The sequence below is a fragment of the Rhizobium sp. Leaf321 genome (assembly GCF_001423215.1).
GTDB lineage: Bacteria > Pseudomonadota > Alphaproteobacteria > Rhizobiales > Rhizobiaceae > Neorhizobium > Neorhizobium soli.
Genome location: NZ_LMOF01000007.1, coordinates 144,944 through 200,668 on the forward strand (window position 1 = coordinate 144,944; position 55,725 = coordinate 200,668).

The following is a 55,725-nucleotide window of genomic DNA, read 5'->3' on the forward strand; positions in this document are numbered from 1 at the left end:
CCTTATAGAGGCGTGATTTCGTTACCGCAAGCGCAAAAACGATGTTTTTTGCGAAAAATTAGATGCGCGGAAAATGCGGCTTCAGTAAGCGTAAAGCCATGCGAAATCAGCGGCTTATCCGATCTGACCAGCTCGCGCTTTTCGCTCCCGTACGAGGCTGATGGTTAGAGCTGCGCCTGTTGTGACGGGTCCGGCAGCGGCTGGCGGGGCGTGAAGACGCTGCCATGCGCTGCATTGATGCCGCCGGCCGGAGCGGCGACGGCTGTCTGCCCGTCAGGGGCAGCAGCAGGTGCCGTCGTCGCCGATGGGAATGGCGATGTGTTGGACGAAAAGATGCTGTAGCTGCTCGCGCGCACGCCAGTCGGTTGCGTGACGAGCCCGGCGATGGAGTTCGACGGCTGCTCCGGCGCCGGAGGGAAGGCGCCGGGGGCGGCGTTGGCGCCCGGCGCAGCAGACGCTGCAGCTGGCGCGGTTTTGGCCTGGTGCGCCTGTGTGGAGACGAGAGGATCGACATAAAGGCTGGCGCCGCTCGTGCCGCCTTTGGCAAGCGGTTTTGCCGCGCCATCTGGTTGCTCCGCGGCCACCGCCTCTGCGGACACCGGTTCGGCGTCGGCAACCTTGCGGGTCATCGAGCAACTGCTCATCATTAGAGCTGCTATCGCCACTGCGAGGAGCGGAAAACTCGGCCTTGAGATCGATCTTGCTGGCGAAACCGGCACGTGATGCCCTTCATGTGCGTCGCGGACACTCTGTCGCGAATCATGGAGATGAGCATCACGTGTCCTGTTTCGCTCGGCAAGAGAGGGGCGTTGGCCTTGGTCAGGCCGACGCAAGCCTCAATTACCAGCTGCCCGTATTCGGCATCGATGCCCACGGCTCGGCGACCGGCAGGTTGTCGCCCTTCTGCAGGATCTCGAAGGAAATGCCGTCCGGCGAAAGTACGAAGGCCATCCGACCTTCGCGAGGCGGACGGTTGATCACGATGCCATTGTCCTGCAGGTGCTGGCAGAATGCATAGACGTCGTCGACCTCATAGGCTAGGTGGCCGAAATTGCGTCCGCCCGTGTAATCCTCGCTGTCCCAGTTGTAGGTAAGCTCGATGCACGGCGCCATGTTCTCCTCAGCCTGCGAAACGTCGTCGCGTGCAGCCAGAAAGACCAGCGTGAAGCGGCCCTTGTCATTTTCGATGCGGCGGATCTCCTCCAAACCCATCAGTGTCTTGTAGAAATGGAGAGACGCGTCGAGATCCTTGACCCGAACCATTGTGTGTAGATAGCGCATGTGTCGCAAGCTCCGCGATGTCGTTGGCAAACTGTCGAGCGGATATGGTGCATCGCAGGAGGTCAGCAAGCCTGGGGCAAGCCGTCAGCCGTAGAAAGATGCTGATAAAGTCTAGACGGGGACTTGCACTGGAGGGTTAACGGGATGTTAATCTAGGCGCGAAGAATCACTTCCACCGTCATGTCGTAACGCGTAATCGAGGGGCCGATAGGATATGGCAGACAGGATATCGTTGAAAGGCGTAGCCGAATACGAGGAATTCGCGGGCGATCCGGTCGAGCTCATCGAAATTACGGGTGTGGTCAAGTGGTTCGATGTTGCGAAGGGGTTCGGCTTCATTGTGCCCGACAACGGTATGCAGGATGTGCTTCTGCATGTGACCTGCCTGAGGCGCGATGGATACCAGACCATCCTTGAAGGAACCCGTATCGTCGCGATGATCCAGAAGCGCGACCGCGGCTATCAGGCCTTCCGCATTCTTTCCATGGATCAGTCGACCGCAGTTCATCCCTCGCAGTTGCCGCCGGTTCGCACCCATGTTCAGGTCACGCCAACGAGCGGCCTGGAACGGGCACTGGTGAAATGGTTCAACCGCACCAAGGGCTTCGGATTCCTGAGCCGCGGTGAGGGGACCGAAGATATCTTCGTCCACATGGAAACGCTGCGCCGCTACGGACTGACAGAGCTCCGTCCCGGCCAGACCGTGCTGGTCCGGTTCGGACCTGGCGACAAGGGCTTGATGGCAGCCGAAATTCATCCCGACAATCCCAACCCTGTAAGCCGGTCACATTGATGTTGAGAATGCAGTCATTCGGGCGGATCACGCCCTTTGCAAAAGGCGCCCTTGCGGCGCTTTTTCTGTTTGTCGCCTACGCTGCCGCAGCCCAGCAGGTCATCTTTCCAAAAGATGAGCTGTCGATCCGCACGGCAGCGGGCAAGACCCATGCCTTTGTGATCGAGCTCGCTCTGACAGACCAGCAGCGCTCGCAGGGCCTGATGTACCGCAAGGAAATGCCTGACGATCACGGCATGCTGTTCGACTTCGGCGAGACACGCCGTGTTTCCATGTGGATGGAAAACACCATCCTGCCGCTCGATATGCTGTTCATCGAAGGCGACGGGACGGTCTCTCATATCCGCGAAAATGCGGTTCCTTACTCTCGTGACGTGATCGATTCGCGGGGACCGGTAAAATTTGTCCTCGAACTGAATGCCGGTCGGACGAAAGCGCTCGGAATCAAGGTTGGTGACAAGGTGGTTTCCAAACGGATCGGCAACGCAGGATAAGTGTTTGGCCGCTTTCCCACAGTTAGTTCGCTAGACAGTTCGAACAATTGGAAAAATCCACTTTTTGCAGTTGCGGGCCGGTAGGGAACCGTGTATCTCGCATTCTTGTAAGGAACGGAGTGTAGCGCAGTCTGGTAGCGCATCTGGTTTGGGACCAGAGGGTCGGGAGTTCGAATCTCTCCACTCCGACCATTGCCTTCAAAAGAGCGTCGCGCTCAGCGGTTGCCCAAGCGTCACGCTAGCAAAAGTCGGATGTTTCAGTTCATGACGGCCAAGATCTATCGTCCCGCAAAAACTGCAATGCAATCTGGCAAAGCCAAGACGCATCTCTGGCTCCTCGAATTCGACCAGGAAGAGCCACGCCGGATCGATCCGATCCTTGGTTATACATCTTCCGGAGACATGAAGCAGCAGGTGCGTCTGACATTTGAAAGTCAGGAACTTGCCGAAGCCTACGCCAAGCGCGAAGGCATCGAATACCGCGTCGTCCAGCCAAAGGAACCCGCGCGTCAAGCTGCTTCCTACACCGACAATTTCCGGTTCAATCGCTCGCAGCCCTGGACGCACTGACATCCTGTCTGCGTTCTGGTAGAAGCGTCTTAGCAGGCCCCTTAGCTCAGCTGGATAGAGCACCTGCCTTCTAAGCAGGTGGTCGCAGGTTCGAATCCTGCAGGGGTCGCCAAAACTATCTCCCAAAAAATTGCGACTGCCGCTTGAGCGAAGGGATATCGCCTTGAGCAAAGCGCTGCTTTGGAGCTGGATATAGAGATCAAGAATCTCTGGCGTATTTCGCCCCGCCCGGCAAGGTCGGTTAACCATTGCTTCATTTTCGAAATCAGACCCTAGAGAAAGCACAACCCTCCAAAGGCCGCAGCCGACGACGACCTGAGTTAACTCGTCGTGTGTTGGTCGGATATCGGCTTGGCGACCCGCCTGTGTGTTCGAGGGTATGAACTACTGATTGAGGCGCGTGAGGCTTTCATCGCGGTTGTGTGCACATGCGATGATGCAAATGTATGACTTTCGCGAGGGTCGATGAGGCCAACAGACGTCCGACTCGGATTTCGCCTTCCGCGTAGGTCCTCGCGAGCACGTCATCCCGAACCTGCGTCAACGGCTCGATTGCGTCGCGCGACCGGGTCGGACAACCGTGACGGCAACAAAAAACCGAACAATGGAGGTCCCATTGTTCGGCGAGTTGAGTGCTGGAACCAAGAGATGGCGTCCGAGCTTTTGGGTACGATCTGGATGTTAACCTGGGGTGAAGACCTCAGGCGAATACTTGAGTGAGAATACCTGCCGGCCAATCGTGCAACGACGTTACCTCATGACCCGACTTGGTTGCATCTCGCAATGCCAGCGATCAGCAAGTGGTAGCAGCGCCGCCGCAGTTCAACTTCTTGCTGAGGTTCGTGAATTGCGTGCTTAGTGCACCGCCGAGCGTCTGTGCACCAGCGATCAGCGCGACAGAGATAAGAGCGGCGATGAGCCCGTATTCGATGGCAGTGGCGCCAGACTCGTCCTTCATAAAGCGTGCAAAAACCGACATGCAAATCCTCCTTGATTCGTGCCGTGGGACAAGGCGTCCCGACGTGTTGTTCTTTTACCGAAAGTCAAAAGAGTGTTGCGTTAACAGGATCGGTTAATATGTTCCTATTGGCTAATGTGAGTTCTGAATGGTTAAGAAGTGGTTTTCGTGAATCCCCACGTGTGCTCATCGCCCGCCGGCGACCCGGTCGAACTGGATCCTGTCATCGTAGGATAACGAGTGCTCATGACCAAACCGGGCCTAGCATGCTGCCACCGGTACTCGTGGTGCCAGAGCGTTGCATTGGGGTAGGACCTACCACTCATTCCTCCGCGTACCCAGCCTCACCACGTCATGTTGCGATGCAGCAACAGCGGGAGTTCACATCCTCGGGAAACCGATCGTGATCCCGCAATCGCATTTCAGCCGCAAAATCGATTCGAAGCTGCCTCATTCGAGCGTATATTCGCGGCGGTCAGTTCCGTTGCATCGGCAGGGGAAGGCACGTGGCGAAAACGGACCATTGGGTCTGACAAACTCGCCTCCATCGCATTGAAACGGGTGTTCCGGGCGACCTCGCGGTTGCTTGCGCCTCAACATTGTCTTGAGCCTTCGAGTGGGGATCAAATGAACAGAAGTCTATTGGCCGGCGGCGTCGCGCTGTTTGCGGCAATCTTTGCGGTTGGCCCGTTTTCGGCATTGAGCGCTTATGCGGCGGACAGGCCGCTGATCTGGCAGCCCGTCAAGAATTCGGACAGAAGCTATTCCGTCAAGCTCGGCTTCAGGTTGCCGACGGAGCTGGAGCCCGAGGCGGGCTTCAACGTCGGTGTCGATGCGAAGAAGGACGGGTCGATGAACACGCCGCTTCGGCTGTGGGGCAGCATGAAGATGAAGTCGATCCAGAGGCCCGCTTACGAGGTCGAACGCAAGATCGGGATCGATTACGACGGATTGGCCGAAACGGCCGCCGTCAGCATGAACTACCACCAAACGCAGATCGTCACGTCGACGATCGATGTCGAGCGCAATGCGAGCTATGTCATGCGCTACGACGGGCTCAATCAGGACTGGAGTGGCCTCGACGCCAACCAGACCCTCAGGCTGTCCCGGGCAAACACCGGCACAGCCGTGGTCGTCCGCGCAACGGCGATCGATACGTTTCGTATCGGCGGCGCGGGGCTGGGACTCGAGCAGAAACTAGGTGACAGCCTGACACTCAGCGGCTCCGTCGATCGCTATTCGGACGCGACCGCAGCAGTAACCAGCGTCAATGCCCGCTACTCATTCCAGTGGTGATGGCGCCCTGACGATTGTTTCGACGGGAAACGGAAAAGGGGCGCTCGCGGCGCCCCTTTTCTATTGCAGGTCATTCGCGTTGGCGCAGTCTGCCTAGTGCAGTATCTGGCTAAGGAACAGTCTGGTGCGCTCGTGCTGCGGATTGTCGAAGAACTCCGCCGGCGAATTCTCTTCCACGATCTGTCCCTGGTCCATGAAGATCACCCGGTTGGCGACCTGGCGGGCAAAGCCCATTTCATGGGTGACGCACATCATGGTCATGCCTTCTTCGGCAAGGCCAACCATCGTATCGAGCACTTCCTTGACCATTTCAGGATCGAGAGCCGAGGTCGGTTCGTCGAACAGCATGATCTTCGGCTTCATGCACAGCGAGCGGGCAATCGCCACGCGCTGCTGCTGACCGCCGGAGAGCTGGCCCGGATACTTATGGGCCTGTTCCGGGATCTTGACACGCTTGAGGTAGTGCATCGCCACTTCCTCGGCTTCCTTCTTCGGCATCTTGCGAACCCAGATCGGTGCAAGCGTGCAGTTCTCAAGGATCGTCAGGTGCGGGAAGAGGTTGAAGTGCTGGAACACCATTCCGACTTCTCGCCGCACTTCGTCGATCTTTTTCAGATCGTTGGTGAGTTCGATATTGTCGACGACAATGCTGCCCGACTGATGTTCCTCGAGGCGGTTGATACAGCGGATCATCGTCGATTTTCCGGAGCCTGACGGCCCGGCGATGACGATGCGTTCGCCTTTCATCACCTTGAGGTTGATATCGCGCAGCACGTGAAAATCGCCATACCACTTGTTCATGCCGATGATCTCGACAGCGACATCCGTGGAGGAGACGGTGAGGTTTTTGGGTTGGGCGTCAGCCATTGTTTTTCCCCTTGTTATCGCTTGTGGCCGGTATCGAGATGCCGTTCCATGAAGGCGGAATAGCGTGACATGCCGAAGCAGAAGATCCAGTAGATAAGACCAGCGAACACGAGGCCGGTAAGCGGCGTCATGGGCGTGATCCAGGTCGTATCCGTAAAGTTGAGCCTGATGATGTTCAAGAGGTCGAACATGCCGATGATGGCAACGAGCGACGTATCCTTGAAAAGGCCGATGAAGGTGTTGACGATGCCAGGGATCACGAGCTTGATCGCCTGTGGAAGGACGATCAGGCGGGTTTTCTGCCAGTAGCTGAGGCCGAGCGAATCGGCACCTTCGCCCTGACCTTTCGGAATAGCCTGCAGGCCGCCACGAATGACTTCTGCCATATAGGCGGAGGCAAACAGCGACACACCGATCACGGCGCGCAGGAAGTTGTCGATGCTCCAGCCGGTGGGCAGGAACAGCGGCAGCATCACGTTTGCCATGAAGAGAACCATGACAAGCGGTACGCCGCGGATCACCTCGATGAAGACGACGCAGAGCGTCTTCAATACGCGCATGTTGGAACGCCGTCCGAGCGCCAAAAGGATGCCGACGGGGAAGGAGACCGCGATGCCGACGAAGGAGAGGATCAGCGTCACCATCATGCCGCCCCAGAGCGGGGTCTCGACCCGCTGCAGGCCAAGAACATTGCCATGCATGAGGAAGAACGAGACGACCGGGTAGACGAGAAACAGCAGAACGGCGTTCAGCGCCTTGTACGGCAGTTTCGGAATGAGGAGAGGCACGAGCAGCACGATCAGCATGAACCCGACCAGCATGACGCGCCAGCGCTCCTCGATCGGGTAGCGGCCGAACATGAACTGCTGGAACCGGTCACCGACAAACGCCCAGCATGCGCCTTTCCAGCCATCCGGCTGGGTGCCGCCTTGGACGACGGTGGCGCAGACCGAGCGATCGGCACCGACCCAACTCGCATTGATAAAAAGCCAGTTGATGATGCCGGGCAGGGCGAAAGCCAGCAATGCGATGGCGACGATGGTCAGCACCACATCCTTTGGCGTTGCCAGGAGATTGGTCCGGATCCAGCCGCTTGCCGAACTGGCGCTGACCGGCGGCGGTTCCGGTGCAATCATGTCATTGCGAACGTAAGAGAGCTTGTGTGTAGACATGTCTTATCTCTCCACCAGAGCCATCTTGGCGTTGAACCAGTTCATGAACAGCGATGTCGCGATGCTGATGCTCAGATAGATGGTGAGCATGATCGTGATCATCTCGACAGCCTGACCGGTCTGGTTGAGCGAGGTGCTTCCGGTCGAAAACAGCTCGGGAAAACCAATCGCAACGCCGAGAGACGAGTTTTTGGTCAGGTTGAGATACTGGCTTGTCAGCGGCGGAATGATGATGCGGAAAGCCTGCGGTACGACAACCAGTCTGGTGATCTTGCCCGGCTGGACGCCGAGTGCAGCGGCGGCTTCCGTCTGTCCCTTGCCGACGCCCTTGATGCCGGCTCGGATGATTTCCGCGATAAACGCAGCCGTGTAGAGCGAAAGCGCCAGATATAGAGCCACGAATTCCGGACGGATATTGGCGCCGCCGGAAAGATTGAAACGGCCTTCGACGGGATAGTCGAAGGTCAGCGGCGAACCCATGGCGATGAATCCGAGAAGCGGCAGACCGATGATGATGGCGGCGGAGATCCAGCCGTTGGGCAATTGCTGCCCGGTTGCCATCTGGCGCTTGACCGACCACGTGCGGAAGACGAACGCGACAACGATGCCGACGAGAATGGCAACCGGAAGGATCCACGCGCCTTCGCCCCAGATCGTCGCCGGAAAGGTGAGGCCACGGTTGCTGAGGAAGGTCGAGAGCGGGCCCTGGATAGCATCACGCGGCTGCGGCAGAATGGCGAGAACGCCGGAATACCAGAAGAAAATGACCAGCAGCGGCGGAATGTTTCTGAACACCTCGACATAGACGGTGCAGAGCTTGGCGATCAGCCAGTTTTTCGACAGGCGACCGATACCGATGATGAAGCCGACGATGGTTGCTGTGATGATGCCGGTGACAGCGACCATCATCGTGTTCAGGAAGCCGACCAGGATCGCCCTGCCATAGGTCGAGTCGCTCGTGTAGGCGATCAGGGATTGCCCGATATCGAAGCCTGAGCGACCAGCGAGGAAGCCAAACCCGGTGGCGGTGTTGCTGCGGGCAAGGTTGACACTGACATTGTGTGCGATCGACCAGACGAGCGCAACGAGAATGACCAGCGTCAGCACCTGGAAGAAGATGCTCCGCGCTTTTGGATCGTAAATGAGTGACGTGGACGCGCGCTTAGTAGCAGGCGCACGGATCGAGTTGTCCGTCATGCTTTGCCAATCCCCTGTGACCCGTTGTGGGCCCTTATTGTTTTTGATTCTTATTGATCGTGGAGAATGTCTCGCAGGGCGGACGGAGCCACCCTGCGAGACGTCAGTCTATCAGTCGATTAACGGATCGGCGGTGCGAACTGCAGGCCACCCTTGCTCCACAGAGCATTCAGGCCACGTGCGATCTTCAGCGGGCTGCCGGAACCGATATTGCGCTCGAAGACGTCGCCGTAGTTACCGACGCCCTTGACGATGTTGTAGGCCCATTCGTTGGTCAGGCCGAGATCGGTACCGACCTTGGTGTCCTTCTCGGTGCCGAGGAAGCGGCGGATATCCGGGTTGGTCGAGTTCTTCATCTCGTCGATATTGGCCTGGGTGATGCCGAATTCTTCGGCCTGAACCAGGGCGTAGCCTGTCCACGAAACGATATCGAACCACTTGTCGTCGCCCTGGCGAACGGCTGGGCCAAGCGGCTCCTTGGAGATGATTTCCGGAAGAATGACGTGTTCGTCAGGGTTCGACAGCGCGAGACGCGTTGCATAAAGGCCCGACTGGTCCGTCGTGTAGACGTCGCAACGGCCGGCCTGGTAGGCGGCGTTTACTTCTTCGAGCTTTTCGAAGACGACCGGGTTGTACTGGAGGTTGTTGGACTTGAAGTAGTCGGCGAGGTTGAGTTCGGTTGTCGTGCCCGACTGAACGCAGACGGCAGCGCCGGACAGTTCAAGCGCCGACTTCACGTTCAGGCTCTTCGGAACCATGAAGCCCTGGCCGTCGTAGTAGTTGACGTAGCGGAAGTTGAAACCGAGCGCGGTATCGCGGCTGATGGTCCAGGTGGTGTTACGTGCGAGCACGTCGACTTCACCCGACTGCAGTGCCGTGAAGCGGCTCTGGGCCGTGGTCGGCGTGTACTTCACCTTCGTTGCATCACCGAAAACCGCAGCTGCGACGGCCTTGCAGAAATCGACGTCGAAGCCTTTCCAAGCGCCGGCCGAATCCGGCTGCGCGAAGCCGGCCAGACCGGTGTTGACGCCGCACTGAACGAAGCCCTTCGCCTTGACATCATCAAGCGTGGCCGCGGAAGCTGCCGAGGCAAAGCCAAGGACCGCTGCGCCAAACGCGGCAGACAAAAGCGTCTTTTTCATTTTCCCAACCTTATCTGTTGTTTTGTGTGATCTCTCGACACAGGCCGTTCCCCTGATTTTATGAATACGACCGGTCCCCCGCTGACCTCCCGGCGCGGGTGTTTATATCTCATTCGGAAACGAAGGCAGGGTCAAGGGCCACCCGTTCAAATTGCGTCCAAATTACGGTGTATTAGACTTTGCCGCCTACGCGCTGGGCAAATGCTCAAGCTGTGTGCGAGTTGTGGCGGTTTTTATACCGAACGAGCATGCTAATATTGCACCGGTACTGGGAATTGGGCAGCGGGGTTGACCAGCCTGGAGGGCGGCGGCAAAACTGGCGCTATCGTCAACGAAAGTGCATTCCGGACATGTCCCAGAAAGATAAACTGATCGAAGAAGCGGGTCAGAATACGCGCCTTGCGCATATCGGAAACGATCCACGCGCGTATCATGGCTTCGTCAACCCGCCTGTCGTCAAAGGTTCCACGGTCCTTTTCCCGAATGCCGAAGCGATGGAAAAGCGCAGCCAGCCATACACCTATGGAACCCGCGCGACCCCGACGACGGACGCCCTGTGCGCTGCGTTCGACCAACTCGAGGGTTCTGCGGGTACGATCCTCGTTCCATCGGGACTGGCTGCGATCTCAATCCCTTTCCTGGCTTACCTGTCATCGGGCGATCACGCGCTGATCGTCGACTCAGTCTACACGCCCTGCCGGACTTTCTGTGACACGATGCTCACGAGACTGGGGATCGACGTCGAGTACTATGATCCGGAGATCGGGGCAGACATCACCAAGCTGATGAGGCCGAACACCAAACTCATTCATACGGAAGCGCCCGGCTCGAATACGTTCGAGATGCAGGACATCCGCGCAATCACGGACGCTGTACACGCCTATTCCGCAGACGTCGTGGTGACGCTGGACAACACCTGGGCGACACCGCTTTATTTTCGTCCGCTCGACTTCGGCGTCGACGTCTCGATCCATGCGACCACGAAGTACCCGTCCGGGCATTCGGATATCGTCATGGGTTCGGTGTCGGCCAATGCGAAGCATTTTCCGGCACTTGAGGCGGCGCGGATTGCAATGGGCATCTGCGGTGCGCCGGAAGATTCCTACCTGATCCTGCGTGGCCTGAGAACGATGGGTCTGCGGCTGGACCAGCATCAAAAAAGCGCCCTTGAAATCGCCCAGTGGCTGGAAGGCCGCGACGGCGTTGCGCGCGTCCTGCACCCAGCATTGCCAAGCTTTCCTGGCCACGAGATCTGGAAGCGTGACTTCAAGGGATCGAGCGGGATCTTCTCCTTCGTGCTGCAGGCCGAGCCTGAGAGGGCAAAGGCCAAGGCGCACGCCTTCCTCGATGCCCTGAGCTTTTTCGGCCTCGGTTACTCCTGGGGAGGATACGAAAGCCTTGCTCTGGTCGTAAATCTTTCCGACCGCACCATCCGCGAGCAGCCCACCGAGGGTGCAGTCATCAGGCTTCAGATCGGTCTCGAAGACGTGCCTGATCTCAAGAAAGATCTTGAAGCGGGGTTTGCCGCGGCGGCCGCGGTCTGATCGCTCAACCTCGACGCTACTCGGCGTCGAAACCGTAGAGCCAATCCAGATCTGCCGCGAGCGATTGCGGCGGACGCATTGAGAGAACAAAGTTGCGACCGAGCTTCAGCGGGCCGCGCGCATGATAGGCAAAGCGGTTGAATTCCCCGCGTGCTCGCACCTTGGCGACGCGACCGGCCCGTTCGGTCTCGTAGGCTGATAGCGCCTGTGTGAGCGAGGGCAGGGCGGCCACGCGGTTTGCCAGGATGAACGCGTCTTCGATCGCCATCGCCGCGCCTTGGGCCGCAAAGGGCAGCATCGCATGGGCGGCGTCGCCGATCAGAACAAGATCGCGGCCATTGTGCCAACGGCCCGGTGTCACCTGATAGAGCGGCCAGAAGGTCGGCTTGTCGGATGCGGCCAGTGTTTCGGCTATGCTCGGATGCCACCCCTTGAAATGACGCAGCAGCAGGTCTTTCTGGGCGGCGCTCGCTTCCGTATTCCAGCAATTGCCAGTGTTGCCGCCGGACGCGATGGCGACGATGTTGAAACTATCCTTCTCCTTGAGCGGATAGGCCACAATGTGTGCCGAAGGTCCGAGAAATGCACTGACGGCATTCGGCTTCAGCCAGGAAGGTGCCGCGCTCTTTGAAACCATGAAGCGCCAGGCGACACTGTTGGAAAAAACGGCTTCCGGACTTTTGGGAATTGCGGAGCGAATGCCAGACCAGACGCCATCTGCGGCGACGATCAGGTCATGGTGGCGTCCGGAGATCTCCGCCAGTTCGTCTCGAACGGCGCTCCCAATCTTCGAGCCCAGCCGAAGCGTGCAGAGCGGGTTGGCGTTCACGGCGTGGAGAAGCGCGTCTTGCAGCGTCGCCCTATGGAGGACGCCATAGGGCGATCCCCACCGCTCGCGGGCGAACCGGCCGGATGGCACATAGGCTCGCCGCTGCAGCGAACGGCCCGAAACGAGCTGCACTTCGTCAGGTTCTGTCCACAACCGTTCCAGATCGCCGAGTACGCCAAGCTTGCTCAGCACGCGCGAAGCGTTCGGCGACAGCTGGAGTCCAGCGCCGACTTCCTGAAGGGAAGGCGCCTGCTCGAAGATGTCGCAGGTGATGCCATGGCGCGCAAACGCGAGCGCAGCGGTGAGACCCGCCATGCCCGCACCCACGATCGCTACTGTCTCGACAGCCATTTCTGGCTGCCGATCAGGCGGCCTTGACGTTGAAGACGCAGCCCGGAGGGTCGGTCTGTTCGGCCTTCAGGGTCGGGTTGTATTTGTACAGAGTGGAACAGTAGGAGCAGACCTTTTCGACTTCGTCGCCCATGTCGATAAAGATGTGCGGATGATCGTAAGGAACGGATGCACCAGTGCACATGAATTCCTTCACGCCGATCTGGATCGACGGGAAACCGCCGTCGTTCTGGAAATGGGGAATGCTGTGGCCGGCCATGGTCGTCTCCAATGCGTACAATAGGGCACGTCTGATTTGGCGCGGACATTACCGCCGCCGCATTCAAAAGTGTAGTGCAAAAACCGCGATGCGAGGTGTCTTTCAGGGTTCAATCGCAAGCACCGATATCTTATGGTCCGCCGCCAAAACAGGATATCCCAGATGAACCTCAATGCCCCGGCCTTTTCCACCTTCAGCCATGACGGCCTGAGCCTCTCCTATCTGGATGAGGGGGATCCGGCAGGCGATCCTGTCCTGCTCATCCACGGTTTCGCTTCCAGCGCGACCGTGAACTGGGTGCATCCGGGATGGGTAAAGACGCTCGGCGATGCCGGTTACAGGGTGATCGCCATGGATAACCGCGGCCATGGCGGCAGTGACAAGCCGACCGATCCGGACGCCTATCGCCCTTGGGTGATGGCAGCGGATTCGGTTGCTCTGCTCGATCACCTGCGCATCCCGGCAGCGCATCTGTTCGGCTATTCGATGGGCGCGCGTATCTCGGTGTTTGCAGCGCTCAACGATCCGGACAGGGTCCGGTCGCTGGTGCTCGGCGGTCTCGGTATCGGCATGACGGACGGGGTCGGGGACTGGGATCCGATCGCGGATGCGCTCTTGGCGCCCTCGCTTGAGAGCGTCAGCCATGATCGCGGCCGTATGTTCCGCGCTTTTGCCGACCAGACGAAAAGCGACAAGCAGGCACTCGCCGCCTGTATCCGCGGTTCGCGTGATTTGGTCGAACGCAGCGATATGGGCAAGATCGACGTTCCCACGCTGATCGGCGTCGGGACGAAGGACGATATCGCGGGTTCACCGCAGGACCTGGCCGATCTGATGCCGAATGCGACAGCGCTCGATATTCCCGGTCGTGACCACATGCTTGCGGTCGGCGACAGGGTTTTCAAGAAAGCGGTACTGGAGTTCTACGCAGCGCAGGCCTGAGCCTCGCACGACCGTAGACTGGCAAGACTTCAGCTTCCCTTGATTTAACGATCAACGAAATGCGATTTCGCCGGCGTTGGTGTTGTCGTAAATCTAATCTATATATCGTGGCTTACGCCAAAGAGGAGACGGCCATGGCCGCGAGAACCGAAGTTCGCCAGACCGAGGACATTCGCCAGACCGATAGTGTCGCTAGCGTCGACCCCATATGGGACACGCTGCGGCAGGAAGCACGCGTCGCAATCGAGCAGGACCCGTTGCTGGCCGCCTTCCTCTATTCAACCGTCCTGAACCACCGTTCGCTGGAAGAATGCGTCGTTCATCGGATCTGCGAACGGCTCGATCATCCCGATCTGCAGGCCGTCCTGCTGCGGCAGACATTCATGGAAATGCTGGACGAATGGCCAGATTGGGGTGCTATTCTGCGCGTCGATATCCAGGCCGTCTACGACCGCGACCCTGCCTGCCTGCGTTTCGTTGAGCCAGTCCTCTACTTCAAAGGATTTCACGCCATCCAGACGCATCGCTTGGCGCACTGGCTGTTTTACCGCGGCCGTCGCGACTTCGCGCTCTATCTGCAAAGCCGCGCCTCAAGTGTCTTCCAGACAGACATCAATCCGGCGGCTCAGATCGGCAAGGGGATCTTCCTCGACCACGCGACCGGCCTTGTCGTCGGCGAAACCGCGATCATCGGGGACAATGTCTCCATCCTGCATGGGGTCACTCTCGGTGGGACCGGTAAGGAGGGCGCAGATCGTCATCCGAAGATCGGCAACGGCGTGCTGATCGGCGCCGGCGCAAAGATCCTCGGCAATATCGAGGTTGGTGCCTGCTCGCGTGTGGCGGCGGGCTCCGTCGTCCTCAAAGCTGTTCCGGAAAAATCCACCGTCGCCGGTGTTCCGGCAAAGGTCGTCGGGACCGCGGGTTGCTCCGAGCCGGCACGCCTGATGGACCAGCTTCTGCGCGCCGAGGACTAGTCCGCGCCCGGACCTACTTGTTCCAGGAAAACTCGGGGCAGGGTCGTGCGGTGGAGAGAACGGCGGCTTTACTTTCGCCTTTCTCCCGTGCCAAAAGCGCATCGATTTGATCGCAAAATCTGACGGAGAAGATCGTGAACCCCGACGAAATCAAGAAGATCGACGACTATTTCAAGCGCCTTCTGAACCCCCAGATCGTCGTCAAGGCGCGTCCCCGCAAGAACGATTCTGCCGAAGTCTATCTTGGTGATGAATTTCTCGGCGTCGTCTATCTGGATGACGAAGATGGCGAGCGTTCCTACAATTTCTCCATGGCGATCCTCGACGTCGATCTTTGATCGCAGGATCCGACTGGTTTTCAAGAAACGTTGTCGAGAGGCCCTTCGTGGGCCTCTTTTGTTTTGGACGTAAGCCTCAAGCATGCAAGCTTCATTAGCATCTACTCTTCGACGGAATTTTGAGCGACAGGCGATCGCCGTTCGCGCGTCGGATCCGTACGCATGAAGCTGCAGCGTCTGAGGCTATGGCCATGATGCCGCCCGCCTTTTGGGTCAGTATGGCGGCAGAATTTGAGTTGCCGAATGTGGTACTTTTGGCTCGTCGCGAGCCCCTCTCGGCGGAATAGTGATTGCACAGCGGGAAAGGGGGCTTAAAATCCTTTCCCAAAGAACTACCTTTAGCAAGACTGAAGTCCTGTCGACCGGTTGTTCGCTATACCGCCGCTGGATGACTAGGGAATGAAAGACGATGATCGCACTGCCGATCTTGATGGAAAATGAAAAGAACGGCGACGGAGACAACGCGGGCCGCGGAACCTCCGTCATCACGCGAACGAAACCGAAAACCAAACGGCCTAACCTGTACCGCGTTCTCCTTCTGAATGACGACTACACGCCAATGGAGTTCGTCATCCATATTCTGGAGCGTTTTTTCCAGAAGGACCGCGATGCGGCAACGATTATCATGCTCCACGTCCATAACCATGGCGTCGGAGAATGCGGAATTTTCACCTATGAAGTAGCGGAAACCAAGGTGTCCCAGGTCATGGACTTCGCCCGGCAACACCAGCATCCGCTGCAATGTGTCATGGAAAAGAAGTGAGGAACCCGACGTGCCAACATTTTCGCCTAGTCTTGAAAAGGCTCTGCACCAGGCACTGACCTTCGCGAACGAGCGGCATCACGAATATGCCACACTCGAACATCTGCTTCTGGCGTTGATCGACGACGCCGATGCGGCGGCGGTCATGGGAGCATGCAGCGTCAACCTGGATACGCTCCGCAAAACCGTGTCTGAATATGTCGACAATGAACTCGCAAACCTGGTGACAGGCTATGACGAGGACTCCAAACCGACATCCGGCTTTCAACGCGTCATCCAGCGCGCTGTGATCCACGTCCAATCCTCCGGTCGTGAAGAAGTGACCGGAGCAAACGTGCTCGTCGCAATCTTCGCAGAACGTGAGAGCCACGCAGCCTTCTTCCTGCAGGAGCAGGAAATGACCCGCTACGACGCGGTCAACTATATCTCTCACGGCATCGGCAAGCGTCCGGGTTCCTCCCAGGCCCGGACCCCGCGTGGTGCTGATGAGCCCGATTCAGACGCCAAGCCTGTTTCGCGCAACGAGGAGGAAGGTCCCGGCAAGAAGCAGCAGGATGCCCTCAAGGCATACTGTGTCAATCTGAACGAAAAGGCCAAGAATGGCCGTATCGATCCGTTGATCGGTCGTCATTCCGAGGTCAACCGCACGATCCAGGTCCTGTGCCGCCGCTCCAAGAACAACCCGCTTTACGTGGGCGATCCGGGCGTTGGCAAAACTGCGATCGCCGAGGGACTGGCAAAGCGCATCGTCGAGGGCAAGGTGCCCGAAGCGCTGGCCGATGCGACGATCTTCTCGCTCGATATGGGCACCCTGCTTGCAGGCACCCGCTATCGCGGCGACTTCGAGGAACGTCTGAAGCAGGTCGTCAAGGAACTGGAAGATTTTCCAGGTGCTGTCCTGTTCATCGACGAAATCCACACCGTCATCGGTGCGGGTGCAACGTCGGGCGGTGCCATGGATGCGTCCAACCTGCTGAAGCCGGCTCTGTCCTCTGGCCAGATCCGCTGCATCGGTTCGACGACCTATAAGGAATACCGCCAGTTCTTCGAAAAGGACCGGGCTCTGGTTCGACGCTTCCAGAAAATCGACGTCAATGAGCCGTCGATCGATGATGCGATCGAAATCATGAAGGGCTTGAAGCCGTATTTCGAAGAGTATCACAAGCTGCGCTACACCAACGACGCGATCAAGTCGGCGGTGGAACTGTCAGCACGGTATATCTCCGACCGCAAGCTGCCGGACAAGGCGATCGACGTGATCGACGAGACCGGTGCAGCCCAGATGCTGCTGCCCGCTTCCAAGCGTCGCAAGCTGATCACGGAAAAGGAAATCGAGGCGACAATCGCCACGATGGCCCGCATCCCGGCGAAAACGGTTTCCAAGGATGACGAGATGGTTCTCGCCAACCTCGAGAAGGAACTGCGTTCCGTCGTGTACGGCCAGGACGTCGCGATCGACGCGCTGTCGACGGCGATCAAGCTGGCACGTGCAGGTCTGCGCGAGCCGAACAAGCCGATCGGCTCCTATGTCTTCTCCGGTCCAACCGGCGTCGGCAAGACCGAAGTCGCGAAGCAGCTTGCCGCCTCGCTCGGCGTCGAGATGCTGCGTTTCGACATGTCGGAATATATGGAACGCCACACGGTCTCGCGACTGCTTGGCGCACCTCCCGGCTATGTCGGCTTCGACCAAGGCGGCCTCCTGACCGATGGCGTTGATCAGCACCCGCACAGCGTGGTTCTGCTCGACGAAATCGAGAAGGCGCATCCGGATATCTACAACATCCTGTTGCAGGTGATGGACCATGGATCGCTGACCGATCACAACGGCAAGAAAATCGACTTCCGCAACGTCATCTTGATCATGACGACGAATGCGGGTGCATCCGAGATGGCCAAGTCTGCGATCGGCTTTGGATCATCAAGACGCACCGGCGAAGATGAGGAGGCGATCAATCGCCTGTTCACACCGGAATTCCGCAACCGTCTCGATGCGATCATTCCGTTCGCACCGCTGCCGACCACGGTTATCCACCAGGTCGTCCAGAAGTTCGTGATGCAGCTGGAAAGCCAGCTGTCGGAGCGTAACGTGACGTTCGATCTGCATGAGGACGCGATCGCCTGGCTGGCGGAAAAGGGTTATGACGAGAAGATGGGCGCAAGACCTCTGTCTCGCGTGATCCAGGAATACATCAAGAAGCCGCTCGCCAACGAGATCCTTTTTGGCAAGCTTCGCAAGGGTGGCATCGTTCGCGTCACGGCCGGCAAGAAGGAAGATGGCACCGACGGTCTTCTTCTGGAGTCCATTTCGGAAACGGCCCGGGTAAAGCCGAAGCCTGAAGCGGAAGTGGAAGAGGCTGCCGACGAGATCAAGGCCAAGACGACAAAGTCAAAGCCTTCGAAGAAGTCTGCGCCGAAGGCCAAGGACAAGGACGGCGGTTCCGCGAAGGCAAATGTCGTCGACGATGGCGACGTGATTGCCGAGGAAGCCCCGGCAAAGTCCGCGCCCCGCAAGGGTAGCACCGTGCCACGCGTCCCAAAGAGCAAGTAGCGCTCTTTTCCATCCGAGAAATCGATGCCGGGCTTGTCCCGGCATCGTCGTTTTTGTAGGTCCCGTAACGTAAATCATTTACGGGCATGCCAATGACCACCGAAAGCTCCGAGCGCAGCGGCCTTGCGTGGTTTCTTAAGGGCATGCGCGGCATCTTCTCCTTGCCGGCTCTGATCCTGATGACGTCCTATGTCGGTTTCAGCGCCTTTGCGGTCGAAGCCGGCCTGACACGAGGTCAGGCTGTCGCGATGACGCTCGGTATCTGGGCCCTGCCGGCACAGATGATCCTGGTGGGTTCGATGTTGGGCGGCGCCAACATCGCCGCGTCCTTCCTCGCCGTGACGCTGTCGTCGATCCGGATGATGCCGATGGTGGCGTCGATCATGCCGGAGATGCGCACGAAGAAGACACCGCTGCCGGTTCTCCTGTTTCTCTCGCATTTCATCGCCATCACGTCCTGGGTCTTTGCGAGCCTCAATCTCCGCCATGTGCCGAGAGAGCGCCGGGTTGCCTTCTTTGCAGGTTTTGGCATCACGCTGACCTGCACCAATGCGCTGATCGTCGGCGTCAGCTTTGGTGTCGTGTCTCAGTTTCCGCCTGTTGTGGCGGGTGCCTTGTTCATGCTGACCCCGGTCTATTTCATATCCTCGATCTGGGCGAGTGCAGCGCAGCCGGTCGTCCGGATCGCCTTCGTGATCGGCATCGTCTTAGGACCGGCGCTGGCGCTGGTAGCGCCGCAGTTCGACGTGCTTCTGGCTGGGATCGGCGGTGGCACGGTGGCCTATCTGATCGACCGCTATCGCCGCAAGCGCGGATCTGATCGGGGTGCCGCATGATGTTCGATGGGTACTGGACCTATATCGTCATCGCTGTCGCGGGTTTTCTCGCAACCGATATCTGGCGCTGGCTCGGTGTGATCGCAGGCCACCGGCTGAAAGAGGATTCCGAGACGCTTTACTGGGTGAGGGCGGTTGCCACGGCATTGGTCATGGCGGTGACGGCAAAGCTGATTGTATTCCCGACGGGAACGCTGGCGCTCTCGCCACTCTGGCTGCGGCTTGCAGCGGCTGGTATCGGCTTTGCCGTGTTTCTCCTGACCGGCAAGCGGGTCGCGATCGGCGTGCTGACACCGATCGCCATTCTCGTCGCAGGACTGCTCCTGCTTCAACCCTGATCAGAAGCCAAGTTCGCCGATGATCTTCTCGGCATTGGCAGCGAGGACTTCCTTGTCCTCCATCTTGCCCGTATGCGGCTTCAACGGCTGATTCTCGTAGCGCGGAATGACGTGGAAATGCAGGTGAAAGACGGTTTGGCCGGCCGGCGCTTCGTTGAACTGCGTGATGGTAATTCCATCAGCATCAAACGCATCCTTGACGGCCCGCGCCAGCTTCTGCACCACCGGAATGACCTTCGAAAGCACGGCCGCATCCGCATCGAGCAAATTGCGTGAGGGCGCTTTCGGAACCACCAAAACGTGACCCGGCGTCTGCGGCATCACATCCATGAAGGCGAGCGTGTCGTCGTCCTCGTAGACGCGGTGGCAGGGAATTTCGCCTTTGAGGATCTTGGCGAAGATGTTGTTCGGATCGTAGTCGTGACCGGTCATCGGTGGCGTCTCCCTGATGGTGCTGCTCAGTCTTGTTCTTGCCGTTCACCCTTGCGGAAAGGGCTATGCTCGGAGAGGTACTCGTTCATGTATTCCACATCCTCCCGCTCTCGCTTCAGGTAGTCAGCAATCGCGCTGCGAAGGCCGGGATGGGCGATGTAATGCATCGAATGGGTGGTGACGGGCAGGTAACCGCGCGCAAGCTTGTGCTCGCCCTGTGCACCCGCCTCGACCCGCTTCAGCCCATGCGCAAGCGCATAGTCGATCGCCTGATGGTAGCACACCTCGAAATGCAGGAAGGGATGGTCTTCGATACAGCCCCAGTGGCGCCCGTAAAGCGCGTCGCCGCCAATGAAGTTGATCGCACCCGCGACGTATCGCCCTTCGCGCTTCGCCATGACCAGAAGAATGTCGTCTGCCATGCGTTCGCCGATCAGCGAATAGAAGGCACGGGTAAGATACGGCCGGCCCCATTTGCGCCCGCCCGTATCCATGTAGAACGTGTAGAACTGGTCCCAGATGTCCTCGGTCAGGTCCTTGCCTGTCAGCCAGTCGATCGTGATGCCGTTCTCGAGCGCGGCTCGCCGTTCCTTCTTCAACGCCTTGCGCTTGCGAGACGCGAGCGTTTCCAGAAACGCATCGTGATCGGCATAACCGTCGTTGATGAAGTGGAACTGCTTGTCGGTTCGGTGCAGATATTCAGCCTCTTCGAAAGCGATGACTTCATCATCCGGCACAAAGGTGACATGCGCAGACGAGATGCCGAGCTGCCGTGTCACTTCCTGGAGACCTTCCGCAAGCGTGGTCTGCACCATGTCGCGATCATAGCCCGAGGCAACAAGAAGGCGCGGACCGGTTGCGGGTGTAAATGGGACCGCACACTGCAGTTTGGGGTAGTAACGGCCGCCGGCGCGCTCGAAGGCGTCGGCCCAGCCATGGTCGAACACGTATTCGCCCTGGCTGTGGCTCTTGAGATAGCCCGGCACGGCGCCGATCAGTTGACCCTTGTCATCTTCCAGCAGGAGATGCTGGCCGTGCCAGCCTGTTTTTGCCGTTGCCGAACCGGATTCCTCCAGTGCGGACAGGAAGGCATGTGACAGGAACGGATTGTAGGGAACGGAAGACGTCCCTAACGGATCGGCCTCCTTGGAGGCGCCGGAAAGCCGCGACCAGCTTTGTGGGCTGATCGCGGCAATGGATTTTTCGATGCGGATTGTCAGGTTGCCGGTCATTGGATCCAATTATGCGGCAGGGTTCTCCCGTGGGTCGAACCCTTCGAAGGTCATCTGCTTTGCATATTTATAGGTATGTTCGACGGCCTTTGCATCCCTTACCGTCCAGGTAATGATCGGAATTCCGGCATCAGCCTGCGCAGCGACGAATGAGTTGGGCAGATGCGCCCAGTGATAGGAGATGAAATCGAGGCCGAGCTGCATCGCTTCGTCGTGATTGAAGAACTCCTCCGGCTTTGAGCCTTCGGCGGTGAGGCCCAGCGGGTAGGGCGCCTCGGCCTGCTTCAGTGCACGCAGGATGTGGTAGTCGAAGCTCATCAGGGCAACCTTGCCCTCATACCCTTCCAATACGTCGAGAACGTCGTCAACGAAGCCGTCGTCCTCATCCGCTTGGCGACCCTTGATCTCGATGACAAGAGGAACGCGACGGGCGACAAGCGTGAGCATCTGCTTGAGCGTCGGTATCTTGTCCGCGGTGCCACCAATCGAAAGCATTCCGAGTTCTGCCGCGGTCCGTTCGCGAACGTCGCCCTTGATGCCGCAAAGGCGCTCCAGCTTGTTGTCGTGGAACACGACCGGGACGCTGTCTGCGGACAGCTGTATGTCGCACTCGATCGCGAAACCCGCATCAATGGCCCGGGAAAACGCTGACAGCGTATTTTCCCAAACCGTCTTGTTCATGTCGTGATAGCCGCGATGCGCGACCGGTACGTCCTTGATCCAGTCTGCAGATGTCATGCGGAGATCTCGATGATAGCCTCGATCTCGACCGCGGCGTTGAGTGGAAGTGCTGCCATGCCGACGGCGGCACGGGCGTGCTTGCCGGCCTCTCCGAGCACGTTCGCAATCAGGTTCGAAGCTCCATTGGTGACGATGTGCTGTTCCGTGAAGCCCGGTGCAGACGCAACGAAGCTCGACAGCTTGACGACGCGCTTGATCCTGGTGAGATCTCCGCCAAGAGCAGCCTTCGCCTGCGACAGAATGTTGATGGCGCAAAGTTCTGCGGCGCGCTGCGCTGCCGGGACGTCGACATCGGCACCGACCAGGCCACTGACCGCAATCTTGCCGTTTTCGGTCGGCAACTGACCGGAGATATAGAGCATGTTGCCGCTGATCACATAGGACACATAATTGGCGGCAGGCGCTGCTGCCTCAGGCAGAACGATGTCCAGTTCCTGCAGGCGCGTCTCGATCGGGTTCGACATTTCGGTCTCCGGTTTTATTGTAAATTGCCCAAAAATCCTGCATCAAGGTCATAACCTCGGCTGATGGCGTTCTTACAACATCATGCATTGAGTCCAATAGGAGAATGTGAATGCTGCGCACGAGCCTTGGGATGTTCCTTGCCGGCGTGATGAGCGTGCCAGCGGCCTCCGCTGCCCCGATGAGCGCCGATACGGCGGCCCGCCTGCTCATTCCGCATCGCGCCGTCTACGACCTGAAGCTCAAGGATGCGTCCGAGCGGTCCGGAATCGAAGGGATGGTCGGACGAATGGTCTACGAGTTTACCGGCTCGGCCTGCACGGGGTTCACGACCAACTTCCGTCTCGTCACAAAGATAGATACTGGCGAGCAAACCCGCGTCAGCGACCAACAGACCAACACGTTCGAGGATGTATCGGCGCAGCAGTTTCACTTCGAGACCAAGTCGTTTACCGACGAACAGTTGGACAAGGAGGTCGCCGGTGACGCGACGACCGGCGAAACCGGCGTCAAAGTGGACCTGACCGGTCCCGAGGGGCGCGAGGTCGACCTTCCAGCCAGCGCGTTCCCTACCAATCACATGCTTGAAGTGATCAAAAATGCGAAGGATGGCAACCGGTTTTTCGAGGCACGCGTGTTCGACGGTTCCGAGGATGGCGACAAGTCGCTTCTGACCACGACAGTCATCGGAAAGCAGCAGGACCCGCAGAAGGAAGATCTTGATGCAGCCAAAGCCGGCGAGTTCTCCAAGGCGGCTTACTGGCCTGTGACCATTGCCTATTTCAACGAGGCAGCCGCGGGCGATCCGACGCCCGTCTACAATATGTCGTTCAAGCTCTATGAGAACGGCATCACGCGCGACCTGACGATGGACTACGGCGACTTCGTGCTGAGCGGAAGCCTGAGTAAGCTTGAGCTTTTGCAAAAGAGCGACTGCCAGGCAGATCAACGACCCGTGACCAGGTGACGACGGGATGAATTTGCTGCCGTCCTTCTCTATATAAGCGGTAGTTGAGTATGCACGTCCACCGAGGCGTGGAGAGGAGCGGTGTCTATGAGTTCGATTGGTACCATTCTTTCTGTCGCGGTCCTGACAGGAGCCGCCGCGCTGACACTCGCGCCGACGAGGGTCTCGGCGCAGGAGTGCCGTACCGATCCCTATCCCGGGATCAACTGGTCGAGTTGCGCCAAGCGCAATCTGATGCTGAGCGGATCCGATTTCTCCAAGGGTAGTCTTGCGGAGGCGGACTTAAGCTTTACCGATCTGCGCGATTCGAATTTTGCAGGTACCAATCTCACCAAGGCGAAGCTCATCCGCACCTGGATGGCAGGCAGCAACGCCGAGGGGGCAAATTTTTCAAAGGTCGAAGCGTATCGGTCCGACTTCCAGAAAGTTCGCGCCAACGACGCGAACTTCACGAGCGCGGAGTTGGAGAGGTCCAATTTCTCGAAAGCGGAGTTGAACAACGCACGCTTCGAGAAAGCCGAACTCGGCAGGTCGAACTTCGACGGGGCCATCCTGACAGGCGCAAGTTTCGCCTTCGCAAACCTGGCACGCGCCGACCTGACGAAGGCCGAATTCAAAGGTCCACTCAACTTCCAGAGCGCCTTCTTCTTTCTGACGCGTATCGAAGGAGTGGACCTGTCGTCTTCGATCGGGCTCGATCAGCACCAGCTGAACGTCGCCTGCGGCGACCGGCGCACGAAACTGCCGGCCGGCCTGACACTGCCGGAAAGCTGGCCCTGCGGCGACCGCGAAATGGACTAGGGCTTCGGCCAGTCCCGCTCTTCCCAAAGACAGGCAGCGTGGAAAAGAGCTTGCCTTTGTGGCCGATGCCTAGTATGGGCACCGGCATTCCACACGCAAGGCATGGGATGGTCCGGGAGAAATCCGGTCCGTTCCGCCCGGTGGCAGCCTCGACGAGGTTGCTGTTCGTCTTGCGGAGGTTCAACCGGAAAAGGATAACTAGGCATGGCATTGCCCGATTTCTCTATGCGCCAGCTTCTCGAAGCAGGCACCCACTTCGGCCACCAGACACACCGCTGGAACCCGAAGATGAAGCCGTACATCTTCGGCGATCGTAACAACATCCACATCATCGATCTGGCTCAGACGGTTCCGATGCTGTCGCGCGCCCTTCAGGTCGTGTCCGACACCGTCGCTCGTGGCGGCCGCGTTCTGTTCGTTGGCACCAAGCGTCAGGCTTCCGAGCTTATCGCTGACTCCGCCAAGCGTTCGGCCCAGTACTACGTCAACTCCCGCTGGCTCGGCGGCATGATGACCAACTGGAAGACCATTTCGAACTCGATCGCCCGTCTGCGCAAGCTCGACGAGATCCTGAACTCGGAAGCTTCCGGCTACTCCAAGAAGGAGCGTCTGAACCTCGAGCGCGAACGCGAAAAGCTGGACAAGGCTCTTGGCGGTATCCGTGACATGGGCGGCGTTCCGGACCTGATGTTCATCATCGACACCAACAAGGAAAAGATCGCGATCGATGAAGCAAAGCGCCTGGGCATCCCGGTCGTCGCCATCATCGACTCGAACTGCGATCCGGACCTGATCGACTTCCCGATCCCCGGCAACGACGACGCTTCGCGCGCCATCGCTCTCTACTGCGACCTGATGGCACGCGCTGCCATCGACGGCATTGCCCGTCAGCAGGGCGCTTCGGGCCGTGACCTCGGCGCGATGATGGAGGCTCCTGAAGAGCCTGCTCTCGAAGCTGAAGGCGCAGCCGAAACGGAAGCTCAGGCTTAATTGTCTGAGTCTGGAGCGTTCTGAGACGCTCCGTCTTTTCGAATTCGACCAAGGCCAGAGATATCAATCCCTGGCCTTGGTCGTTTAAGACGATACGTCGCCGTCTACCGTCAGGTGGACGTGGAGACGGTCGCAACCGTGATGGCTTCATCACGATGTCATATTTCCGGGTACATTCGTCCCAATATTTGGTATCGCCGACGGTTTTCCGGCGACACGCAACTTGAACCGACAAGAGGCACGAAAATGGCTGAAATCACCGCTGCACTGGTGAAGGAACTGCGCGAAAAGTCCGGCGCGGGCATGATGGATTGCAAGCGCGCGCTTGCCGAAAACAACGGCGACATCGAAGCTGCGATCGACTGGCTGCGCGCCAAGGGCATCGCCAAGGCTGACAAGAAGTCCGGCCGTACCGCTGCCGAAGGCCTGATCGGCGTCGCATCCAACGGCACCTCGGCTGTCGTTGTCGAAGTGAACTCCGAAACCGACTTCGTAGCGCGCAACGATGCGTTCCAGACCATGGTTCGCGGCATTGCCGATGTTGCCCTGACCACCGACGGTACCGTCGACGGCGTCAGCGCAGCAATCTATCCGGCTACCGGCAAGACGGTCTCCGACACGATCAAGGATACGATTGCCACGATCGGCGAGAACATGAACCTGCGCCGCTCCGCGCTTCTGTCCGTCGAGGACGGCGTTGTTGCGACTTACATCCACAACGCAGCGGCTGACCGTCTCGGAAAGCTCGGCGTTCTCGTTGCCCTGAAGTCGACCGGCAACAAGGAAGCCCTGAACGCCATCGGCCGCCAGGTTGCCATGCACATCGCTGCGACCAACCCGCTCGCCATCCGTTCGGAAGAAGTCGATGCCGCTGTCGCCGAGCGCGAGCGCAACGTCTTCATCGAACAGGCCCGCGAATCCGGCAAGCCGGAAGCCATCATCGAAAAGATGGTCGACGGCCGCATGCGCAAGTTCTTCGAGGAAGTTGCTCTTCTGTCGCAGGCTTTCGTCATCAACCCTGACCTCACCGTCGGTGACGCCGTCAAGGCTGCCGAGAAGGAAGTCGGCGCGCCGATCGAAGTCACCGGCATGGCACGTCTTCTCCTCGGTGAAGGCGTCGAAAAGGAAGAAAGCGATTTCGCAGCAGAAGTTGCAGCAGTCGCCAAGGGCTGATTGCTGCCTTCACGCGCATCGCAAGGCGCTGTAGTCGTTGAAAACCTGAAGGGCACCGGTGACAAGCCGGTGCCCTTCGTGTATCCGCATCCCGTTTGATCACTCCGTCCGTTTCGCTTTCAAGGAGCCACCATGTCGCAACCGATCTACAAGCGTGTTCTGCTCAAGGCCTCCGGTGAAGCACTGATGGGAAGTCAGGGCTTCGGCATTGACGTCGAGGTTGCAGACCGGATCGCATCGGATATTGCGGATGCCTGCGCCATGGGCGTCGAAGTCGGTGTCGTCGTCGGCGGCGGCAACATTTTTCGTGGCGTGGCCGTAGCTTCCAAGGGCGGCGACCGGGTGACCGGCGACCACATGGGCATGCTCGGCACCGTCATCAACGCACTGGCGCTCGCAACCTCGCTGCGCAAGCTCGACATCGAGACGGTCGTCCTGTCGGCTGTCGCCATGCCGGAGATCTGCGAAAGCTTCTCGCAGCGTCGCACGCTGCATCATATGGCGCAGGGCCGTGTGGTGATCTTTGCCGGCGGTACCGGCAACCCGTTCTTCACCACCGATTCTGCTGCGGCGCTGCGTGCTGCCGAGATCGGCGCAGAAGCGATATTCAAGGGCACGCAGGTCGACGGCATCTATTCCGCAGACCCGAAGAAGGACCCGACCGCGACCCGTTTCGAAACGCTCACCCACAGTGAAGTGCTCGACAAGGGTCTTGCCGTCATGGACGTCGCAGCCGTTGCGCTGGCGCGTGAAAATTCCATTCCGATCGTCGTCTTCTCGATCCACGAGAAGGGCGGTTTCGCACAAATCTTGACCGGCGGCGGTCGCAAGACCATCGTATCCGACAACTGACACGCGGTTCGTTGCCAAGAACCGACCGCCAAGAACAATAGGGAGTTCCTGCTGATGAGTGGAGTAGATCTCAACGACATCAAGCGCCGTATGGACGGCGCGATCACGGCCTTCAAGAGCGACATCTCATCGCTGCGCACGGGCCGTGCTTCCGCAAACATCCTCGACCCTGTCACGGTCGAAGCCTATGGTTCGCGCGTGCCGCTCAACCAGGTTGCAAACGTGACGGTTCCCGAGCCGCGCATGCTGGGCGTCTCGATCTGGGACAAGTCAATGGTGGGTGCTGTCGATCGTGCAATCCGCGAATCGAATCTCGGCCTCAACCCGATCGTCGATGGCCAGAACCTGCGTATTCCTCTGCCGGAGCTCAACGAAGAGCGCCGCAAGTCGCTGGTGAAGCTTGCCCACGAATACGGCGAAAAAGCCAAGGTTGCGGCTCGCCATGTCCGTCGTGACGGTATGGACGGGCTCAAGAAGGCTGAGAAGGACGGTTCCATCGGCCAGGACGAAAGTCGCGCCCAGTCGGAAAAAGTGCAGAAGATGACGGATGACACGATTTCCGAAGTCGACCGCTTGCTTGCCGACAAGGAAAAGGAAATCATGCAGGTATAACCTGCTCCGCGACGCCGCAACGTTGCGGCTGCGAAAGGAACGGCATCGATTATGGCGACCCCCGAACTTGCGATCATCCCTCGGCATGTCGCCATCATCATGGATGGCAACGGACGGTGGGCCAACAAGCGTGGGCTTCCCCGTACCGTTGGCCACAGCAAAGGGATGGAAGCCGTTCGCGAAACGGTGAAGGCGGCAGGCGAGGCGGGTGTGGAGTATCTCACCCTGTTCGCCTTTTCGTCGGAGAACTGGAGCCGTCCGGAAGCCGAGGTGAACGACCTGATGGGGCTTCTACGCCGCTTCATCCGCCGCGACCTCGCCGAACTGCATCATTCCAATGTTCGCATCCGCATCATTGGCGACCGCGTCAAGCTGCGCGGCGATCTTCTGCCTCTGCTTCTGGAGGCCGAGGAGACGACGCGCAACAACACGGCGCTGACTCTTGTGATCGCGTTCAATTATGGCTCGCGTGACGAGATCGTCCGTGCGACGGTGAGCCTCGCAAAGGACGTGCGCGCAGGCCTTCTTGATCCAGAGGCGATCGATGCGGCGATGATTTGCGGGCGTCTGGACACCGCCGATATTCCAGACCCGGACCTGATCATCCGCACCAGCGGCGAGGAGAGGCTTTCGAACTTCCTGCTTTGGCAGGCAGCCTATTCGGAGTTCCTGTTCATTCCCGAATACTGGCCGGATTTCGACAAGCAGCTCTTCTTCCAGGCCCTCAAGGTCTACGCCTCTCGCGACCGCCGGTTCGGCGCCGTGTCGGCCACTCCCACCGCGGTCGTCGGCTGATGTCGGGAGAATTGAAGAAGCGTCTTCTGTCGGCAATCGTGCTTGCCATCGTGGTCCTGGCTGCGACCTGGGCAGGTGGACTCCCGTTCCGGGCCGTCGCAGCCGTGATCGGCGTACTCGTCTATTACGAATGGTCCACGATCACTCGATTGAAGGACGTGGATTTCCAGGGAAACGCCTTCGGTTGGCTGATCGTCGTCCTTGTCGCGTTGAATGTTCTTGGCGGTGACGACCAGATGTCGATGCCGCTCCTTGGCGGTGGCGTGATAACAGCCATGCTGTTTGTCGTTCTGCGCAAGCGTAGCTGGTGGCTGCCATCAGGCATCCTCTACGCAGGCTTGAGTACGATCGCCATTGCCGCGATCCGGGGTGAAAACCAGATCGGCCTGATGGCGATGCTGTTTCTGTTCGCCGTCGTCTGGTCCACGGACATTCTCGCTTATTTCATCGGCCGCAAACTGAAGGGGCCGAAACTCGCGCCCCGGATCTCGCCCGGCAAGACATGGTCCGGAGCGATCGGCGGTACTGTTTCCGCCGTCATCGCCGGATCTGCGCTGAGTGGCGTGGTGTTTTCGGACTTCTCGCTGTGGACGGCGTTCATGGCGCTCATTCTGTCTGTCGCGAGCCAGATCGGCGATCTCTTCGAATCCTTCATCAAGCGCCGATTCGGCGTGAAGGATTCCAGTCATCTCATCCCCGGCCACGGTGGTGTGATGGATCGCGTCGACGGTCTCGTTTTTGCCTGTTTCGCGGCGTTTCTTCTCACACTTGCGCACGCCGCCTGGACAAGCCATGTTGACGCAAGCGTCGCGGCCTATCTTTTCGGCCTCTGATAAATGTCGGTCCTTGCGACCGCTGGAAACCGGAAACTGAAATGGCCATCCTGACCTTCGTTACGGGTTACATCATCCCCTTCATCCTCGTCCTGTCGCTGCTCGTCTTCGTGCACGAAATGGGCCACTACCTTGTCGGCCGCTGGAGCGGCATCCGCTCAACTGCGTTTTCCGTCGGCTTCGGACCGGAACTGATCGGGTTTACGGACAAACGCGGCACGCGCTGGAAGATCTCTGCGATTCCGCTTGGTGGGTATGTGAAATTCTTCGGCGACGACGATGTCGCGAGCATGCCCGATGCCAAAAGCGTCTCGCATATGACCGAGGCGGACAAGGCTCACACGCTGGCCGGGGCCAAGCTGTGGAAACGCGCGGCGACCGTGGCTGCCGGACCGATTGCCAATTTCATTCTGGCGATCGCGATCTTCGCCGTCCTGTTCAGCGTTTACGGAAAGGTCATCGCCGATCCTGTCGTCGCCGAAGTGAGGCCTGACAGCGCGGCGGCAGAAGCCGGTGTGCAGACGGGGGACCGTCTGGTCGCGCTCGATGGCAGTCGCATCAAGACGTTCGACGACGTCCGCCGCTATGTCAGCGTGCGTCCGGAAACCCCGATCACCGTCACCGTTGAACGCAACGGGCAGGACATCGACCTGCCTATGGTGCCAAAGCGCAGTGAGATCACCGACCAGTTCGGCAACAAGGTCGAGCTTGGCCTGATCGGCATCGTCACCAACGAACAGCTGGGTAATTTCAGGACCGAAACCTTCTCGCCCCTCGAGGCAGTGGCGGAAGGGGTCAAGGAAACCGGAAATATCGTCACCGGCACATTCCGCTACATCGGCAACCTCGTGACGGGTCGCATGAAGGCTGATCAGCTGGGCGGTCCTGTCAGGGTCGCGCAGGCATCTGGCCAGATGGCGAGCCTCGGCTTTGCCGCCGTTGTTCAGCTGGCAGCCGTACTGTCAGTTTCCATTGGATTGTTGAACCTGATGCCGGTTCCTGTTCTGGACGGAGGGCATCTGGTATTTTATGCAATCGAGGCCATCAGAGGCAAGCCGCTGGGGTCTGGTGCTCAGGAGATCGCATTCCGGATCGGACTGGCCATGGTGCTCAGCCTGATGGTGTTTGCGACATTCAACGACATCAGTAATCTCATCGGTTAACCCCGTGAGATCGTTGAAATAACCCTTCATTTACCATGTTTGCATGTGGTGCGTGGCGATATGGCCACGCATGCAAAGGAAGTAAATAGAAATTAACGCGATATCTTGCTTGTAGGGCAAAAGCAGGTAAAACGACACACGTGGCCGGAGTCGGGTTCACCCGCCAAGGGACAACGGGAAAAGGTAAGAAGTGAAAATGAAGGCTGGTTCAAAGTTCTTGAACGCAGTGTCGGCGGTTGCGCTGTCTGCTAGTGTTGTTGCGTCGGGCGCCGGTGTGCTGGTGCTTGCCTCTGCTCCCGCTGCCGAGGCAGCTACCATTCGTAGCGTACAGGTCCGCGGCGCTCAGCGCGCCGGCGAAGAAGCTGTCCGTTCGAACCTTACAATCCGTCCCGGCGTTGCATTCGCCGCGAGCGACATCGACGAGTCTGTGAAGCGTCTCTATGCGACCGGATTTTTCTCCGATGTCCGCATCAGCGTTTCCGGTAGCGCGCTTGTCGTTACCGTCAGCGAAAACAAGCTGATCAACCAGGTCGTCTTCAACGGCAACCGCAAGATCAAGGACGACAAGCTCGCTGGCGCCGTTCAGACGCAGCCACTTGGCCCTTACAACCAGTCCATGATCAACGCCGACATCGAGCGCATCCGCGAATCGTATCGCGCGATTGGTCGTAGCGACGTTGAAGTCACGACGCAGACCGCCGATGTCGGCCAGGGCCGCGTCAACCTTGCCTTCGTCATCAACGAAGGTGACCGCACCAAGATTGCCAACATCACCTTTGTTGGAAACCAGGCCTATGGCGACGGTCGTCTGAAGTCGACGATCATCACCAAAGAATCCGGTCCTCTGTCTTTCCTGACCCGCAAGGATGTCTACAGCGAAGACAAGCTGCGCGCCGACGAAGACACGCTCCGCCAGTTCTACTACAATCACGGCTATCCGGATTTCCGGGTCGTGTCGTCGCAGGCGGTTCTTGACGAGTCGACTAACCAGTACAACATCACCTTCACGGTTGAAGAAGGTGCTCGGTACCAGTACGGCAACATTGCCGTTGAATCGACGGTAGAAGGCATCTCAGGTCAGGACCTGGAGGGTCTCGTCGAGACCAATTCCGGCAGCACCTACGATGCCCGTGAAATCCAGAAGACGATGGATGCGATTTCGAAGCGCGTCTCGTCTGCCGGCTATCCGTTTGCGCGTGTCACGCCACGCGGCGATCGCAACTTTGAAAACCACACGATCGGCGTCTCCTACATGGTCGACCAGGGCGAGCGCGCCTATGTCGAGCGTATCGAGGTTCGCGGCAACACCCGCACCCGCGACTATGTTATTCGCCGCGAGTTCGACTTCTCCGAAGGCGATGCGTTCAATCAGGGAATGATTGCCCGCGCCAAGAAGCGTCTTGAGGCGCTTGGCTACTTCACCACCGTCAACGTGACGACGCAGCAGGGCAGCTCTGCCGACCGTGTCGTCGTGATCGTGGACGTCGAAGATCAGCCAACCGGTTCGTTCGGTATCGGTGCAGGTTACGCTGCTGGCGGTGACGGCTTCCTTCTCGAAGCATCCATCGAAGAAAAGAACTTCCTCGGTCGTGGCCAGTACATCCGCGTTGCGGCAGGTGCCGGTACGGACGACGCGCGCAGCTACAGCATCTCGTTCACCGAGCCTTACTTCCTCGGTTACCGTCTTGCTGCCGGCTTCGACATCTTCAAGAGCACGACCTCTTCGAACGATTACTACGACTATAGCGAACAGGGCATCACCCTGCGTGTAACGGCGCCGATCACTGAAGAGCTGGCGACGACGTTCCGCTACACCTACAAGACGATCAAGTACGAAGAAGACGGTGCTTTTGGTGGTGACGGCCTGCCGTTTACGCTTGATGACAAGGTGTCGCAGACCTACGCGAACCTGATCGACGAAGGCAAGTATACGCAGTCGTCAGTGTCGCAGTCGCTGGTCTACAACTCGCTGGACAGCCAGACGCTTCCACGTGAAGGTCTGTTTGCATCCTTCACGCATGAATATGCCGGCCTCGGTGGCGACTCCGACTTCTACAAGGTCACAGCCCGCGCCCGTTACTTCCACCTTCTTTCGACCGAAGCCGATCTGGTTGGTTCGATTGCCGTCGGTGGTGGTCATGTGTTCAAGACCGGTGATGATCTGAACGTCTTCGATCAGTTCACGATCGGCGGTCGTCAGATCCGTGGCTTCAAGAACGACGGTATCGGTCCGCGCACGGACGACCACGGCGATGCTCTCGGTGGCACCAGCTACTTCAATGCCTCGGCTGAAATGACGATGCCGATGCCGCTCATCCCGGAAGATGTCGGTTTCCGTGCCGCTGTCTTTGCTGACGCCGGTTCGCTGTTCGGCAATGAAACCAAGACTTTCGGTGACAAGGTCAACGGCACCGACATGTCGATCCGCGCCTCGGTCGGCGTTGGTGTCATGTGGGCTTCGCCTTTCGGCAACCTGCGCGTCGATTACGCCGAGCCGGTCGTCAAGGAAGACTTCGACGAGAAGCAGCAGTTCCGCTTCAGCATGGCGAACCAGTTCTGATCGTCTCCGGCCGCGAAAGCGGCCGGAAACCTGTTCTGGAGCTCAGGGTTCATGGACCATAACGAATTTTTCCCGCCTCATGATGGCGTGAGCCTGCGCGAGCTGGCCGCCCATCTTGGGGTTGAACTGCTTGACGAGCGTGCCGGTGACGAACTGGTACGGTCTGTCTCGCCCGTCGCGCGTGCGCGCAAAGGCGATATCTGCTACATCCTCTCCAGGAAAAGCCGCGCCGATCTCGAGACCTGCGAAGCGTCGGCAATCCTTTGCGATCCGGGCCTGAAATCCATCATTCCAGATCACATTCCGGTGCTTGCGACGAAGAAGCCGCATACGGCTTTCGCAGAGGCCGGCGCGCTTCTGCATCCCATAGCGCTTCGTCCATCTCCGGTAACATCGCAGTCCGGCATTTCTCCCGCGGCCTTTGTCGATCCGACGGCGAGACTCGAGCCTGGTGTCGAGATCGAGCCCATGGCGGTGATCGGTGCGCGTGTCGAAATCGGCAGCGGCACACGGATTGCTGCCGGCGCCGTGATCGGTGCTGACGTGAAGATCGGCCGCGACTGCACGATCGCCTCTGGCGCCAGCGTGCTGTCGGCACTGATCGGCAACAACGTCATCATCCACAATGGCGCGCGCATCGGTCAGGACGGCTTCGGTTATGCGCCCGGTCCGAAAGGCATGCTCAAGATCGTGCAGGTCGGGCGCGTCATCATCCAGGATCATGTCGAGATCGGCGCCAATACGACGATCGACCGCGGCACGATGGATGACACTGTGATCGGCGAGGGCACCAAGATCGACAATCAGGTTCAGATCGGCCATAACGTCCGCATCGGTCGCCATTGCGGTATCGTGTCGGGCGTCGGCATTGCCGGATCGACCCGTATCGGCAATGGCGTGATGATCGGTGGTGCGAGCGGCGTTAACGGTCACATCTCGATCGGTGATGGCGTGCAGATCGCAGCAATGAGCGGCGTGGTCGCCGATATCCCGGCCGGGCAGACCTATGGCGGAATTCCGGCGCGGCCGATAAAAGACTTTTTGAGAGACATGGCGGAGATCATGTCGCGTTCCGATGACCGGGCGAAACGCCGAGGAGATAAGAAAAATGACGGATGAGACCAAGCCGGAGCTCGGCGCGGCCGACATTCAGGAAATCATGCGCCTTCTGCCGCATCGCTACCCGTTTCTCCTGGTCGACAAGATCATCGAGATCGATGGCGACAGCTCGGCTGTTGGCATCAAGAACGTGACGGCAAACGAGCCGCATTTCACCGGTCATTTTCCCGAGCAGCCGATTATGCCGGGCGTTCTTCTCGTCGAGGGTATGGCACAGACTGCCGGCGCGATCTGTGCGCGCAAGCAGGGTGGGGCCGGCAATCTCGTCTACTTCATGACGATCGACAACGCGCGTTTCCGCAAGCCGGTCGTGCCGGGTGACCGCGTGGAATTTCATGTCGTCAAGCAGAAGCAGCGCGGCAATATCTGGAAGTTTCATTGTGACGCCAAGGTCGATGGTCAGCTGGTTGCGGAAGCCGATATCGGCGCCATGATGCGCAAGGAAAGCGAATGAGCATGATCTCGGCCAGCGCGCGCATCCACCCTTCGGCCGTGGTCGAGGATGGCGCCGTGATTGGCGAGAACGTCGTCGTTGGACCGTTCTCCCATGTCGGCCCGCGCGTGGTGCTGAAGGACAATGTCGAGCTCATCTCGCATGCGGTAGTCGGTGGCAAAACCGAGATCGGCAAGGGATGTCGGATCTTCCCGATGGCGGTCATCGGTGGTGTGTCGCAGAGCCTTCACGAAGCTGGTGAGGATTCGAGCCTGACCATTGGCGACAACTGCACGATGCGCGAAGGCGTGACGATGAACACCGGTACGACGGGCGGTGGTGGCAAGACGGTCGTTGGTGACAATTGCCTCTTCCTTGCAAATTCGCACGTCGCGCATGATTGCCAGCTCGGCAGCCATATCATCATGTCCAACAACGTGATGCTGGCTGGTCACGTGCAGGTCGCCGATCGTGCGATCCTGGGCGGTGGCTGCGCCGTTCACCAGTTTACCCGCATCGGTCGGCAAGCCTTCATCGGTGGACTTTCCGCCGTCAACTACGACGTCATTCCGTTCGGCATGCTGAACGGCAATCCCGGTCTTCTGGGTGGCCTGAACGTCGTCGGCATGACCCGCGCCGGCATTGATCGCGCAACGATCCATATCGTTCGTCGCGCATTCAAGAAGATCTTCGAAGGCGAGGCAAATGTTCGCGCCAATGCCGCAGCGATCCGCGACGAGTTTGCCGATTGCCCGGAGGCCATGGAAATCATCGATTTCATCACAGCCGATAGTGACCGCGCGATCTCATCGCCTTTCCGCAGGAAGGGCTGATGGTCGCGGCCGGCGCCCCTGGCCAAGCGCGAGAGGGCCGGCTGGCGATTATCGCCGGTAAAGGCTTTTTGCCAGCCTACCTGGCGGATGCCGCACGTGTTGCAGGCGAAGATCCGTTCATCATCCAGCTGAAGGATGAGGCGGATCATCGCTTTGACGGGTTCGACCATGTGTCGCTCGGCGTCGGCGATCTTTCAGGGATCGAGAAGAGTTTTCGAGAAAGAGGCATCCGTCGCGTCGTGATGTCGGGCGGCGTCGCAAGGCGCCCTGAATGGCGCGACATTCATCCAACCTTCAAGACCCTGATCAAATTGCCCTCCGTCGTGCGCACACTGCTATCAGCCGGCGATGACGCAGTGCTGCAGATGGTGATCAAGTTGATCGAGGCCATGGGTTGCGAAGTTCTGGGTGCCCACGACATCGCGCCGGGCCTGCTGGCGAAGGTCGGTCCGCTTGGCCAAGTGTCTCCAAGCGGTGACGATCTGCGCGATATCGAACGCGGTGTCGAGGCTGCGAGTGCGCTCGGCAATCTCGATATTGGCCAGGGCGCTGTCAGCGTCGGCGGCCGCGTTGTGGCACTCGAAGGTGTCGAGGGAACTGACCGGATGATGCAGCGCGTTGCCGAACTGCGCGCCGAGGGACGTATCTCCACGCGTCGCAAGGGCGTGCTCGTCAAGCTCTGCAAGCTCCACCAGGATATGCGCGCGGACCTGCCCACCATCGGGCCATCCACCGTCGAACATGCCGTCGCGGCCGGGCTGGCGGGGATCGCCGTGGAAGCGGGCAGGGCGCTGGTGCTGGAAGAAGCAAAGCTGATCAAAGCTGCTGACGCCCACGGCATTTTCGTCTGCGGCATCGATCAGGCCCTTCCGTCGAGAGGATTGTGATGAACCAAGGTTTGAAGGTTGCGATCATCGCCGGCGAAGTGTCGGGCGATCTCTTAGGGGCAGACCTCATCGCAGCACTGAAGGCGTCCTACGCCGGTCCCGTCGAACTGATAGGGGTGGGCGGTGATGCACTGTCGGCCCAAGGCCTTCAGTCGCTGTTCGATTTCTCCGAATTGTCGATCATGGGCATCACCCAGGTGCTCGCGCGTCTTCCCAACCTGATCCGTCGCATCAACCAGACGGCGGCTGCGATCGTCGCCGCAAAGCCCGATGTGCTTGTCATCGTCGACAGCCCTGACTTTACCCACCGAGTGGCAAGAAAGGTGAGGGCGGCCCTGCCGGATCTGCCGATCGTTGATTATGTCTGCCCCAGTGTCTGGGCCTGGAAGGAATATCGTGCCAAGGCGATGCTCTCCTATGTCGACCTCGTTCTTGCCGTCCTTCCGTTCGAGCCGGAAGCGATGCGGAGGCTGGAGGGTCCGCAGACAGTGTTCGTCGGTCACCGGCTGACCAATGATGCGGATCTCCTGAGGGTCCGTGCTGCGCGCGCCGAGAGGCCGGTCAAGACCTCCGCCGACAAGAAGACGATCCTCTTGCTTCCGGGCTCCCGTTCAGCCGAAATCAAGGCACTCCTACCCGTGTTCGGCGAGGCTGCGCGCGAGTTTGCAGATCGCAATGGTGAGACCCGGTTCCTGCTTCCGACGGTACCGCGCCGGGAAGAACTGGTGGGGAAGATGGCCGCAGATCTGCCGGTTCATGTCGAGATTACCACGGATACAGCCGGAAAATGGGCTGCCTTCGCAGAGGCGGACGTGGCGCTGGCGGCTTCAGGGACGGTTATCCTGGAACTGGGGCTTGCGACGGTTCCTGTTGTCTCAGCCTACAAAACGGACTGGCTGATCAAGCTTCTGGCCGGCCGCATCAAGATCTGGACCGGCGCGCTTCCGAACCTGATCGCCGACTACCCGGTCGTTCCCGAATATGTCAACGAGGTCGTGCGACCCGGAAGCCTCAGCCGCTGGGCGGAACGTCTGTCCGCCGACACGCCGGAGCGCCGTGCGATGCTCGACGGGTTCGCACTTGCCTGGCAGAGACTGGACGTCCCTGTTCCGCCTGGAGAGGCCGCAGCAGGTGCGGTACTCGAACTGTTAGACAACAAAAAACCCGTTCATCGCTGAACGGGTTTTTCTTTTCGCAAAGCCTAATTCAGCGCCTAGCGCTTCGAAACGGGCGTGTAGTCACGCTGCGCTTCGCCGGTATAGAGCTGGCGCGGACGACCGATACGCTGCTGCGGATCTTCGATCATTTCGGCCCACTGGGCGATCCAGCCGACGGTACGCGCAAGCGCGAACAGAACGGTGAACATCGTCGTGGGGAAGCCCATCGCCTTCAAGGTGATGCCCGAATAGAAGTCGATGTTCGGGTACAGCTTCTTCTCGATGAAGTAGGGGTCCGTCAGAGCAATCTTCTCGAGTTCCATGGCGACCTGCAGAAGCGGATCGTCCTTGTGACCGAGTTCCGCCAGCACTTCATGCGTGGTCTTCTGCATGATCTTGGCGCGCGGATCGTAGTTCTTGTAGACGCGGTGACCAAAGCCCATCAGACGGAACGGATCGTTCTTGTCCTTGGCACGGGCGATGTATTCCGGAATCTTGTCGACAGTCCCGATCTCGGTCAGCATGTTGAGCGCTGCTTCGTTGGCGCCGCCATGAGCGGGGCCCCAGAGGCAGGCAATGCCGGCAGCGATACAGGCGAACGGGTTTGCACCCGAGGAACCTGCGAGGCGAACCGTGGAGGTCGACGCGTTCTGTTCGTGATCCGCGTGCAGGATGAAGATGCGATCCATGGCGCGCGACAGGACCGGGTTGACCTTGTATTCTTCGCACGGCACGGCAAAGCACATGCGCAGGAAGTTGGAGGCGTAATCCAGGTCGTTCTGCGGATACACGAAGGGCTGGCCGATATGGTACTTGTACGCCATGGCGGCGAGCGTCGGCATCTTGGCGATCATGCGCAGCGACGCAACCATCCGCTGGTGCGGATCGGTGATGTCGGTGGAATCGTGATAGAAGGCCGAGAGAGCGCCCACGCAACCGCACATGACGGCCATAGGATGCGCATCGCGGCGGAAGCCGGTGAAGAAGCGGCTCATCTGCTCGTGAACCATGGTGTGCATGGTTACGCGATGATCGAAGTCCTTCTTCTGGGCAGCCGTCGGCAGTTCTCCGTAGAGAAGCAGATAGCAGGTTTCCAGAAAGTCACCCTGTTCAGCAAGCTGCTCGATCGGGTAGCCGCGGTGCAGGAGAACACCCTTGTCGCCGTCGATATAGGTGATCTTGGATTCACAGGATGCAGTCGACGTGAAGCCGGGGTCGTAGGTGAAGGCACCGGTTTGCTTGTACAGGGCTGCGATATCGATAACATCCGGCCCAATGGTGCCCGATCGCACCGAGAGGTCGACTGTCTTATCACCAAGTACGAGATTTGCGCTTTGTTCCGTCATTCTGATCCTCCAACCTGTTGGCGGCATGGCGCCCAGAAAGCGCCATAAGAGTTAAGCGTCGCAAGTTAGCTATATGATCCTAAAGGTGATGCCAAGCGCTCCTGCGACATTTTGTGCAGCGCGAAAATAATTTAGGCAGGCCACGTTTAAAAGATGCCCAACCTCATGGTGTAAGAGGCCGTAACGTGAAGGAAAACCGCAGCTTGGCGAATGTGTTGACGAGGAGAATATAAACGCGCAGGTTGCGTTCATCAATCACCGTCTCTGCAGCGGAGCCGGCGGGATAAACCATCATGGCGAATGGCGGAGCGATTTTTGAGGCAGCCAGCAGCAAGCCGATGATGCTTGCTTCGACACCCCACGCAATCGCACTCTGGACGCCCGAATCGGCATCGCAGACAATGCCCGCGGAAGTCCGGAATGATGGTCGAAACGACCATCATTCCGAGGATGTTTTCCTGGGATATGTGGTCAGAGACCGGCCCGTTTCCAAATGGCTGAGCACGTCGTTGAGCGAGGAGGTTTCCCACGGTCATGGGTTCCTCTTCCTGCCTGTCTTGCTGGGCGCCGGCGCTGCGTTCTGGTTTGCACTTCCTTGGACGCCATCGCCATTCATTCTCGCAACCATGCTTGCGATCTCGATGGTGACCGCAGGGCTGACACGGTATCGCGCGCATCCACTGTCTCGTGCCAACCTTGTAATCTGCCTGCTTCTCTCCGGTTCTGCACTGGCGGCGCTCGAAACCTGGCGGTGTTCGACGGTCGTGCTCGATTCGCCCGTCACAACGACCATCAGCGGGATTGTCGAACGACGCGAAGCCGATGCACAGCGCCGCTGGCGCTATATCCTCAGGATCGAGCAGACATCTGAGCCCTCGCTTTCACGACCGCCACAGCGCGTCTCGGTTCTTGCCAGAAGCCAACACGAACCTGCAGACATCGGAGAGCGCGTTTCCGGCCGTGCCCGTCTGTCGCCACCCTCTGGCCCGGCGCTTCCCGGATTGAACGATTTCGCCTTCTCCTCCTACTTCGATCAAATCGGGGCCGTTGGCTTCTTTTACGGCGCGCCTAGCGTACAACCGGCGATCGATGACCAACCCGGGTTATGGTCGGACATGCAGCGAGGGCTTTTTGCGCTTCGCAGCGCAATCGGCAGTCGCATCCGCGATACGGTCAAGGGGGATGCGGGTGCTTTTGCTGCCGCAATCGTGACCGACGAGCGCCGTGCAATTTCCCGTGAGACGACCGAGGCGCTTCGTCTGTCCGGGCTGGCCCATATCGTCGCGATCTCAGGCCTGAACATGGCGCTGGCAGCCGGTATCTTCTTCGTCGGCGTCCGCTCCGTCCTGTCGCTGTTTCCAGGCTTTGCGCAGGCCTATCCGATCAAGAACTTTGCCGCGTTCGGTGCGCTTGTCATGGCGACCGCCTATTACCTGATTTCCGGGTTCGGGGTTTCCGCCGAGCGGGCCTATATCATGATGGCGGTGATGCTGGTCGCCGTGCTCGTCGATCGACCCTCCATCAGCCTTCGCAACGTCGCCCTTTCGGCAATCATCATCCTCGCCATCTCGCCGTCGGAGATTTTGGGTCCGAGTTTCCAGATGTCGTTTGCGGCAACCGCGGCACTGGTGGCGGGGTTCGCCCTCTGGACGCGATATTTCGCGAAAGGAAAGGAGGAGACAAAAGGTAGCAACCGTTGGATAACGGGTGTCGCGGCGACGTTCCATTTCATTGCCGGGATCGTGGTGACGTCGCTGATCGGCAGTACGTCGACGTCGATCTATTCGATCGAGCATTTCCACCATCTGACCACCTACGGCCTCGCGGCCAATCTCGCGGCCATGCCGATCATTTCCTTCGTGGTGATGCCGGCAGGGCTTGTTGGCATGTTGCTGATGCCGTTCGGGCTGGATGCTCCCTTTCTGTTCATCATGGGCGAGGGGCTGCGGATCGTCATTCGCATTGCCGAGATCGTCGCCGCATGGGGCGGCGATATTGCCATCGGCCGGCAGAACCCGCTTTTCCTGCCTCTGGCGACGGCAGGCTTTCTGCTTCTGACGCTGCTGCGCACGCCGCTGAGGTTGACAGGCGCGCTGTTCATGGCGGTGGCTTTGCTCTTTGCGGTCCGCTCAGGCTCGGCGCCGAGGCCTGATATCGTCATATCCGAAGACGGCGCATCGGTCGGCGTGATCCAGGATGACAAGATCACCCTCAATCGAACCCGACCGCCGGGATTTATCTACGATCAATGGCGGCGAGCGCTGGTGCTTGAGACCGGAGAACAACCGCTCGCCTTGCCGGTTCTTGCCTCTTCGGAACCAGCGCGAGGTGCCAGCCTTGCGAAAAGCGATGACAGACCACCTGGACCACATTCGCGACCGGATTTGACGCGCCGGGAAATCGAATATGTCAGGGGTTTTCTTCAAGCATTGAAGCCCGGACGATTCGCCTGTCTGCCGAAAATCCTGTGCGCGGCGCAGACTGCTCAGGACATCCGGATCGTCACTGTCGAAGACAACCGATACACCGGTCTTGCCTGCGATGTCGGTCGGATCATCGTCTCGCCCGGCGCACGCTTCGATACTTGCCGCTCCGGCGCCTTGCTTCTCAGCGGGCGGACGTTGCGCCGGACTGGCGCACTGGAAATCACCATTATTCCGAACGCGACAGCGCCAGACATCAAGATTACGGCGGCGATGCGAGACAGCGCACAGACCTCAAGCCGTCCGTGGACCGTCCACCGGTTCTATGACTGGCGAACGCGACAATTCGACTTTGGCATCCCGGAGGCTGTTGCTGCGCATCTCCGGGATGACAGCGTTCTCAATGGTAGCGGCGAATAAGGCCGACAAGCTTGCCCTGGACCTTCACCCGGTCGGGCGGGAAGATGCGGGTCTCGTAAGCCGGGTTTGCCGCTTCCAGTGCGATCGAGGCACCCTTGCGGCGGAACCGCTTCAGGGTCGCTTCTTCCTCATCGACCAGGGCAACGATGATATCGCCTGGACTTGCGGTGCTGGTATTCTTGATGATGACGGTATCGCCATCGAGGATGCCGGCATCGATCATCGAATCGCCCTTCACTTCGAGCGCGTAATGATCGCCGGAACCCAGCATCTCGATCGGAACGGCGATGTCATGGGTGTTGTTCTGGATCGCGGAGATCGGCACGCCGGCAGCGATTCGACCCATGACCGGAATGTTTGTCGAGAACGGATTGTCCGCCATGACCGGCGCCGGCTTCTGAGCGACGACCGGTTGCGTTTTGCCGAGGCTTCCCTCGATGACACTGGGAGAAAATCCCCGTCGCGGATGAAGGTTCGCCACATAGGCGTCAGGCAGCTTGATCACTTCGAGCGCGCGTGCTCTGTTCGGCAGACGGCGAATAAAGCCACGCTCCTCGAGCGCGGTGATAAGCCTATGGATGCCGGACTTCGATGCAAGGTCGAGAGCGTCCTTCATTTCGTCAAACGACGGCGGCACGCCTGATTCTTTCATCCGCTCGTGGATGAACAGAAGTAACTCCTGTTGCTTGCGTGTCAGCATGGACGGGACCCTCAGAATTGGAAACAAATGCAGAACGGACGCTATATGTTCTATCTGTGTTCCGCAAGCCCCAAATTTCTGCTGAAGAATAGTCTCATTTCAGCGTTCGATCACGTATTCAGTTCGTGCGCAGCACTTGCCGAGTTTCCCGCGATAGCCAATGTTCTGCGGAATAAGACTTTGGGGGTGTAAGTGGGTAACAAGTCAGTCGATCATTTGGTTCTGCCCGTTGCAGATCTGGCGTCAGCGCGGGGGAGGTTGACCGCTCTCGGCTTTACTGTGGCACCTGAAGGTGTTCACCCTTTCGGCACAGCCAATGCCTGCATATTCTTCGCGGATGGCTCGTATCTCGAGCCGCTGGCCATTGTGAACCGTCGGCTAGCCTCGCTTGCGGCAAAACGAGGCAACGTGTTCACTGATCGCGACATCCGCTTCCGCGGCCAGCGGAAAAGGGAAGGTCTATCGGCGGTGGTCGTCGGGACGCAGGATTCAGCGGCCGATCATATCCGTTTTGTGGACGGGCACATGTCTGCGGGCGAGATGCTTCAATTCTCCCGCCCGATGCAGTTGCCCGATGGTGGGGAGAGCGAAGTCTCATTCCGTCTGGCGTTCGCGGCAGTCCCCGAGGTCGATGACATCTTGCTGTTTTCCTGCCAGCGAATCGCCGCATTACCGGCAGATCGCGGTGGTCTTGATGAGCACGCAAACGCCGTTACAGGCCTTCGAGAGATCGTCTTTTCTGCAGATGACCCGCTGGAGTTTCTGCCGCTTTTCGAAACCGTGTTCGAGACGCAACCCGAGCAAGGGAAAGACGGTCTGCGGATCGAAGCTGCCAATGCCAGCATCCGCATTCAATCCAACGACACGTTCAGCGATGAGTTCCGGTCTTCGATGAAGCCCTTGTTATCGTCGCGCCTCGCTGCGCGCGGGATCATCTTCAAGACCACCGATCTCGCCGTGACAGAGATCACCCTTGCTGCTAATGACGTCGCATTCATCCGCAGGGATGGCCGCGTGATCGTGTCGGCAGCCCCGGGGCAAGGTGTGGTTTTCGGTTTCGAGGAATAGTGAAATGACAGTCTCCGCCAATTCTGAAGTGTCCGTGGGCGAGGGGAGTTCGAAAGTCGTTTTTTCCAACACGGCAAAGCTCTCGCTGATTGCCGGTCCCTGCCAGATGGAAAGCCGTGATCACGCCTTCATGATCGCGGGTACGCTTGTCGAACTCTGCAAGAAGCTCGGCATCGGCCTCGTCTACAAGTCCTCCTTCGACAAGGCGAACCGCACGTCGATCTCCGGCAAGCGCGGCATCGGGTTGGACAACGCGATGGCAATCTTTGCCGATCTCAAGAAGGAATACGGCTTTCCTGTTCTGACCGACATTCACACGGAAGAGCAGTGCGGCCTCGTGGCCAATACGATCGATATCCTGCAGATCCCAGCCTTCCTGTCGCGCCAGACCGATCTTCTGGTCGCGGCCGCAAAGACGGGTTGCGCCATCAATGTGAAAAAGGGACAGTTCCTGGCGCCCTGGGACATGAAGAACGTTCAGGCGAAGTTCCTCGAAAGCGGCAATCCCAATGTGATGCTGTGCGAACGCGGCGCGTCGTTCGGTTATAATACGCTTGTCTCCGACATGCGCTCGCTGCCGATCATGGCGTCTCTCGGAAGCCCTGTCATCTTCGATGCGACCCATTCCGTCCAGCAGCCAGGCGGCCAGGGCGGCTCTTCCGGCGGCCAGCGCGAGTTTGTCGAAACGCTTGCCCGTGCAGCCGTCGCAGTCGGTGTTGCCGGCGTCTTCATCGAAACCCACGAAGATCCTGACAACGCACCGTCCGACGGTCCGAACATGGTCCACCTGAAGGACATGCCGCGCCTTCTGGAAAAGCTGCTGGCCTTCGACGCCATCGCAAAAGGCTGACGGCGTCGAAAAACCGCCGAATTGACTGGATTGTAATCCGCGTGTCATCGACGATCGCACAATGTCGATGACACGCCTGTTCGCTGAGCCTGCGAATTCAGGCTCGCACATTAACCGAGGAGAGACCCTTGACCGCCATTACCGACATCATCGCTCGCGAAATTCTGGACAGCCGTGGCAATCCGACCGTCGAGGTGGATGTTTATCTGGAAGACGGCTCGATGGGCCGCGCCGCCGTTCCGTCCGGTGCCTCCACGGGTGCGCATGAAGCCGTCGAACTTCGCGATGGTGGCAAGCGCTATGGTGGCAAGGGCGTCGAAAAGGCTGTCGAAGCCGTCAACACCGAGATCTTCGACGCGATCGGCGGCTTCGATGCCGAAAGCCAGATCCACATCGACAAGACCCTGATCGCGCTCGACGGCACCCCGAACAAGTCGCGCCTGGGTGCAAACGCCATTCTCGGCGTCTCGCTTGCCGTTGCCAAGGCCGCAGCCGAATCGTCCGGCCTGCCGCTCTATCGCTATATCGGCGGCGCTTCCGCGCATCTCCTGCCGGTCCCGATGATGAACATCATCAATGGCGGCGCTCACGCCGACAACCCGATCGATTTCCAGGAATTCATGATCATGCCTGTCGGCGCCGAGACGCTGAAGGATGCCGTCCGCATGGGCGCGGAAATCTTCCACGTTCTCAAGAAGGAACTGGCAGCGCAGGGCCACAACACCAATGTCGGCGACGAAGGCGGTTTCGCGCCGGGCCTGAAGAGCGCGCCGGAAGCCCTCGACTTCATCATGAAGTCGGTCGAAAAGGCCGGCTACCGGCCGGGCGATGACGTCCACCTGGCGCTTGATTGCGCAGCCACCGAGTTCTTCAAGAACGGCAAGTACGAGCTGGAAGGCGAAGGCCGTTCGCTCGAGCCGGAAGCCATGGCCGATTACCTGGCAGAACTTGCCGGCAAGTACCCGATCATCTCGATCGAAGACGGCATGTCCGAAGACGACTGGGCCGGCTGGAAGTATCTGACCGACAAGATCGGCTCCAAGGTCCAGCTGGTCGGCGACGATCTGTTTGTGACAAATTCGGCCCGTCTGCGCGACGGTATCCGCCAAGGCACAGCCAACTCGATCCTCGTCAAGGTCAACCAGATCGGCTCGCTCACCGAAACGCTCGATGCTGTCGAAACAGCGCACAAGGCAAGCTACACGGCCGTCATGTCGCACCGTTCGGGTGAGACGGAAGACTCGACAATTGCCGATCTCGCAGTTGCCACCAACTGCGGACAGATCAAGACCGGTTCGCTGTCGCGCTCGGATCGTCTGGCCAAGTACAACCAGCTCATCCGCATCGAGGAAATGCTGGGTCCTCAGGCTGCCTACGCGGGCCGCTCGATCCTCAAGGCCTGATCATTCCGGTCGACTGAGGCAAAATATTCGAGAGCCCGCGCCACTTGCGCGGGCTTTTGCGTTTTACAATTCGTGATCACACCGTACCAAAAACCGATAGGTCAGTATTGTTGACCTGTCGGAACTTATGTAAACTGAAGCCAAGAATATTGAAATAAAAGGAAACGCCCGTGCTTGATTGGGACCATATTTTCGCGACGCGCTCCAGCCGCATGAAAGCCTCCGAGATCCGCGAATTGCTGAAGCTGCTGGAGCAGCCGGACATCATTTCGTTCGCCGGCGGCATTCCGGATCCGGCACTGTTTCCGGCCGAGGAATTCCAGAAGGCCTATGCGGATATCTTCTCAGGCGCTCAGGTGAACTCGGCGCTGCAGTATTCGGTCAGCGAAGGCTACAAGCCGCTACGCGACTGGATCGTCGCCGATGTCGCCAAGATCGGTATCGACTGTACCGCCGACAACGTCTTCATCACGTCAGGCTCCCAGCAGGCGCTCGATTACCTCGGCAAACTGTTTCTGTCGCCGAACGATACGGCGCTCGTCACGTGGCCGACCTATCTCGGTGCGCTCTCCGCGTTCAATGCCTATGAGCCGACCTACGATCAGCTCTCGGTCAACGGCAACCGCACGCCGGAAGCCTATCGCGAGACGGCGTCGAAAGCCGGTGGCTCGGTGAAGTTTGCCTATCTGTCCGCCGACTTCTCCAATCCGACCGGCGAGACGATCGATCTCGCAGGCCGCGAAAAGCTTCTGGCACTGGCAGACGAACTCGATATCGCGATTCTCGAAGATGCCGCATACCAGAACCTGCGCTTCGATGGCGAACCGGTTTCGCCGATCCTAGCGCTCGATATTGCCCGCAGCGGCGGTATCGAAAAGACCCGCACGATCTACAGCGGCAGCTTTTCCAAGACGCTGGCACCAGGCCTGCGCGTCGGCTTCGTCATCGGAGCGATGCCGGTCATCCGCAAACTGGTGTTGTTGAAACAGGCGGCCGACCTGCATTCGTCGACGATCAACCAGATCGCCGTCGAGCATGTCGCTTCGCGCGGTTTCGATGAACAGGTTGCCAAGATCAAGCGGGTCTATAGCGGCCGCCGCGATTCCATGCTGGCGGCACTTGCGAAATACATGCCGAAGGGAACGACATGGACAAAGCCCGAAGGCGGCATGTTCGTATGGCTGACGCTGCCTGAGGGCACGGATGGTGCGGAGCTTCTGGCGAAATCGCTGGCAACCGAAAAGGTCGCCTTCGTGCCCGGCAAGGCGTTCTACGCCGACGGCAGCAATGCCAACACGCTGCGCATCAGCTTCTCCTGCGCCAACGACGAGATGATCGACGAAGGCATCAAGCGGCTCGGAAGACTGATCGGCAATGCCGAAACCCGTGAGCACGAAGCGCTCCCGATCATCTGAATATCGCGTACTGAGAAAGGCGACCCAGCGATGGCTTGCCTTTCTCACGGGCTGCTGGCGACCAGTTCACCTGTCGGTGACGCTCGGCCTCGGGCGCCGCCTCTCGTGGAAACGCGGCCTTCTCCGAGGCGCCCAGCGCGCCCGACCGTAACCGCCGCTAATTAAATCACTAGCCGGTGACGTTGATCAGGGGTTGCGCCACGGGACGCCGTCGGGCAGTTTTGCGCCCGGTATATGAGGAGGAGTTTGCATTGGCGCGTCCCTATAGCATCTATGACGTTTTCACCGACGCTAAGCTTTCCGGCAACCCGCTTGCGGTCATCTTCGATGCAGATGGTCTCGACGATGGCGCGATGCAGGCCATTGCCAAGGAAATGAACCTCTCGGAGACGGTGTTCGTCCAGTCGTCGACAAACACCACCCATTCGGCAAAGCTGCGAATCTTCACACCGGGCCGGGAGCTTCCGTTCGCGGGACATCCGACGGTCGGGACGGCCATCGCCCTTGCCGAGCGCACCAACGGGCGCGACAGCGATCTCGATCTGGTCTGCGTCCTTGAAGAGGCGGTCGGTCCGGTTCGGTGCGCCGTGCGTTTGCGCCAGGGGGAGGTGGGGTTCGCCGAGTTCGATCTGCCGAAGAAGTCGCAGCGGATCGACCTAGCTTTGAACCGTCAGGGCATCGCGGACGCGCTCGGCGTCGAGCTGACGGATATCGGGTTCGAAAACCACGTCGCGTCGATCTGGAGCGCCGGTGTGCCCTTCCTGATGATCCCGCTGCACAATCTTGCAACTGTCCAGGACATGGAATTCGATGCCCCGCTCTGGGAAAAGGTCGCTCCCTTCGTCGAGGGTGCGCTCGCTTCGGCCTATGTCTATTGCCGCGGCGGCGTCCATCATCAGGCGAAATTTCATGCCCGAATGTTCTCGCCGGATATGGGCATCGCTGAAGACCCAGCCACGGGTGGGGCGGTAGCGGCATTGTCCGGCGCGATCCATCATTTTGACGGCCTGCCGGATGGCCATCACCCCCTTCTGATCGAGCAAGGCGTCGAGATGGGACGGCCGTCCTTTATCCATCTCCATATCGATGTGCAGGAAGGGGCCATTGCAAAAGCCCGGATCGGCGGACAAGCGATCCGACTTGCCGAAGGCGTTATCGAAATCTAGGCGATATTTTTTAACCCGTTGATTTTGTTACCATAAGTCCGGATATCCTCGCAAAGGCTGTTCGCTCGCGCAAAAAAGAAGCTGCTGATCCAACAAATTTCGCGGGAGGTGCTGGACAAGCCTAAACTTCCTCTTTATACGGCCCTCACACCGGCGGAAACGACGCTTCGCCAAACCGGTTACGGGTGATTAGCTCAGTTGGTAGAGCAGCTGACTCTTAATCAGCGGGTCGTAGGTTCGAGCCCTACATCACCCACCATTATTATCTCATCAAATTAATGGGTTGCGTGGATTGCTTCAGTCAGCACGCAAAACACGAATAGACCGGTAGATCACGATTAGATCACCGAGGCTAAGTTACTGATTTTACGTTCTCTTTTCGTTCACGTGTCCACGAATTTTGGTGAATCTGTCGGACGGCACGTAAGTGAAGTCACGCCGCCTTCGGTTCAAAACCGAGGGACTAGCTGTGAGATCTCGGATTGAACGACGCGGCGGGCCGTCCGGAAGCTATCCGGAACCCCGCAATCTCACTTCCTTACACTGATCCATTCCTTTGCAAGATTCGACGTCGCGGCCATAGCGAACTATGGTTCGATTCGACGGCAGAGGCAGGGTCCGATGAAACGCTCAGTGAGTGACTATTTTCTACTCAGCCTCATCGTGCTCGTCATGTGCACTACGGCGGCAGGCATAGTGATCAGCGTCTTTTTCGCCGTGACCGGAGCCTGATGTGACCGACGACGAGTACGAGAGGCTCGGCGACTGAAACATAAAGACCTCCGGAGGTCTTCTGGACGTAGACGTAGCCCCACATGCGCCGGGTTGGATTCGAACCAACGACCTCCCGATGTCGCAGGTGCTCTGACCACTCCGGCGGTGCGTAACGCAAGACTCTTCTTGACTCTTCGATCGATGAGAACAAAATAGGAACAAAATCCGTTGACGCGGACTTAATTCCTAAGGAGATCATCATGACCCAGCCCGCCCTCGACGTCAGCCCCGCCGAAACTGTCACCCAGTCGACTGTCGAACCCGATCTAGCCGTGACTGTACTCGCCGCCGCAGGCGGTGATCCGCTCGTCGCAATCCGTTCACTGATCGAGGATGCGGAGTTCTTCCGGGAACAGCTCTACGTCGCGTCGCGGCTCATGAGCGCAGGGATCAGCCGAGGCTGGCGACCGACGTATGAACGAGTATGAGGCGATGAAGCATCGGAAAGGTATCGATCTCGTCCGAGCCGATACTCAGTTGCCAGTTCCACAGCGCACCAGCCCGCCCGAGGATGCTTACCGAATCGAGGTCTGGTCGGCGCCGCCAGAAGAAGGTGGCTCCCTTATAGAGACAATCTCCAGATCATCGGATTTCAATGTGAGCGCCGCGGCCTTCGGGGAAGCCTTGCGTCGTCGTGTCGGCAGACATCTGATCCATATGAACGGTAGGAGCATCATGCGTCGTGAGATCGGCACGGAGGCCACCCCACGCCCGGAGCAGTGCCGGCTGCGCCGACCCCCGCAGCCGGTCCCCAGCCAGGTCGGACGCTAGGACAGCTCGAAGAATGGTACGTGCTGGGCGGTGTCTGTCCCGTTTGTCGGCATGCCGGATGGATCGAGCGGTGGGAAATCTCTCGTCGGCTCGGCAAGCAGGTACTTCTGACTACTGTCCAGTCAAAGTTACGATGCACCGGGTGCCAGAATCGGCAAAACAACAGACTCAAAGCAGGAAAAATGCGTAGCTGACCCGATCGTGAATTGTTAACGGTACGATCGCATGGCGGGCTCACAGCGAGTCCGGGTCCTGATATCGCTGTCTTCGACGACGATACAAGGAGAGCAGCCGATGTCGATGTACACTTCTAAGAACCCAGCAGGCAGCGCCGCTCTCGAACTGGGCCTGCTGACCGTCGGACTCGGAACCCTAATGGCAGATGCCCATGCGAACGGCATGCTGAAGGTCGATGAAGCCCGCGCTCGTCGCAAAAAGTACGACTACAACTGCGCGCTCTTCGCGGCACGCGTCCGTGCAGACGACCTCGGACGTGAAGCCATTGCCTCCGCACGCAGGGTCGCAGCACTCGAAGCCGAAGTCCGGAGTCTCCGCGTGGCTCTTCAGCAGCGTCAGGGTATCATCGACCGTCTGACTGGCAGGGCACGCGCAGCATGAGCACGCTTTCGGATGGAGCCCTTTACGATCGCTTCGGGGACATCATCCATGAGATCCCTGAGCTTGCGATGTCACTGCGTCAGTTCGAAATGCAGAAGCGCCCGCAGTTGAATACGGGCTCTTTCAAGTTCACGAGTGACTGGGTGACAGTTTCCTCAGCGAGCGAGCAGGTTCTTACTCGTTTGAAGCCCTCGAACAGCCGCTAGATAACGCTCGCGGATCATGTCCTCTTTCGTCTGCTGAACGTAAGCCTTTGGAGCTTCCTCCATGGGCTTTTCTGCGCGAAGGCGGGTTAGGTCAGGGATCGCCATTTTGGCTTCCAGTGACCGCTCGCATGCGGATTTACCGGATGCCGCCAGCAAAGCTAGGTCACTGTCCGAGAGACTGACGAGCCAGTCCTGTTCCTCGGTCGATAGCGCAGACAGGTCCACCGTCGGGCGATCCATGGCACCTGCCGCGGCGTACCGGAGCACGACCTCGGCAGGTGTCATCTCCGCAGTCATGAGCTTGGCCAAAGCCTGTTCGTCAGCTTCCGCTGATGCTGCCGAGTCGACGTCGTCCAGCTTGATGTCGGCATGCTGACCTTTCGGCGCCGACGGATGGATTCCGAAGATGCCCAGGATTGCAGTCCATATTCCTGAGAGTACGCCCCACACCGCTTCGAGCGCGTACTGCGCCCAACTCAATGGGTTCCACCAAGATTTCTTGTTCATAGCCGTCTCCTCGTTGTGAGATCACAGCCTGCGTCCGTCGGCTGAAAGCGACAAACGGAGGAAGCGCCGGCAGCTTTTGCAAGCAAATTCGTTGACCCAGTAAGTATCTGTTACGGTTTCGAAAAAGGCTGAAAAAAGGTCTTGAATACCTCTTGGTATGCGGTGACCATATTCTTGTCGGAGCCATTGGGTTGCCGATAAGGAGGATGAAAGTCATGGAGGGTATGCCCCCAAAATATCACATGCGTGTAGGCGAGATCACGTTCCACTACCGCGAAGTCTGCGCCCTGCTGACGCGGCACGATATCGATGCTGCCGCTCGCGCCAAAATCTGCGGTCTCGCTGAGCAGACACTGAAGGGTTACGGCGCGCTCGACGGCACCACGGCCCATCGTAAGATTACGGTCGAAGCGCTCGACAAGCTCAGAGAAGCAGCGATGGACGCGTACTGGGAAGCTGCCGCCGAACCGTACCGAGAAAAGGTCAGGTATGCCCGCGAGGACAACCGCCACATCGTGCCCACCTTGATCGCTCTCTGCGGCGGGATGATGCGGGAACGGCATATTCATCCGCTCCGTGTCCTCGAGAGGGCTGACACCTACGGCGGCCACGTCATCGACACGACAGGTGCGCCGGTCGCAGTGGAACTTGACGAACTCGCAGAGCTTCGTAGCCGTTGGCGCAAGGCAGCACACCGTTGCTCCTGGCAAGACACGGACGGATACATGACGCGTCAGGAATTCCTATGCGAAGTAGCGGACTGCTGTCCCTACAGCCTTTGGCGCATCGGATCAGAGTTTTACCCTTGGGCTATCCAGCCGACAAAGGCGATGGTCGAGCGACTGGAAGATGCCGTCGCGGAACTCGAAAGGGACGCGGCATGAGAGTCCTGTCCACATTCTCCGGCATCAGCGCTGCCTCCGTCGCTTGGAAACATCAGGGCTTCCAGATCGTCGGCTACTGCGAACCATCACCCTTTCAGTCGCACGTCCTTAACCAACGCTGCGGGGCGACCTCGCCGAAGTACCTGCCGGCGGCCAAGGGGTTCGAGGCGAAGAAGTATTCCGGCATCACGGGTGGCACCGTCATCAACTTTGGCGACATCGAACAGATCACTGATGACGACCTACGCGCGCTAGGCCCGGTCGACATTCTCGAAGGTGGCAGCCCGTGCCAGAGTTTTAGCATCGCGGGGTTCCGCGGTGGACTGTCCGACAGCCGCGGAAATCTGATGTTGGCATTCGCAAGGCTCGCCCTGCGCATGAAGGAAATCAACAAGCTCAAGCTCGTCGTCTGGGAAAATGGCAAAGGAGTTTTAAGCGATGAAACGAACGGATTCGGATGTCTGCTGGGAGCACTCGCCGGAGGAAGGCCTCCTGTGGAGCCGCCAGGGCGAGGATTCACGACTGCAGGTCATCTGCTGGTCGGAAGACCTGAAGAGCCGCTCGAAGAAGTCACCATTGCGTGGCGAGTGCTTGATTCACAACGCCTCGGTGTCGCTCAACGTCGTGAGCGAGTGTTCGTCGTTTGTAGCTACGACCCCGCTATCGACGCTGGAGCCGTACTGTTTGAGTCGGAAGGCGAAGGATGGAGTGCTGAGACGCGCGGCGGCACGGAAGAAGATCCTGCCGGCAGCAGTGAGGGCCGCGTTGGAGGGCTGATATGGCCTCCAGTCGTTGGAACGCTAAACGCGTCCGCTGCTGGCATGAGCCGGACGGCGGGTCAGGGTAACGAGTTGGATTTCGTCATCATCACACACGGCGGCAAGGTCGTGCGCAGACCGACACCTCTTGAATGTGAGCGCCTTCAGGGCTTTCCGGATGGCTACACGGATGTCTGGTTCGAAGGTCGGCCAGCAGAAGATCATCATCGGTATCGCGGGCTGGGCAACAGCATGACGGTCCAGGCGATGGAATATATCGGACACCGCATCAACCTCATCCAAGCAGAAGCGTACCCACTAAGAGTAGCAGCATGACCCGAGCCTTTCAGAGACAGAAGCCGACCTCGAAGACGGCGGCCAAGAAGGAAGCCAAGGTCGGTGCGTACGACGCCGTTCCAAAAACTGGACCTAACGAACCAAAAACCAGACCGGTGTACGTACGGTATGGCTGGGACAACGATAGGGACTGCCTTGTCACCAACCGACGCTATTTCTTCACACCGACTAGCAAGGAAGCGGGCTGGTATATTCTGGGGTCGATCGATGAGATGGAGGCTCGAGAGAACGCTGGTCAGCGGTCGATGTTCTGAGGCAGACGGACGACATAGAAAAGGGCGGGATCGTCTCCCGGCCTTCCTGATTCCTACTGTGCGTCGACGAGACGCTTCACCGCCGCCAGCTTCGTGCGGCAATCCTCGCCGGCAGCCGCGAGTTGGACGAGGTAACGAGCGACATCACGCTGCGTGATCCACACAGAACCTGCGACAGGCTCCGCAGAACACGACAGCAAACTCTTCGGGACTTCCACCTTGCGCTCCACGATACGCTTGACCGGGACTTCTTTAATGGTTTGGCACCCAGTCAGTGCTGAGACGATGATCAGGGGTAATAGGATACGGACGTTCATGGTCTATCTCCGAACCGGGTGCCACGTAGCGCCTCGAGGAGAGGGGCAACAGTACCGTTGTCACTGTCCGGTGCGGTCAGGATGGCGGTCACGGACTCCAGGTCGCGTGCAAGGGCTGCGTCGCGCTCGTCCTGAACGGTCTCCAGCTCAGCAGTCACGCGCAGCCGGTCAGCGTCGGCTTTCTTGACGGCGGCCACGTTGTCGTTGGCAGTCTTGATAGCAGCGTCGCGTTCAGTCGTGAGGTTGACGACAGAAACCTTGGCTTCGGAGAGTTCGTCGACGATCGATGTGTAGTGCCGGTAGCCGAGGCCGATGACCGACGCGACCGCGACGACGATACCGAACTTGATCCAGGTGAACGGGTTCATGGTGTGCCTCCCTTTTTCCGGAGGTCGAGGAGACCGGACGCGACCCAGCTTCGAAGGTCGAGATGGCCGACACCGATGTAGAGAGCGATCAGCGCGATGGCCGACGAGCCGACGACGGTCAGTACGTCTGCGGTAGTTCCCCAGAATGCCAACGCGTAGATGCCACCCAACGACCAGGCCGTGAGCCTCTTCGAATACGTCCGTGACTTCTGGTCGGAAGGTTTCACTCTGACGGTCATGCTGCTTCCATCCTGTCGATCTGATGACGCTGGGTACGACGGTGGTACAGACGGGCAGCAGATTGATCGCTTTGCAGATGCTGAGCAGCCGATTCACGCCGAACAAGGTGCCATTCCTCAAATGGCGATGTAGCCGGAGCCTGAACGTCGGGTACGGGAATCTCGATCTGGGATTGCAATCTCTGCTATGAGTGAACCCAAGGGGCCTGCAAGATTCGAGAGCGCGGCCGGATGACAGGGAGAGAAAAGTGCAGTTCGCAGACGAGGAATTTGAATCTATCATGGGCGTCATCGACAACGGCGGTTTCTACGAGATCGAGATCGACGCGTCCGAGATCCCGATGACAGCCAGAGAAGAGGCATGGGAGAACATAGCGCCCAACCTGACGACCGGGTTCGAGATGAAGCCCACGAGCATGATCGGCGAGCTGTCTGCGGCCAATGATATCCTGACGAAGATCGACACCTGGGGACAGATCGTGGTGCTGATCTACCGCCGCGGCGGTAAGATCACGTACAAGAAGCTTCCGAATGGTCGGTATGATGCGAGAGTTGAGCGACCCAAGGCGGCTCAATGACGTTCCTCCCTTTGACAGAATTTGAACGCTCGCAAATCAAGCAGATTGGGCCGATCCTCACCTCGGAAGAGCAAATCTATCTGACTGAAGATGGGACCGCGATCTTGCATACTGGCAGGCATCCGGCGGCAGGCGGGTTATTGGAACCCGTTATCATTGAGCGGCTTGTCAACGGCGAGAAACTTAAGCTGTTGCACAACCGTCCATCAGGAGCCTCCCTTAATAGCTCAGACTGGGCGGTGATGGCAGAATACTATGGGCAGCTCGAGATGATCGTTGCGGTGCCGTCCGGATCAATTCACCGGGCACAAGTTCCGTTCGACTTTCAGGTGGATGAAGTGAAGAAGCTCGTGAAAGGCTTAAATACGACGTTCAATCAATTGAGCAGTATGATCCATCCGCCAATGATCCCCTTGAGCATGCCGGATATGCTCGTCCAGGCGCACAGATTTCCGACGCTTTACATCAACGAGCACCTTTATGGCCTAGGGATAGTCGATTTCTCGCTCGAATTGAGCCTCAAGGACTACGTTGATCTCGTCAACTTAAAGCGCCTGCCTATCCGGAAGGAATGGCACCGTCTCCTAAGGGAGAAGTACGCCTGAGGAGCCATTCGCGTGATGGCTCGATTGGATAGCATTCAGAAAATTTTTCGATTCAACTGGGAGGGACGTGCGTGGCGGATGTCGAAGCGGACGAAGTAGAAGCGAAGCAGTCGCGTTACGAACGCTACATCGAAGAGACCAGCGAAGACATCACCAATACG

General features: G+C 58.9%; 60 protein-coding genes and 3 tRNA genes (1 of these 63 running past the window's edge). 44 read left to right on the forward strand and 19 right to left on the reverse strand.

The features are described from left to right. Positions 1–164: 164 nt before the first annotated feature. Positions 165–629 (reverse strand): hypothetical protein, encoded by a 465-nt coding sequence (locus ASF70_RS13480; protein WP_062580390.1) that lies wholly within the window; start codon positions 627–629, stop codon positions 165–167. Between the two features lie 211 nt (positions 630–840). Further along, the gene (locus ASF70_RS13485) at positions 841–1,281 is read right to left on the reverse strand and encodes a VOC family protein (protein ID WP_062457428.1); all 441 of its coding nucleotides are present in this window, start codon (positions 1,279–1,281) and stop codon (positions 841–843) included. Between the two features lie 214 nt (positions 1,282–1,495). On the opposite strand from ASF70_RS13485, the gene ASF70_RS13490 reads away from it, so the two are divergent. The 5 genes from ASF70_RS13490 to ASF70_RS13510 all read left to right on the forward strand — a co-directional run bounded on the left by ASF70_RS13490 (position 1,496) and on the right by ASF70_RS13510 (position 3,250). Continuing rightward, entirely contained in the window at positions 1,496–2,074 is a 579-nt protein-coding gene (locus ASF70_RS13490) for a cold-shock protein (protein ID WP_062457423.1), read from the forward strand. A gap of 8 nt (positions 2,075–2,082) precedes the next feature. After that, positions 2,083–2,568: a DUF192 domain-containing protein gene (locus tag ASF70_RS13495; RefSeq protein ID WP_062457420.1), complete on the forward strand. Its 486-nt coding sequence runs from the start codon at positions 2,083–2,085 to the stop codon at positions 2,566–2,568. 115 nt (positions 2,569–2,683) lie between these two features. Further along, a tRNA-Pro gene (locus tag ASF70_RS13500) sits at positions 2,684–2,760 on the forward strand. A 72-nt stretch (positions 2,761–2,832) separates the two neighbouring features. Next, positions 2,833–3,138 (forward strand): ETC complex I subunit, encoded by a 306-nt coding sequence (locus ASF70_RS13505; RefSeq protein WP_062458113.1) that lies wholly within the window; start codon positions 2,833–2,835, stop codon positions 3,136–3,138. A 35-nt stretch (positions 3,139–3,173) separates the two neighbouring features. Next, positions 3,174–3,250, forward strand: a tRNA-Arg gene (locus tag ASF70_RS13510). A 681-nt stretch (positions 3,251–3,931) separates the two neighbouring features. Here ASF70_RS13510 and ASF70_RS13515 read toward each other — a convergent pair. After that, complete coding sequence (locus ASF70_RS13515) at positions 3,932–4,117, reverse strand: Flp family type IVb pilin (protein ID WP_062457386.1); 186 nt, start codon at positions 4,115–4,117, stop codon at positions 3,932–3,934. A gap of 606 nt (positions 4,118–4,723) precedes the next feature. On the opposite strand from ASF70_RS13515, the gene ASF70_RS13520 reads away from it, so the two are divergent. Beyond that, positions 4,724–5,392: a hypothetical protein gene (locus ASF70_RS13520; RefSeq protein WP_156461832.1), complete on the forward strand. Its 669-nt coding sequence runs from the start codon at positions 4,724–4,726 to the stop codon at positions 5,390–5,392. Positions 5,393–5,485: 93 nt separating this feature from the next. Here the strand turns inward: ASF70_RS13520 and ASF70_RS13525 are convergent, their stop codons facing one another. The 4 genes from ASF70_RS13525 to ASF70_RS13540 all read right to left on the reverse strand — a co-directional run bounded on the left by ASF70_RS13525 (position 5,486) and on the right by ASF70_RS13540 (position 9,770). Next, entirely contained in the window at positions 5,486–6,259 is a 774-nt protein-coding gene (locus ASF70_RS13525) for an amino acid ABC transporter ATP-binding protein (RefSeq protein WP_062457380.1), read from the reverse strand. A 14-nt stretch (positions 6,260–6,273) separates the two neighbouring features. Then, a complete protein-coding gene (locus ASF70_RS13530; protein ID WP_062580393.1) occupies positions 6,274–7,431 on the reverse strand; it encodes an amino acid ABC transporter permease in 1,158 nt (385 codons plus the stop codon). Positions 7,432–7,434: 3 nt separating this feature from the next. Beyond that, on the reverse strand, positions 7,435–8,628 hold the full coding sequence (locus ASF70_RS13535; protein WP_062457374.1) for an amino acid ABC transporter permease: 1,194 nt from the start codon (positions 8,626–8,628) through the stop codon (positions 7,435–7,437). 119 nt (positions 8,629–8,747) lie between these two features. Further along, positions 8,748–9,770: an amino acid ABC transporter substrate-binding protein gene (locus ASF70_RS13540; RefSeq protein ID WP_062457371.1), complete on the reverse strand. Its 1,023-nt coding sequence runs from the start codon at positions 9,768–9,770 to the stop codon at positions 8,748–8,750. 350 nt (positions 9,771–10,120) lie between these two features. Here ASF70_RS13540 and ASF70_RS13545 point away from each other — a divergent pair, with 350 nt between their 5' ends. After that, positions 10,121–11,314 (forward strand): cystathionine beta-lyase, encoded by a 1,194-nt coding sequence (locus ASF70_RS13545; RefSeq protein WP_062580395.1) that lies wholly within the window; start codon positions 10,121–10,123, stop codon positions 11,312–11,314. Between the two features lie 16 nt (positions 11,315–11,330). Here the strand turns inward: ASF70_RS13545 and ASF70_RS13550 are convergent, their stop codons facing one another. Then, complete coding sequence (locus ASF70_RS13550; RefSeq protein WP_062580397.1) at positions 11,331–12,494, reverse strand: FAD-dependent monooxygenase; 1,164 nt, start codon at positions 12,492–12,494, stop codon at positions 11,331–11,333. Positions 12,495–12,507: 13 nt separating this feature from the next. Continuing rightward, positions 12,508–12,753: a zinc-finger domain-containing protein gene (locus tag ASF70_RS13555; protein WP_062580399.1), complete on the reverse strand. Its 246-nt coding sequence runs from the start codon at positions 12,751–12,753 to the stop codon at positions 12,508–12,510. Between the two features lie 162 nt (positions 12,754–12,915). Between ASF70_RS13555 and ASF70_RS13560 the strand changes: the two genes are divergently transcribed. The 7 genes from ASF70_RS13560 (at position 12,916) to ASF70_RS13590 (ending at position 19,495) form a co-directional block, all read left to right on the forward strand. Further along, the gene (locus ASF70_RS13560) at positions 12,916–13,695 is read left to right on the forward strand and encodes an alpha/beta hydrolase (protein ID WP_062580401.1); all 780 of its coding nucleotides are present in this window, start codon (positions 12,916–12,918) and stop codon (positions 13,693–13,695) included. A 134-nt stretch (positions 13,696–13,829) separates the two neighbouring features. Further along, positions 13,830–14,672 (forward strand): serine O-acetyltransferase, encoded by an 843-nt coding sequence (cysE, locus tag ASF70_RS13565; protein WP_062580402.1) that lies wholly within the window; start codon positions 13,830–13,832, stop codon positions 14,670–14,672. A gap of 134 nt (positions 14,673–14,806) precedes the next feature. Next, positions 14,807–15,010, forward strand: a complete 204-nt coding sequence (locus tag ASF70_RS13570) for a DUF3126 family protein (protein WP_062457352.1) — start codon at positions 14,807–14,809, stop codon at positions 15,008–15,010. A 409-nt stretch (positions 15,011–15,419) separates the two neighbouring features. Then, positions 15,420–15,773, forward strand: a complete 354-nt coding sequence (clpS, locus tag ASF70_RS13575; RefSeq protein ID WP_062457349.1) for an ATP-dependent Clp protease adapter ClpS — start codon at positions 15,420–15,422, stop codon at positions 15,771–15,773. Positions 15,774–15,783: 10 nt separating this feature from the next. Then, complete coding sequence (clpA, locus tag ASF70_RS13580; RefSeq protein ID WP_062580404.1) at positions 15,784–18,321, forward strand: ATP-dependent Clp protease ATP-binding subunit ClpA; 2,538 nt, start codon at positions 15,784–15,786, stop codon at positions 18,319–18,321. Positions 18,322–18,413: 92 nt separating this feature from the next. Then, positions 18,414–19,157: an AzlC family ABC transporter permease gene (locus tag ASF70_RS13585; protein WP_062580406.1), complete on the forward strand. Its 744-nt coding sequence runs from the start codon at positions 18,414–18,416 to the stop codon at positions 19,155–19,157. Beyond that, positions 19,154–19,495 (forward strand): AzlD domain-containing protein, encoded by a 342-nt coding sequence (locus tag ASF70_RS13590; RefSeq protein ID WP_062457341.1) that lies wholly within the window; start codon positions 19,154–19,156, stop codon positions 19,493–19,495. The genes ASF70_RS13585 and ASF70_RS13590 overlap by 4 nt, the downstream gene beginning before the upstream one ends. On the opposite strand, the gene ASF70_RS13595 is transcribed toward ASF70_RS13590, so the two are convergent. From ASF70_RS13595 to ASF70_RS13610, 4 genes are read right to left on the reverse strand one after another with little or no spacing between them, the layout of a single operon-like run. Then, positions 19,496–19,927 carry an HIT family protein gene (locus tag ASF70_RS13595; RefSeq protein WP_062580407.1) on the reverse strand — a complete coding sequence of 144 codons (432 nt, stop codon included), beginning with the start codon at positions 19,925–19,927 and terminating at the stop codon, positions 19,496–19,498. A 26-nt stretch (positions 19,928–19,953) separates the two neighbouring features. Next, positions 19,954–21,159, reverse strand: coding sequence for a GNAT family N-acetyltransferase (locus tag ASF70_RS13600; protein ID WP_062580409.1), 1,206 nt, complete (start codon positions 21,157–21,159; stop codon positions 19,954–19,956). 9 nt (positions 21,160–21,168) lie between these two features. Further along, positions 21,169–21,897 (reverse strand): glycerophosphodiester phosphodiesterase, encoded by a 729-nt coding sequence (locus tag ASF70_RS13605; RefSeq protein ID WP_062580411.1) that lies wholly within the window; start codon positions 21,895–21,897, stop codon positions 21,169–21,171. Continuing rightward, positions 21,894–22,364 carry a RidA family protein gene (locus ASF70_RS13610; protein ID WP_062457326.1) on the reverse strand — a complete coding sequence of 157 codons (471 nt, stop codon included), beginning with the start codon at positions 22,362–22,364 and terminating at the stop codon, positions 21,894–21,896. Before ASF70_RS13610 ends, ASF70_RS13605 begins: the two co-directional genes overlap by 4 nt. A 110-nt stretch (positions 22,365–22,474) precedes the next feature. Between ASF70_RS13610 and ASF70_RS13615 the strand changes: the two genes are divergently transcribed. From ASF70_RS13615 to lpxB, 15 genes are all read left to right on the forward strand, one after another. Next, positions 22,475–23,329, forward strand: a complete 855-nt coding sequence (locus tag ASF70_RS13615) for a cell envelope integrity EipB family protein (RefSeq protein WP_062580412.1) — start codon at positions 22,475–22,477, stop codon at positions 23,327–23,329. 87 nt (positions 23,330–23,416) lie between these two features. Beyond that, a complete protein-coding gene (locus ASF70_RS13620; RefSeq protein ID WP_062580414.1) occupies positions 23,417–24,130 on the forward strand; it encodes a pentapeptide repeat-containing protein in 714 nt (237 codons plus the stop codon). A gap of 204 nt (positions 24,131–24,334) precedes the next feature. After that, the gene (rpsB, locus tag ASF70_RS13625; RefSeq protein ID WP_062457320.1) at positions 24,335–25,120 is read left to right on the forward strand and encodes a 30S ribosomal protein S2; all 786 of its coding nucleotides are present in this window, start codon (positions 24,335–24,337) and stop codon (positions 25,118–25,120) included. 246 nt (positions 25,121–25,366) lie between these two features. Next, entirely contained in the window at positions 25,367–26,293 is a 927-nt protein-coding gene (gene tsf / locus ASF70_RS13630) for a translation elongation factor Ts (protein ID WP_062580415.1), read from the forward strand. A gap of 132 nt (positions 26,294–26,425) precedes the next feature. Next, a complete protein-coding gene (gene pyrH, locus ASF70_RS13635) occupies positions 26,426–27,145 on the forward strand; it encodes a UMP kinase (RefSeq protein ID WP_062580417.1) in 720 nt (239 codons plus the stop codon). A gap of 54 nt (positions 27,146–27,199) precedes the next feature. Then, positions 27,200–27,757: a ribosome recycling factor gene (gene frr, locus ASF70_RS13640; RefSeq protein ID WP_062457309.1), complete on the forward strand. Its 558-nt coding sequence runs from the start codon at positions 27,200–27,202 to the stop codon at positions 27,755–27,757. 51 nt (positions 27,758–27,808) lie between these two features. After that, positions 27,809–28,552, forward strand: coding sequence for an isoprenyl transferase (locus ASF70_RS13645; RefSeq protein WP_062457306.1), 744 nt, complete (start codon positions 27,809–27,811; stop codon positions 28,550–28,552). Next, entirely contained in the window at positions 28,552–29,385 is an 834-nt protein-coding gene (locus ASF70_RS13650) for a phosphatidate cytidylyltransferase (RefSeq protein WP_062457303.1), read from the forward strand. The genes ASF70_RS13645 and ASF70_RS13650 overlap by 1 nt, the downstream gene beginning before the upstream one ends. A 41-nt stretch (positions 29,386–29,426) precedes the next feature. Next, on the forward strand, positions 29,427–30,548 hold the full coding sequence (gene rseP, locus ASF70_RS13655) for an RIP metalloprotease RseP (RefSeq protein WP_062580418.1): 1,122 nt from the start codon (positions 29,427–29,429) through the stop codon (positions 30,546–30,548). A 196-nt stretch (positions 30,549–30,744) separates the two neighbouring features. Next, positions 30,745–33,108, forward strand: coding sequence for an outer membrane protein assembly factor BamA (bamA, locus tag ASF70_RS13660; protein WP_062580420.1), 2,364 nt, complete (start codon positions 30,745–30,747; stop codon positions 33,106–33,108). Positions 33,109–33,159: 51 nt separating this feature from the next. Beyond that, positions 33,160–34,227 carry a UDP-3-O-(3-hydroxymyristoyl)glucosamine N-acyltransferase gene (gene lpxD, locus ASF70_RS13665; RefSeq protein WP_062580422.1) on the forward strand — a complete coding sequence of 356 codons (1,068 nt, stop codon included), beginning with the start codon at positions 33,160–33,162 and terminating at the stop codon, positions 34,225–34,227. Then, complete coding sequence (gene fabZ, locus ASF70_RS13670) at positions 34,217–34,681, forward strand: 3-hydroxyacyl-ACP dehydratase FabZ (protein ID WP_062457291.1); 465 nt, start codon at positions 34,217–34,219, stop codon at positions 34,679–34,681. The genes lpxD and fabZ overlap by 11 nt, the downstream gene beginning before the upstream one ends. Further along, positions 34,678–35,493 (forward strand): acyl-ACP--UDP-N-acetylglucosamine O-acyltransferase, encoded by an 816-nt coding sequence (gene lpxA / locus ASF70_RS13675; protein WP_062580424.1) that lies wholly within the window; start codon positions 34,678–34,680, stop codon positions 35,491–35,493. Before fabZ ends, lpxA begins: the two co-directional genes overlap by 4 nt. Beyond that, positions 35,493–36,380 carry an LpxI family protein gene (locus ASF70_RS13680; protein WP_062580426.1) on the forward strand — a complete coding sequence of 296 codons (888 nt, stop codon included), beginning with the start codon at positions 35,493–35,495 and terminating at the stop codon, positions 36,378–36,380. Before lpxA ends, ASF70_RS13680 begins: the two co-directional genes overlap by 1 nt. Then, complete coding sequence (lpxB, locus tag ASF70_RS13685) at positions 36,380–37,558, forward strand: lipid-A-disaccharide synthase (RefSeq protein WP_062580428.1); 1,179 nt, start codon at positions 36,380–36,382, stop codon at positions 37,556–37,558. Before ASF70_RS13680 ends, lpxB begins: the two co-directional genes overlap by 1 nt. A gap of 35 nt (positions 37,559–37,593) precedes the next feature. Here lpxB and gltA read toward each other — a convergent pair whose 3' ends face one another. Next, on the reverse strand, positions 37,594–38,883 hold the full coding sequence (gene gltA, locus ASF70_RS13690) for a citrate synthase (RefSeq protein ID WP_062457278.1): 1,290 nt from the start codon (positions 38,881–38,883) through the stop codon (positions 37,594–37,596). Positions 38,884–39,176: 293 nt separating this feature from the next. On the opposite strand from gltA, the gene ASF70_RS13695 reads away from it, so the two are divergent. Beyond that, a complete protein-coding gene (locus tag ASF70_RS13695) occupies positions 39,177–41,726 on the forward strand; it encodes a ComEC/Rec2 family competence protein (protein ID WP_082471902.1) in 2,550 nt (849 codons plus the stop codon). Here ASF70_RS13695 and lexA read toward each other — a convergent pair. Next, positions 41,707–42,426, reverse strand: coding sequence for a transcriptional repressor LexA (gene lexA / locus ASF70_RS13700; RefSeq protein ID WP_062457274.1), 720 nt, complete (start codon positions 42,424–42,426; stop codon positions 41,707–41,709). The two genes, ASF70_RS13695 and lexA, sit on opposite strands and share 20 nt — an antisense overlap. Before the next feature lie 192 nt (positions 42,427–42,618). Here lexA and ASF70_RS13705 point away from each other — a divergent pair, with 192 nt between their 5' ends. The 8 genes from ASF70_RS13705 to ASF70_RS13745 all read left to right on the forward strand — a co-directional run bounded on the left by ASF70_RS13705 (position 42,619) and on the right by ASF70_RS13745 (position 50,491). Further along, a complete protein-coding gene (locus ASF70_RS13705) occupies positions 42,619–43,494 on the forward strand; it encodes a VOC family protein (protein WP_062580429.1) in 876 nt (291 codons plus the stop codon). 4 nt (positions 43,495–43,498) lie between these two features. Beyond that, positions 43,499–44,344 carry a 3-deoxy-8-phosphooctulonate synthase gene (gene kdsA, locus ASF70_RS13710; RefSeq protein ID WP_062457268.1) on the forward strand — a complete coding sequence of 282 codons (846 nt, stop codon included), beginning with the start codon at positions 43,499–43,501 and terminating at the stop codon, positions 44,342–44,344. A 128-nt stretch (positions 44,345–44,472) separates the two neighbouring features. Beyond that, on the forward strand, positions 44,473–45,747 hold the full coding sequence (eno, locus tag ASF70_RS13715; protein ID WP_062457265.1) for a phosphopyruvate hydratase: 1,275 nt from the start codon (positions 44,473–44,475) through the stop codon (positions 45,745–45,747). A gap of 170 nt (positions 45,748–45,917) precedes the next feature. Further along, positions 45,918–47,162 (forward strand): PLP-dependent aminotransferase family protein, encoded by a 1,245-nt coding sequence (locus tag ASF70_RS13720; RefSeq protein ID WP_062580431.1) that lies wholly within the window; start codon positions 45,918–45,920, stop codon positions 47,160–47,162. A gap of 251 nt (positions 47,163–47,413) precedes the next feature. After that, positions 47,414–48,328 (forward strand): PhzF family phenazine biosynthesis protein, encoded by a 915-nt coding sequence (locus tag ASF70_RS13725; RefSeq protein ID WP_062580433.1) that lies wholly within the window; start codon positions 47,414–47,416, stop codon positions 48,326–48,328. A gap of 183 nt (positions 48,329–48,511) precedes the next feature. Further along, a tRNA-Lys gene (locus ASF70_RS13730) sits at positions 48,512–48,587 on the forward strand. A 715-nt stretch (positions 48,588–49,302) separates the two neighbouring features. Beyond that, positions 49,303–49,530 (forward strand): hypothetical protein, encoded by a 228-nt coding sequence (locus tag ASF70_RS13735; protein WP_062580435.1) that lies wholly within the window; start codon positions 49,303–49,305, stop codon positions 49,528–49,530. Between the two features lie 637 nt (positions 49,531–50,167). After that, positions 50,168–50,491: a hypothetical protein gene (locus ASF70_RS13745; RefSeq protein WP_062580438.1), complete on the forward strand. Its 324-nt coding sequence runs from the start codon at positions 50,168–50,170 to the stop codon at positions 50,489–50,491. A 155-nt stretch (positions 50,492–50,646) separates the two neighbouring features. Here the strand turns inward: ASF70_RS13745 and ASF70_RS13750 are convergent, their stop codons facing one another. Next, positions 50,647–51,204, reverse strand: a complete 558-nt coding sequence (locus tag ASF70_RS13750; RefSeq protein WP_062580439.1) for a hypothetical protein — start codon at positions 51,202–51,204, stop codon at positions 50,647–50,649. Between the two features lie 215 nt (positions 51,205–51,419). Between ASF70_RS13750 and ASF70_RS24200 the strand changes: the two genes are divergently transcribed. The 3 genes from ASF70_RS24200 to ASF70_RS13765 are packed head-to-tail and all read left to right on the forward strand — an operon-like array spanning position 51,420 to position 53,457. Next, a complete protein-coding gene (locus ASF70_RS24200) occupies positions 51,420–52,088 on the forward strand; it encodes a hypothetical protein (protein ID WP_162237984.1) in 669 nt (222 codons plus the stop codon). Continuing rightward, positions 52,085–53,182 (forward strand): DNA cytosine methyltransferase, encoded by a 1,098-nt coding sequence (locus ASF70_RS13760; RefSeq protein ID WP_062580443.1) that lies wholly within the window; start codon positions 52,085–52,087, stop codon positions 53,180–53,182. The genes ASF70_RS24200 and ASF70_RS13760 overlap by 4 nt, the downstream gene beginning before the upstream one ends. Beyond that, positions 53,179–53,457, forward strand: a complete 279-nt coding sequence (locus tag ASF70_RS13765) for a hypothetical protein (protein WP_062580444.1) — start codon at positions 53,179–53,181, stop codon at positions 53,455–53,457. Before ASF70_RS13760 ends, ASF70_RS13765 begins: the two co-directional genes overlap by 4 nt. Positions 53,458–53,510: 53 nt before the next feature. On the opposite strand, the gene ASF70_RS13770 is transcribed toward ASF70_RS13765, so the two are convergent. The 3 genes from ASF70_RS13770 to ASF70_RS13780 are packed head-to-tail and all read right to left on the reverse strand — an operon-like array spanning position 53,511 to position 54,381. Then, the gene (locus tag ASF70_RS13770; protein ID WP_062580446.1) at positions 53,511–53,774 is read right to left on the reverse strand and encodes a hypothetical protein; all 264 of its coding nucleotides are present in this window, start codon (positions 53,772–53,774) and stop codon (positions 53,511–53,513) included. Further along, a complete protein-coding gene (locus ASF70_RS13775; protein ID WP_062580448.1) occupies positions 53,771–54,142 on the reverse strand; it encodes a hypothetical protein in 372 nt (123 codons plus the stop codon). The genes ASF70_RS13770 and ASF70_RS13775 overlap by 4 nt, the downstream gene beginning before the upstream one ends. After that, positions 54,139–54,381, reverse strand: a complete 243-nt coding sequence (locus ASF70_RS13780; RefSeq protein WP_062580449.1) for a hypothetical protein — start codon at positions 54,379–54,381, stop codon at positions 54,139–54,141. The genes ASF70_RS13775 and ASF70_RS13780 overlap by 4 nt, the downstream gene beginning before the upstream one ends. Positions 54,382–54,629: 248 nt before the next feature. Between ASF70_RS13780 and ASF70_RS13785 the strand changes: the two genes are divergently transcribed. The 3 genes from ASF70_RS13785 to ASF70_RS13795 form a co-directional block, all read left to right on the forward strand. Next, positions 54,630–54,959, forward strand: coding sequence for a hypothetical protein (locus tag ASF70_RS13785; protein ID WP_062580451.1), 330 nt, complete (start codon positions 54,630–54,632; stop codon positions 54,957–54,959). After that, positions 54,956–55,564 (forward strand): hypothetical protein, encoded by a 609-nt coding sequence (locus ASF70_RS13790; protein WP_062580453.1) that lies wholly within the window; start codon positions 54,956–54,958, stop codon positions 55,562–55,564. Before ASF70_RS13785 ends, ASF70_RS13790 begins: the two co-directional genes overlap by 4 nt. Before the next feature lie 71 nt (positions 55,565–55,635). Further along, positions 55,636–55,725, forward strand: partial view of an SIR2 family protein gene (locus ASF70_RS13795; protein WP_062580455.1) — the 5' end (the start) only. 1,320 nt of this gene lie beyond the right edge of the window; 90 of the gene's 1,410 nt are visible here — the first part of the coding sequence; its start codon is at positions 55,636–55,638; its stop codon lies off the right edge, out of view.

Coding starts and splice junctions, on each gene's coding strand:
- ASF70_RS13545 (WP_062580395.1), top strand. CDS start 10,121: ATGTCCCAGAAAGATAAACTGATCGAAGAAGCGGGTCAGAATACGCGC.
- ASF70_RS13530 (WP_062580393.1), bottom strand. CDS start 7,431: ATGTCTACACACAAGCTCTCTTACGTTCGCAATGACATGATTGCACCG.
- lexA (WP_062457274.1), bottom strand. CDS start 42,426: ATGCTGACACGCAAGCAACAGGAGTTACTTCTGTTCATCCACGAGCGG.
- ASF70_RS13515 (WP_062457386.1), bottom strand. CDS start 4,117: ATGTCGGTTTTTGCACGCTTTATGAAGGACGAGTCTGGCGCCACTGCC.
- ASF70_RS13590 (WP_062457341.1), top strand. CDS start 19,154: ATGATGTTCGATGGGTACTGGACCTATATCGTCATCGCTGTCGCGGGT.
- ASF70_RS13650 (WP_062457303.1), top strand. CDS start 28,552: ATGTCGGGAGAATTGAAGAAGCGTCTTCTGTCGGCAATCGTGCTTGCC.
- kdsA (WP_062457268.1), top strand. CDS start 43,499: ATGACAGTCTCCGCCAATTCTGAAGTGTCCGTGGGCGAGGGGAGTTCG.
- ASF70_RS13555 (WP_062580399.1), bottom strand. CDS start 12,753: ATGGCCGGCCACAGCATTCCCCATTTCCAGAACGACGGCGGTTTCCCG.
- lpxA (WP_062580424.1), top strand. CDS start 34,678: ATGAGCATGATCTCGGCCAGCGCGCGCATCCACCCTTCGGCCGTGGTC.
- pyrH (WP_062580417.1), top strand. CDS start 26,426: ATGTCGCAACCGATCTACAAGCGTGTTCTGCTCAAGGCCTCCGGTGAA.
- lpxD (WP_062580422.1), top strand. CDS start 33,160: ATGGACCATAACGAATTTTTCCCGCCTCATGATGGCGTGAGCCTGCGC.
- ASF70_RS13560 (WP_062580401.1), top strand. CDS start 12,916: ATGAACCTCAATGCCCCGGCCTTTTCCACCTTCAGCCATGACGGCCTG.
- frr (WP_062457309.1), top strand. CDS start 27,200: ATGAGTGGAGTAGATCTCAACGACATCAAGCGCCGTATGGACGGCGCG.
- ASF70_RS13595 (WP_062580407.1), bottom strand. CDS start 19,927: ATGACCGGTCACGACTACGATCCGAACAACATCTTCGCCAAGATCCTC.
- rpsB (WP_062457320.1), top strand. CDS start 24,335: ATGGCATTGCCCGATTTCTCTATGCGCCAGCTTCTCGAAGCAGGCACC.
- ASF70_RS13550 (WP_062580397.1), bottom strand. CDS start 12,494: ATGGCTGTCGAGACAGTAGCGATCGTGGGTGCGGGCATGGCGGGTCTC.
- ASF70_RS13490 (WP_062457423.1), top strand. CDS start 1,496: ATGGCAGACAGGATATCGTTGAAAGGCGTAGCCGAATACGAGGAATTC.
- ASF70_RS13735 (WP_062580435.1), top strand. CDS start 49,303: ATGACCCAGCCCGCCCTCGACGTCAGCCCCGCCGAAACTGTCACCCAG.
- ASF70_RS13775 (WP_062580448.1), bottom strand. CDS start 54,142: ATGAACCCGTTCACCTGGATCAAGTTCGGTATCGTCGTCGCGGTCGCG.
- ASF70_RS13680 (WP_062580426.1), top strand. CDS start 35,493: ATGGTCGCGGCCGGCGCCCCTGGCCAAGCGCGAGAGGGCCGGCTGGCG.
- fabZ (WP_062457291.1), top strand. CDS start 34,217: ATGACGGATGAGACCAAGCCGGAGCTCGGCGCGGCCGACATTCAGGAA.
- ASF70_RS13505 (WP_062458113.1), top strand. CDS start 2,833: ATGACGGCCAAGATCTATCGTCCCGCAAAAACTGCAATGCAATCTGGC.
- ASF70_RS13480 (WP_062580390.1), bottom strand. CDS start 629: ATGACCCGCAAGGTTGCCGACGCCGAACCGGTGTCCGCAGAGGCGGTG.
- ASF70_RS13605 (WP_062580411.1), bottom strand. CDS start 21,897: ATGACATCTGCAGACTGGATCAAGGACGTACCGGTCGCGCATCGCGGC.
- ASF70_RS13790 (WP_062580453.1), top strand. CDS start 54,956: ATGACGTTCCTCCCTTTGACAGAATTTGAACGCTCGCAAATCAAGCAG.
- ASF70_RS13615 (WP_062580412.1), top strand. CDS start 22,475: ATGCTGCGCACGAGCCTTGGGATGTTCCTTGCCGGCGTGATGAGCGTG.
- ASF70_RS13495 (WP_062457420.1), top strand. CDS start 2,083: ATGCAGTCATTCGGGCGGATCACGCCCTTTGCAAAAGGCGCCCTTGCG.
- rseP (WP_062580418.1), top strand. CDS start 29,427: ATGGCCATCCTGACCTTCGTTACGGGTTACATCATCCCCTTCATCCTC.
- ASF70_RS13750 (WP_062580439.1), bottom strand. CDS start 51,204: ATGAACAAGAAATCTTGGTGGAACCCATTGAGTTGGGCGCAGTACGCG.
- ASF70_RS13780 (WP_062580449.1), bottom strand. CDS start 54,381: ATGACCGTCAGAGTGAAACCTTCCGACCAGAAGTCACGGACGTATTCG.
- ASF70_RS13525 (WP_062457380.1), bottom strand. CDS start 6,259: ATGGCTGACGCCCAACCCAAAAACCTCACCGTCTCCTCCACGGATGTC.
- ASF70_RS13610 (WP_062457326.1), bottom strand. CDS start 22,364: ATGTCGAACCCGATCGAGACGCGCCTGCAGGAACTGGACATCGTTCTG.
- lpxB (WP_062580428.1), top strand. CDS start 36,380: ATGAACCAAGGTTTGAAGGTTGCGATCATCGCCGGCGAAGTGTCGGGC.
- ASF70_RS13485 (WP_062457428.1), bottom strand. CDS start 1,281: ATGCGCTATCTACACACAATGGTTCGGGTCAAGGATCTCGACGCGTCT.
- ASF70_RS13520 (WP_156461832.1), top strand. CDS start 4,724: ATGAACAGAAGTCTATTGGCCGGCGGCGTCGCGCTGTTTGCGGCAATC.
- ASF70_RS13535 (WP_062457374.1), bottom strand. CDS start 8,628: ATGACGGACAACTCGATCCGTGCGCCTGCTACTAAGCGCGCGTCCACG.
- gltA (WP_062457278.1), bottom strand. CDS start 38,883: ATGACGGAACAAAGCGCAAATCTCGTACTTGGTGATAAGACAGTCGAC.
- ASF70_RS13765 (WP_062580444.1), top strand. CDS start 53,179: ATGACCCGAGCCTTTCAGAGACAGAAGCCGACCTCGAAGACGGCGGCC.
- ASF70_RS13760 (WP_062580443.1), top strand. CDS start 52,085: ATGAGAGTCCTGTCCACATTCTCCGGCATCAGCGCTGCCTCCGTCGCT.
- ASF70_RS13585 (WP_062580406.1), top strand. CDS start 18,414: ATGACCACCGAAAGCTCCGAGCGCAGCGGCCTTGCGTGGTTTCTTAAG.
- ASF70_RS13600 (WP_062580409.1), bottom strand. CDS start 21,159: ATGACCGGCAACCTGACAATCCGCATCGAAAAATCCATTGCCGCGATC.
- ASF70_RS24200 (WP_162237984.1), top strand. CDS start 51,420: ATGGAGGGTATGCCCCCAAAATATCACATGCGTGTAGGCGAGATCACG.
- ASF70_RS13540 (WP_062457371.1), bottom strand. CDS start 9,770: ATGAAAAAGACGCTTTTGTCTGCCGCGTTTGGCGCAGCGGTCCTTGGC.
- cysE (WP_062580402.1), top strand. CDS start 13,830: ATGGCCGCGAGAACCGAAGTTCGCCAGACCGAGGACATTCGCCAGACC.
- clpS (WP_062457349.1), top strand. CDS start 15,420: ATGATCGCACTGCCGATCTTGATGGAAAATGAAAAGAACGGCGACGGA.
- bamA (WP_062580420.1), top strand. CDS start 30,745: ATGAAGGCTGGTTCAAAGTTCTTGAACGCAGTGTCGGCGGTTGCGCTG.
- ASF70_RS13645 (WP_062457306.1), top strand. CDS start 27,809: ATGGCGACCCCCGAACTTGCGATCATCCCTCGGCATGTCGCCATCATC.
- ASF70_RS13620 (WP_062580414.1), top strand. CDS start 23,417: ATGAGTTCGATTGGTACCATTCTTTCTGTCGCGGTCCTGACAGGAGCC.
- ASF70_RS13745 (WP_062580438.1), top strand. CDS start 50,168: ATGTCGATGTACACTTCTAAGAACCCAGCAGGCAGCGCCGCTCTCGAA.
- ASF70_RS13770 (WP_062580446.1), bottom strand. CDS start 53,774: ATGAACGTCCGTATCCTATTACCCCTGATCATCGTCTCAGCACTGACT.
- tsf (WP_062580415.1), top strand. CDS start 25,367: ATGGCTGAAATCACCGCTGCACTGGTGAAGGAACTGCGCGAAAAGTCC.
- ASF70_RS13695 (WP_082471902.1), top strand. CDS start 39,177: ATGGCGAATGGCGGAGCGATTTTTGAGGCAGCCAGCAGCAAGCCGATG.